The organism is Cytobacillus sp. GQ23 (genome assembly GCF_059758675.1).
The window spans coordinates 57672-113790 of sequence record NZ_JCAXER010000013.1; the positions used below are offsets into that span (position 1 = coordinate 57672).

59 protein-coding genes and 3 riboswitches (2 of these 62 only partly in view) are annotated in these 56119 nt (G+C 42.5%); of the genes, 40 read left to right on the forward strand and 19 right to left on the reverse strand.

The genetic code is table 11. The annotated features are described in order from the left end of the window. Positions 1 to 594, forward strand: partial view of a toxic anion resistance protein gene (locus AC6CHU_RS12465; RefSeq protein WP_159870638.1) — the 3' portion only. 573 nt of this gene lie to the left of the window's left edge; only the last 594 of its 1167 coding nucleotides appear in the window; its start codon lies beyond the left edge, outside the window; the stop codon is at positions 592 to 594. 52 nt (positions 595 to 646) lie between these two features. Here the strand turns inward: AC6CHU_RS12465 and AC6CHU_RS12470 are convergent, their stop codons facing one another. Continuing rightward, positions 647 to 2305 (reverse strand): PAS domain-containing sensor histidine kinase, encoded by a 1659-nt coding sequence (locus tag AC6CHU_RS12470; protein WP_251284327.1) that lies wholly within the window; start codon positions 2303 to 2305, stop codon positions 647 to 649. Between the two features lie 196 nt (positions 2306 to 2501). Here AC6CHU_RS12470 and AC6CHU_RS12475 point away from each other — a divergent pair, with 196 nt between their 5' ends. The 4 genes from AC6CHU_RS12475 to AC6CHU_RS12490 all read left to right on the forward strand — a co-directional run bounded on the left by AC6CHU_RS12475 (position 2502) and on the right by AC6CHU_RS12490 (position 5297). Beyond that, positions 2502 to 2732 (forward strand): excisionase family DNA-binding protein, encoded by a 231-nt coding sequence (locus AC6CHU_RS12475; protein WP_159870632.1) that lies wholly within the window; start codon positions 2502 to 2504, stop codon positions 2730 to 2732. A gap of 91 nt (positions 2733 to 2823) precedes the next feature. Further along, complete coding sequence (locus AC6CHU_RS12480) at positions 2824 to 3384, forward strand: FAD-dependent oxidoreductase (protein ID WP_159870611.1); 561 nt, start codon at positions 2824 to 2826, stop codon at positions 3382 to 3384. Between the two features lie 152 nt (positions 3385 to 3536). Further along, entirely contained in the window at positions 3537 to 4505 is a 969-nt protein-coding gene (locus tag AC6CHU_RS12485) for a DMT family transporter (RefSeq protein WP_498121922.1), read from the forward strand. A gap of 114 nt (positions 4506 to 4619) precedes the next feature. Further along, positions 4620 to 5297 (forward strand): DUF421 domain-containing protein, encoded by a 678-nt coding sequence (locus AC6CHU_RS12490; protein WP_159870578.1) that lies wholly within the window; start codon positions 4620 to 4622, stop codon positions 5295 to 5297. A 26-nt stretch (positions 5298 to 5323) separates the two neighbouring features. Here AC6CHU_RS12490 and AC6CHU_RS12495 read toward each other — a convergent pair whose 3' ends face one another. The 4 genes from AC6CHU_RS12495 to AC6CHU_RS12510 form a co-directional block, all read right to left on the reverse strand. Then, positions 5324 to 6286, reverse strand: a complete 963-nt coding sequence (locus AC6CHU_RS12495; protein ID WP_251284325.1) for a D-2-hydroxyacid dehydrogenase — start codon at positions 6284 to 6286, stop codon at positions 5324 to 5326. A gap of 164 nt (positions 6287 to 6450) precedes the next feature. Continuing rightward, on the reverse strand, positions 6451 to 6798 hold the full coding sequence (locus AC6CHU_RS12500) for a hypothetical protein (RefSeq protein WP_159870572.1): 348 nt from the start codon (positions 6796 to 6798) through the stop codon (positions 6451 to 6453). Positions 6799 to 7196: 398 nt separating this feature from the next. Further along, entirely contained in the window at positions 7197 to 8015 is an 819-nt protein-coding gene (locus AC6CHU_RS12505) for an MBL fold metallo-hydrolase (protein WP_251284345.1), read from the reverse strand. 174 nt (positions 8016 to 8189) lie between these two features. Then, positions 8190 to 9644, reverse strand: a complete 1455-nt coding sequence (locus tag AC6CHU_RS12510) for a TerD family protein (RefSeq protein WP_159870566.1) — start codon at positions 9642 to 9644, stop codon at positions 8190 to 8192. Positions 9645 to 9891: 247 nt separating this feature from the next. Between AC6CHU_RS12510 and AC6CHU_RS12515 the strand changes: the two genes are divergently transcribed. After that, a complete protein-coding gene (locus tag AC6CHU_RS12515) occupies positions 9892 to 10617 on the forward strand; it encodes a glycerophosphodiester phosphodiesterase (protein ID WP_159870563.1) in 726 nt (241 codons plus the stop codon). Positions 10618 to 10838: 221 nt separating this feature from the next. Here the strand turns inward: AC6CHU_RS12515 and AC6CHU_RS12520 are convergent, their stop codons facing one another. The 3 genes from AC6CHU_RS12520 to AC6CHU_RS12530 all read right to left on the reverse strand — a co-directional run bounded on the left by AC6CHU_RS12520 (position 10839) and on the right by AC6CHU_RS12530 (position 13444). Beyond that, positions 10839 to 11279 carry a hypothetical protein gene (locus tag AC6CHU_RS12520; protein WP_159869078.1) on the reverse strand — a complete coding sequence of 147 codons (441 nt, stop codon included), beginning with the start codon at positions 11277 to 11279 and terminating at the stop codon, positions 10839 to 10841. 9 nt (positions 11280 to 11288) lie between these two features. Further along, positions 11289 to 11639 (reverse strand): ASCH domain-containing protein, encoded by a 351-nt coding sequence (locus tag AC6CHU_RS12525; protein ID WP_159869075.1) that lies wholly within the window; start codon positions 11637 to 11639, stop codon positions 11289 to 11291. A gap of 113 nt (positions 11640 to 11752) precedes the next feature. Beyond that, complete coding sequence (locus tag AC6CHU_RS12530) at positions 11753 to 13444, reverse strand: glutamine--tRNA ligase/YqeY domain fusion protein (protein ID WP_159869073.1); 1692 nt, start codon at positions 13442 to 13444, stop codon at positions 11753 to 11755. Between the two features lie 283 nt (positions 13445 to 13727). Between AC6CHU_RS12530 and AC6CHU_RS12535 the strand changes: the two genes are divergently transcribed. The 5 genes from AC6CHU_RS12535 (at position 13728) to AC6CHU_RS12555 (ending at position 23069) form a co-directional block, all read left to right on the forward strand. Further along, the gene (locus AC6CHU_RS12535) at positions 13728 to 14492 is read left to right on the forward strand and encodes an alpha/beta hydrolase (protein ID WP_159869070.1); all 765 of its coding nucleotides are present in this window, start codon (positions 13728 to 13730) and stop codon (positions 14490 to 14492) included. A 259-nt stretch (positions 14493 to 14751) separates the two neighbouring features. Beyond that, on the forward strand, positions 14752 to 15957 hold the full coding sequence (locus AC6CHU_RS12540) for an MFS transporter (protein ID WP_159869067.1): 1206 nt from the start codon (positions 14752 to 14754) through the stop codon (positions 15955 to 15957). A 491-nt stretch (positions 15958 to 16448) separates the two neighbouring features. Beyond that, positions 16449 to 19196: a dynamin family protein gene (locus tag AC6CHU_RS12545; protein ID WP_498121926.1), complete on the forward strand. Its 2748-nt coding sequence runs from the start codon at positions 16449 to 16451 to the stop codon at positions 19194 to 19196. 170 nt (positions 19197 to 19366) lie between these two features. Then, on the forward strand, positions 19367 to 22162 hold the full coding sequence (locus AC6CHU_RS12550) for an ATP-binding protein (RefSeq protein ID WP_159869061.1): 2796 nt from the start codon (positions 19367 to 19369) through the stop codon (positions 22160 to 22162). 52 nt (positions 22163 to 22214) lie between these two features. After that, the gene (locus AC6CHU_RS12555; RefSeq protein ID WP_251284318.1) at positions 22215 to 23069 is read left to right on the forward strand and encodes a CheR family methyltransferase; all 855 of its coding nucleotides are present in this window, start codon (positions 22215 to 22217) and stop codon (positions 23067 to 23069) included. A gap of 88 nt (positions 23070 to 23157) precedes the next feature. Here AC6CHU_RS12555 and AC6CHU_RS12560 read toward each other — a convergent pair whose 3' ends face one another. Then, the gene (locus tag AC6CHU_RS12560; protein WP_159869055.1) at positions 23158 to 24300 is read right to left on the reverse strand and encodes a fused response regulator/phosphatase; all 1143 of its coding nucleotides are present in this window, start codon (positions 24298 to 24300) and stop codon (positions 23158 to 23160) included. A gap of 324 nt (positions 24301 to 24624) precedes the next feature. Between AC6CHU_RS12560 and AC6CHU_RS12565 the strand changes: the two genes are divergently transcribed. The 5 genes from AC6CHU_RS12565 to AC6CHU_RS12585 all read left to right on the forward strand — a co-directional run bounded on the left by AC6CHU_RS12565 (position 24625) and on the right by AC6CHU_RS12585 (position 29620). Beyond that, positions 24625 to 25989: an aspartate kinase gene (locus AC6CHU_RS12565; RefSeq protein WP_159869052.1), complete on the forward strand. Its 1365-nt coding sequence runs from the start codon at positions 24625 to 24627 to the stop codon at positions 25987 to 25989. A 218-nt stretch (positions 25990 to 26207) separates the two neighbouring features. Beyond that, positions 26208 to 26846 (forward strand): glycosyltransferase, encoded by a 639-nt coding sequence (locus AC6CHU_RS12570; protein ID WP_159869049.1) that lies wholly within the window; start codon positions 26208 to 26210, stop codon positions 26844 to 26846. Positions 26847 to 26981: 135 nt separating this feature from the next. Further along, positions 26982 to 28169: an MFS transporter gene (locus tag AC6CHU_RS12575; protein ID WP_159869046.1), complete on the forward strand. Its 1188-nt coding sequence runs from the start codon at positions 26982 to 26984 to the stop codon at positions 28167 to 28169. Positions 28170 to 28321: 152 nt separating this feature from the next. Further along, a riboswitch (glycine riboswitch) is annotated at positions 28322 to 28422 on the forward strand. 137 nt (positions 28423 to 28559) lie between these two features. Further along, positions 28560 to 29426 (forward strand): formyltetrahydrofolate deformylase, encoded by an 867-nt coding sequence (gene purU / locus AC6CHU_RS12580; protein ID WP_159869043.1) that lies wholly within the window; start codon positions 28560 to 28562, stop codon positions 29424 to 29426. Between the two features lie 68 nt (positions 29427 to 29494). Then, on the forward strand, positions 29495 to 29620 hold the full coding sequence (locus AC6CHU_RS12585; RefSeq protein ID WP_159869040.1) for an FbpB family small basic protein: 126 nt from the start codon (positions 29495 to 29497) through the stop codon (positions 29618 to 29620). 547 nt (positions 29621 to 30167) lie between these two features. Here the strand turns inward: AC6CHU_RS12585 and AC6CHU_RS12590 are convergent. Continuing rightward, positions 30168 to 30485: a hypothetical protein gene (locus AC6CHU_RS12590; RefSeq protein WP_159869037.1), complete on the reverse strand. Its 318-nt coding sequence runs from the start codon at positions 30483 to 30485 to the stop codon at positions 30168 to 30170. A 291-nt stretch (positions 30486 to 30776) separates the two neighbouring features. Between AC6CHU_RS12590 and AC6CHU_RS12595 the strand changes: the two genes are divergently transcribed. The 4 genes from AC6CHU_RS12595 to AC6CHU_RS12610 all read left to right on the forward strand — a co-directional run bounded on the left by AC6CHU_RS12595 (position 30777) and on the right by AC6CHU_RS12610 (position 33347). Then, positions 30777 to 31772, forward strand: coding sequence for a hypothetical protein (locus AC6CHU_RS12595; RefSeq protein WP_159869034.1), 996 nt, complete (start codon positions 30777 to 30779; stop codon positions 31770 to 31772). Between the two features lie 318 nt (positions 31773 to 32090). Next, on the forward strand, positions 32091 to 32216 hold the full coding sequence (locus tag AC6CHU_RS12600; protein WP_159869031.1) for an FbpB family small basic protein: 126 nt from the start codon (positions 32091 to 32093) through the stop codon (positions 32214 to 32216). Positions 32217 to 32230: 14 nt separating this feature from the next. Further along, the gene (locus tag AC6CHU_RS12605; RefSeq protein ID WP_159869028.1) at positions 32231 to 33013 is read left to right on the forward strand and encodes a TerC family protein; all 783 of its coding nucleotides are present in this window, start codon (positions 32231 to 32233) and stop codon (positions 33011 to 33013) included. A gap of 196 nt (positions 33014 to 33209) precedes the next feature. Further along, the gene (locus AC6CHU_RS12610) at positions 33210 to 33347 is read left to right on the forward strand and encodes a hypothetical protein (protein WP_159869025.1); all 138 of its coding nucleotides are present in this window, start codon (positions 33210 to 33212) and stop codon (positions 33345 to 33347) included. Positions 33348 to 33420: 73 nt separating this feature from the next. Here AC6CHU_RS12610 and AC6CHU_RS12615 read toward each other — a convergent pair whose 3' ends face one another. Beyond that, the gene (locus AC6CHU_RS12615; protein ID WP_159869022.1) at positions 33421 to 33807 is read right to left on the reverse strand and encodes a DUF2512 family protein; all 387 of its coding nucleotides are present in this window, start codon (positions 33805 to 33807) and stop codon (positions 33421 to 33423) included. Positions 33808 to 33891: 84 nt separating this feature from the next. Next, positions 33892 to 34263 (reverse strand): PaaI family thioesterase, encoded by a 372-nt coding sequence (locus tag AC6CHU_RS12620; RefSeq protein WP_159869019.1) that lies wholly within the window; start codon positions 34261 to 34263, stop codon positions 33892 to 33894. Between the two features lie 174 nt (positions 34264 to 34437). Between AC6CHU_RS12620 and AC6CHU_RS12625 the strand changes: the two genes are divergently transcribed. The 18 genes from AC6CHU_RS12625 (at position 34438) to gvpU (ending at position 46685) form a co-directional block, all read left to right on the forward strand. Beyond that, positions 34438 to 35556 carry an alpha-hydroxy-acid oxidizing protein gene (locus AC6CHU_RS12625; RefSeq protein WP_159869016.1) on the forward strand — a complete coding sequence of 373 codons (1119 nt, stop codon included), beginning with the start codon at positions 34438 to 34440 and terminating at the stop codon, positions 35554 to 35556. A 227-nt stretch (positions 35557 to 35783) separates the two neighbouring features. Next, positions 35784 to 35899: riboswitch (TPP riboswitch) on the forward strand. Between the two features lie 113 nt (positions 35900 to 36012). Next, positions 36013 to 36504, forward strand: a complete 492-nt coding sequence (gene thiW / locus AC6CHU_RS12630; protein WP_159869013.1) for an energy coupling factor transporter S component ThiW — start codon at positions 36013 to 36015, stop codon at positions 36502 to 36504. 150 nt (positions 36505 to 36654) lie between these two features. Further along, a riboswitch (TPP riboswitch) is annotated at positions 36655 to 36757 on the forward strand. A gap of 58 nt (positions 36758 to 36815) precedes the next feature. Beyond that, positions 36816 to 37505, forward strand: a complete 690-nt coding sequence (gene tenA, locus AC6CHU_RS12635; protein WP_159869010.1) for a thiaminase II — start codon at positions 36816 to 36818, stop codon at positions 37503 to 37505. 356 nt (positions 37506 to 37861) lie between these two features. Next, complete coding sequence (gene gvpA, locus AC6CHU_RS12640; RefSeq protein ID WP_159869007.1) at positions 37862 to 38122, forward strand: gas vesicle structural protein GvpA; 261 nt, start codon at positions 37862 to 37864, stop codon at positions 38120 to 38122. A 41-nt stretch (positions 38123 to 38163) separates the two neighbouring features. Next, positions 38164 to 38670, forward strand: a complete 507-nt coding sequence (locus AC6CHU_RS12645; protein WP_236566302.1) for a gas vesicle protein GvpP — start codon at positions 38164 to 38166, stop codon at positions 38668 to 38670. Positions 38671 to 38706: 36 nt separating this feature from the next. Then, a complete protein-coding gene (gene gvpQ / locus AC6CHU_RS12650) occupies positions 38707 to 39180 on the forward strand; it encodes a gas vesicle protein GvpQ (RefSeq protein WP_251284962.1) in 474 nt (157 codons plus the stop codon). A gap of 21 nt (positions 39181 to 39201) precedes the next feature. Next, entirely contained in the window at positions 39202 to 39462 is a 261-nt protein-coding gene (gvpJ, locus tag AC6CHU_RS12655; RefSeq protein ID WP_251284961.1) for a gas vesicle protein GvpJ, read from the forward strand. A gap of 65 nt (positions 39463 to 39527) precedes the next feature. Further along, on the forward strand, positions 39528 to 39794 hold the full coding sequence (gvpO, locus tag AC6CHU_RS12660) for a gas vesicle protein GvpO (protein WP_159868999.1): 267 nt from the start codon (positions 39528 to 39530) through the stop codon (positions 39792 to 39794). A gap of 24 nt (positions 39795 to 39818) precedes the next feature. Next, positions 39819 to 40751 (forward strand): gas vesicle protein GvpN, encoded by a 933-nt coding sequence (gvpN, locus tag AC6CHU_RS12665; RefSeq protein WP_498121933.1) that lies wholly within the window; start codon positions 39819 to 39821, stop codon positions 40749 to 40751. Positions 40752 to 40755: 4 nt separating this feature from the next. Beyond that, on the forward strand, positions 40756 to 41523 hold the full coding sequence (locus AC6CHU_RS12670) for a GvpL/GvpF family gas vesicle protein (RefSeq protein WP_159868993.1): 768 nt from the start codon (positions 40756 to 40758) through the stop codon (positions 41521 to 41523). After that, positions 41523 to 41777: a gas vesicle protein GvpG gene (locus AC6CHU_RS12675; protein ID WP_159868990.1), complete on the forward strand. Its 255-nt coding sequence runs from the start codon at positions 41523 to 41525 to the stop codon at positions 41775 to 41777. Before AC6CHU_RS12670 ends, AC6CHU_RS12675 begins: the two co-directional genes overlap by 1 nt. A gap of 13 nt (positions 41778 to 41790) precedes the next feature. Then, the gene (locus AC6CHU_RS12680; RefSeq protein WP_159868987.1) at positions 41791 to 42597 is read left to right on the forward strand and encodes a GvpL/GvpF family gas vesicle protein; all 807 of its coding nucleotides are present in this window, start codon (positions 41791 to 41793) and stop codon (positions 42595 to 42597) included. A 14-nt stretch (positions 42598 to 42611) separates the two neighbouring features. Next, positions 42612 to 42887 (forward strand): gas vesicle protein, encoded by a 276-nt coding sequence (locus tag AC6CHU_RS12685; protein ID WP_159868984.1) that lies wholly within the window; start codon positions 42612 to 42614, stop codon positions 42885 to 42887. Beyond that, entirely contained in the window at positions 42853 to 43137 is a 285-nt protein-coding gene (locus AC6CHU_RS12690) for a gas vesicle protein K (protein WP_159868981.1), read from the forward strand. The genes AC6CHU_RS12685 and AC6CHU_RS12690 overlap by 35 nt, the downstream gene beginning before the upstream one ends. Positions 43138 to 43162: 25 nt before the next feature. Beyond that, positions 43163 to 43498, forward strand: coding sequence for a gas vesicle protein (locus AC6CHU_RS12695; RefSeq protein WP_159868978.1), 336 nt, complete (start codon positions 43163 to 43165; stop codon positions 43496 to 43498). Between the two features lie 17 nt (positions 43499 to 43515). After that, positions 43516 to 44052 (forward strand): GvpT/GvpP family gas vesicle accessory protein, encoded by a 537-nt coding sequence (gvpT, locus tag AC6CHU_RS12700; RefSeq protein ID WP_498121936.1) that lies wholly within the window; start codon positions 43516 to 43518, stop codon positions 44050 to 44052. 54 nt (positions 44053 to 44106) lie between these two features. Further along, positions 44107 to 46287, forward strand: a complete 2181-nt coding sequence (gene gvpT / locus AC6CHU_RS12705) for a GvpT/GvpP family gas vesicle accessory protein (protein ID WP_498121938.1) — start codon at positions 44107 to 44109, stop codon at positions 46285 to 46287. A 2-nt stretch (positions 46288 to 46289) separates the two neighbouring features. Then, positions 46290 to 46685, forward strand: coding sequence for a gas vesicle accessory protein GvpU (gene gvpU, locus AC6CHU_RS12710; RefSeq protein WP_159868969.1), 396 nt, complete (start codon positions 46290 to 46292; stop codon positions 46683 to 46685). A gap of 527 nt (positions 46686 to 47212) precedes the next feature. Here the strand turns inward: gvpU and AC6CHU_RS12715 are convergent. From AC6CHU_RS12715 to AC6CHU_RS12735, 5 genes are all read right to left on the reverse strand, one after another. Then, positions 47213 to 48034 (reverse strand): manganese catalase, encoded by an 822-nt coding sequence (locus AC6CHU_RS12715; RefSeq protein WP_159868966.1) that lies wholly within the window; start codon positions 48032 to 48034, stop codon positions 47213 to 47215. A gap of 121 nt (positions 48035 to 48155) precedes the next feature. Then, entirely contained in the window at positions 48156 to 49163 is a 1008-nt protein-coding gene (locus tag AC6CHU_RS12720) for a FecCD family ABC transporter permease (RefSeq protein ID WP_159868963.1), read from the reverse strand. Then, positions 49160 to 50170 (reverse strand): FecCD family ABC transporter permease, encoded by a 1011-nt coding sequence (locus AC6CHU_RS12725; protein ID WP_159869084.1) that lies wholly within the window; start codon positions 50168 to 50170, stop codon positions 49160 to 49162. Before AC6CHU_RS12725 ends, AC6CHU_RS12720 begins: the two co-directional genes overlap by 4 nt. A gap of 99 nt (positions 50171 to 50269) precedes the next feature. Further along, a complete protein-coding gene (locus tag AC6CHU_RS12730) occupies positions 50270 to 51196 on the reverse strand; it encodes an iron-hydroxamate ABC transporter substrate-binding protein (protein WP_159868960.1) in 927 nt (308 codons plus the stop codon). Then, entirely contained in the window at positions 51147 to 51992 is an 846-nt protein-coding gene (locus AC6CHU_RS12735) for an ABC transporter ATP-binding protein (protein WP_159868957.1), read from the reverse strand. The genes AC6CHU_RS12730 and AC6CHU_RS12735 overlap by 50 nt, the downstream gene beginning before the upstream one ends. 213 nt (positions 51993 to 52205) lie before the next feature. Here AC6CHU_RS12735 and AC6CHU_RS12740 point away from each other — a divergent pair, with 213 nt between their 5' ends. Then, positions 52206 to 53255: an NAD(P)/FAD-dependent oxidoreductase gene (locus AC6CHU_RS12740; protein WP_159868954.1), complete on the forward strand. Its 1050-nt coding sequence runs from the start codon at positions 52206 to 52208 to the stop codon at positions 53253 to 53255. A 177-nt stretch (positions 53256 to 53432) separates the two neighbouring features. Here the strand turns inward: AC6CHU_RS12740 and AC6CHU_RS12745 are convergent, their stop codons facing one another. Further along, on the reverse strand, positions 53433 to 54647 hold the full coding sequence (locus AC6CHU_RS12745) for an MFS transporter (RefSeq protein WP_159868951.1): 1215 nt from the start codon (positions 54645 to 54647) through the stop codon (positions 53433 to 53435). Between the two features lie 144 nt (positions 54648 to 54791). Here AC6CHU_RS12745 and AC6CHU_RS12750 point away from each other — a divergent pair, with 144 nt between their 5' ends. Further along, positions 54792 to 55127: an antibiotic biosynthesis monooxygenase family protein gene (locus AC6CHU_RS12750; protein ID WP_251284866.1), complete on the forward strand. Its 336-nt coding sequence runs from the start codon at positions 54792 to 54794 to the stop codon at positions 55125 to 55127. A 50-nt stretch (positions 55128 to 55177) separates the two neighbouring features. Here AC6CHU_RS12750 and AC6CHU_RS12755 read toward each other — a convergent pair whose 3' ends face one another. Continuing rightward, positions 55178 to 56119, reverse strand: partial view of a FecCD family ABC transporter permease gene (locus tag AC6CHU_RS12755; RefSeq protein WP_159868945.1) — the 3' portion only. The gene runs 90 nt beyond the window's last position; only the last 942 of its 1032 coding nucleotides appear in the window; its start codon lies off the right edge, out of view; the stop codon is at positions 55178 to 55180.

The following is a 56119-nucleotide window of genomic DNA, read 5'->3' on the forward strand; positions in this document are numbered from 1 at the left end:
GCAGGTGAACTGAAGCTCGAGGAACTGCATGAAAAGACGATTCCCGAGCTGAAGAAGAGGGCGGAAGAGTCAAATGACCAAATGAAGTTCCAGGAAGTAAACGATATGATCCAGTTTGCCGATCGCCTGGATAAACGTCTTTATGACTTGAAGCTGAGCCGTGAAATCACGATTCAAAGTGCGCCGCAGATCCGCCTGATACAGAATACCAATCAGGCATTGGTTGAAAAGATCCAGTCTTCCATTATGACTGCCATCCCGCTCTGGAAAAACCAGGTGGCTATTGCCTTGACGCTTCTTCGCCAGCGCCATGCAGTCGAAGCCCAGAAGAAGGTCTCCAAAACCACCAATGATCTTCTATTGAAAAATGCGGAAATGCTGAAAGTGAATACAATTGAAACGGCACGCGAAAATGAGCGGGGCCTTGTTGATATCGAAACATTAAAGAAAACACAGGAGAACCTGATTTCTACTCTTGAAGAAACCTTGAGAATCCAGGAAGAAGGCAGGAATAAACGCCGGCAGGCAGAACACGACCTGGCCAATATGGAAAATGACTTGAGGCTGAAACTGCTGGAGATTAAGGGGAATTAAAAGAAGAGCGATGTTCAATCAAACGTTTGATTGAATATCGCTCTTTTGCTGCTTAAACGGTTAATCCAGTTTCAGTGGAAGGTGTTTGTTTTTTTACAGGGAGCTTGATGACAGCTTCTGTTCCTTTTCCTTTTTCGCTGTTGAAATGAATGGAACCATTATGGGATTGGACTATCTTGAAACTGACGGTAAGTCCAAGACCAGTACCCTTCTCCTTTGATGAATAAAAAGGTTCGCCGATTCTATTTAGGCGATCTTCCGACATGCCGCAGCCATTATCCTTAACGAGGATAGTCAGCTGTTGGTCTTCCTCCAGCAGTGTAACGGTTACCTTGCCGCCTTCTTTAGATGCCTCGATGGCATTTTTAATGATATTAATAAAAAGCTGCTTAAGCTGATTTGGTTCACATTCAATCATATAAACATTCGATTTTAACAGAAATTCAATCTGGACATTGTGCATGGTGGCTTCTGTTTTTAAAAGCGAAATGACATTGAACAGGATTTTTTGAACATCTGCTTTTGTAAAGCAAATATCCTGAGGCTTGGCAAGGAGCAGCAGCTCGCCGACAATATGGTTGATTCGGTCCAGTTCCTCCTGCATGATCTGATAATAGAACTGATGCTTTTCATCCTCCAGCTGCATAAGCTGCACAAAGCCTTTTAAAGATGTCAGAGGATTTCTGATCTCGTGTGCAACACTTGCAGAAAGCTCGCCAACCACTGAAAGCTTTTCAGTGCGGCGCAGTCTTTCTTCAGCCTGACGGAGCTTGGTCACATCTTTCCCATAGCCGATAATCCCGGCAATCTGACCGTTCACAATAAGCGGTAAAGCCGTGCATTGAATAGTAAGTTTGCTGCCGTTTTTATGAGTGAAATCAAACTCACAGATCTTTGGCTGTTTATCCTCAAGGATGGCTGTAAAATTTTTTAAGGCTTTTATTTTATAAGGGACAGGTATGATTTCACCTATACTTTTGCCCAGTGTTTCATCAGGGCTGTATCCTGTCACGGCTTTAAATTGGGGATTTACTTTTGTGATGGTGCCTTGAAGGTCTGTCATAAAGACAATCTCGGTATTATATTCAAACAAGGATTTATACTGCTGCTGGCTTTCGGCCAGAAGCTTTTCCACATGTTTTCTTTCTGTAATGTCCCGGCCGATAATGACCAGTCCCTTTCGGCTTCCGTCGGCATGGAAAAGTGGAACTTTGATGGTATCGAACGTTTTTTCTGTTCCATCAGGCAAAGGAATAACTTCTTCAATGCGGGTAATCTTACCGTTTATCCAGGTTTCTTCATCTGATTTTTCACAGTAGCGAAGTGCATCAGCATAAAAATCAGTGTACTCGGCAAGTTCTGAATCCTTCTTGCCTTTATAATCAACATTTTCGAGATTGAATAACTTAAGTCCAAATTCATTAGATTCAATCCAGCGGCCTTGACCGTCTTTAAAATTAACAAAGTCCACCATGGAATTGATTAAAGTGGAAAGCCTCTTTTCGTCTTCTCTTGAGGCGCTAAGCTCATCTCGTTTTCCTATAAAATAATAGAGCAGACATCCTGTAGCAGTGATGTACAGAAATTCTTTCGCTCTGAATAGAAAATTGACAAGAGAAGAAGGTTCAAGCATATGCAAAAGGTAATTAGTTCCGAATACCCAAATAAGGCTGATTATCATATATAAGCCCAATAACTTTTTTTTATTCATTAGCTTATATTTCTCCTGTTCTATTTGGCTGAAAAAAGCTGTAATTCAGTCAAATTAGTAATTTTCGCGTATAATAAAAGAAAATACAGGTTGAATATACACATTATTTACAGCTTCTATTCTATATGATTTTAGCAGAGTCTTCTAGGAAATTAGTAAAATCATATTATAAGGAAAAAGAAAGGGAAGGACAAGCATGTATCTGACCATTAAAGAAACAGCAGAATATTTATCATACCCTGAGTCATATATAGAAAGCCTGATTCAGCAAAAGAAAATACGCGCCATTTATGACGGAGAACAGTATTTAGTTTACAAGGAACAGTTTAATGCCCATCTAAAGCAGGTGGAAAAATACAGGGAGCTGGTGGAGGAAATTTTAAATGAGCCGATACCGGAAGACCTGGATATTAAAGATGAGGATTAACTAGGGTAATTTCCCTCCAATCACATTATTTTACAATTTTTATCAGTCTGGATAAACTAGAATTAAATAATGTGCAAAGGAGGAAATATGGATGTTTGATATTTTAATTGTGGGTGCAGGTCCTGCTGGTGCAAGTGCTGCGCTATTTGCCGCCAAATCGGGCAAGAAGGTAGTGGTTGTGGATAATGATAAAAGCATGACTAAACGGGCATGGGTTGAAAATCATTATGGCGTTATGGAAATCACTGGCCCGGATCTGATTGAAACAGGCAAAAAGCAAGCTGCAAAGTTTGGGGCAGAGTTCGAAGAAGGAACTGTAGAAACCATTGAAAAAACTGAAAGCGGTTTTACAGTTACAGCAGGAGAAAAATCATTTTCAGCTAGTCACGTGATCATAGCGGCTGGCGTATCTCTTGGTTTAGCCGAAAAAGCCGGTTTGAAAACAAAGGCAGGGACTGAGCCCCGCATTAAAACGGTTCTGGATGTTGATGCGGACGGAAAGACGAATGTTAATGGCATTTGGGCAGCCGGAACGATTGCAGGAGTCAGTGTCCATACAATCATTACAGCCGGAGACGGTGCAAAAGTTGCGATTAACGTAATCAGTGAATTGAACGGCGAGCGGTATGTGGACCATGATTTAATGAAGTAGAATTAAAGAAGGCTTGCATGGAGCAGCCTTCTTTTTTATTTATCTTTCTATCATCTCTGAGTTTATTTTGTCCAGAAGTGCGTTTTTCATTCCCGTATACTTTTACTTTTTAAAGCTTTAAATAGACATATTACCATTTGAAATATGATAAAATGATACAAATTATGAATTTGGATTTTTTGGAAAGAAGGATCGGTGTGAAGAACATAAAAACATACATTCTCCTCACCTCCATCATGGCTTTGTGGGGATTAAATGTCAGCATAATAAAGATTCTTGTCAGCTATTTTCCTCCCGTTTCGATTACGTCTCTACGGATATTAACTGCAGGCATAACTGTGTTTTTAATATTAGGCATAATGGGAAAAGTGAGGAAGCCGAGCTTAAGGGAAATCTCGTACATTATTTTTGGCGGCCTCCTGAGTGTGGTCAGCCACCATCTTTTATTGGCTATAGGCCTGACGGGGACAAGTGCGGTAAACGGAGGGCTTATATTAGGTGCGGGTCCTCTTTTAACAGCTATACTGTCTTCCATTCTGCTGCGCCATAAGCCTACAGGCATTCAGGTGCTTGGTTTTCTGCTGGGCGGTACGGGCGTGACTTTTATTGTTCTTTCCGGAAATAAAGGGATATCGAGCTTAACTCCGGGTGATTTCTTTGTGTTCCTGTCCATTCTTTCACAGGCTCTTAGCTTCATTGTAATCAGCAAAGCTTCGAAAACGCTTGATCCGCGATTGCTGACAGGCTATATGCTGGTTTTTGGAGGAGTGATCCTGTTTGTCATGGCAAATATTATGGAACCTGGCGGCCTTCAGGGTTTATTAGAAGCCCCAGCCTATGTTTGGGCTGCATTTGCCGCATCTGCCGTATTGGCAACAGCTGTCGGCCATATGGTTTATAACACAGCCATCCGTAATATCGGGCCGGCAGAAGCCAGTATTTTTTTGAATCTGAATACTTTTTTCTCACTGGCAGGCTCAGCGCTGATCCTTGGTGAGATTATCACCATGAACCACTTGCTTGGACTGGTTCTTATTGTGGGAGGTGTCCTTTCAGGCTCAGGAGCATTGGAGGATTTAATTTTCAGGAAGCGGAGAAAAGAGAATAGCCAGTATATGTAAAGAGATCTCTTGAAATAGAGATCTCTTTTTTTTGCAAAAAGTGGAATAGGGGAAAAGGTGTATTCAAAGACCGTTAAAGGGAATAGAGAGGCTATAGAGAGAGGAGGAGAATGGATGTATTTATCAATAACAATAAAAATGGCTGTGGGGCTGGTTACGTTGTTAGCGGTAACCCGGATTCTTGGAAAGAAGGAGCTTTCACAGGTAACCCCGTTCGATTTTATTTATGCAGTTGTTCTTGGAGGGATTATTGAGGAAGCGATTTATGATGAAAAAGTAACTGCACTTCAAGTTATCTATTCGGCACTTTTATGGGGAGGATTTATTTATATCATTGAAATTATGGCAAAAAAGAAGAATATATTCAGAAGGATTTTAAAGGGCAGGGAGTCGATCCTGGTCAAGGATGGCAATCTGGATTTAAGAGAGATGGAGAAAAACCACCTTGAAATGGAGCAGCTGAGGACGATGCTGCGCCAGAAAGGAATTTTCAGCATGAAGGATGTCAAATATGCTTATCTTGAAACCAATGGAGGCTTAAGCGTAATGAAATACCAAACAGAAGGGCCAGTCACTCCTGAAATGATGAAACTTGATGTGAATGAAAAGAATCCCTCAACCTTGCTGATCGATGAAGGAGAGGTAGTGGAGGACGGCTTGACATTACTGGGCAAAGATGGGGAGTGGCTGAGAGAGTCCATTAAAACTGAAGGCTACCAAAATATCAAAGAAATATTCTGTGCGGAATGGTCGAAAGAAGAAGGGTTCTATATTGTAGCTTATAAAAAATGAGCCTTGCATCCGCAAGGCTCTCTCTATTAATATCCCTTTTTATAATCAACACGATTAATGTCTGGTATCCCGCTGGCTATATACTCTTTTAAATTGGGAATAAATATATCTTCAATCACACGCTTGTTATAATGTTCCGTTGATCCGGCTGTATGGGGAGTAACGATAACATTATCAAGCTCCCATAAAGGGTTGTCTTCAGAAAGCGGTTCTTTTTCAAACACATCAAGGCCTGCGCCGGCAATCTCGCCGTTCTGCAGTGCGCCGATCAAATCTCTTTCATTCACAATTTCCCCCCGGCCAATATTGATTAAGAAGGCAGAATCCTTCATGAGGGCAAACTGATCCGCTCCAAATAGCTGCCGTGTTTCCTGTGTAAGCGGAAGGGAAATGACAACATAATCACATTGCGGAAGCACATCGTTGAGCTGTCCGGATGTATACATTTCATCAATATACTCTTCAGGTTTTCCGGAATGGCGGACTCCAATCACCTTCATGCCGAATGCTTTGGCAATTTTGGCTGTTTCTTTTCCGATGGCTCCTGTGCCTATCAGGCCGAGGGTTTTATTATGTATTTCAAGCTTTAATCCGGAATGGTGCCATATTTTAGCTTGCTGATTTTTTACATATGTATGGATTTTGCGGGTAAGCCCCAGCATCAAAGCAAAAATCGTTTCTGAAATAGGATTGGCATGCACGCCATTTGCACTGGTAATCTGGATTCCCTGTGATTCCATATCTGCAAGAGGGAGGGAGTCGACACCAGCACTCCAGGACTGGAACCAGCGGAGCTTGCTGTTTCCCTCGAGGACCATCTCTTTAAGTTCCTTTTTCCATCCGGCGATAACTTCGGCCTTTTTTATTTCCTTTTGCCAGTTTGCGGAATCCTTGCCGGAAATGAACTCCCAATCGGGAATGGTTTCTTTTATTTTTTCAAGCTGAGCGGGTTCCAAGTCTCGTGTAATGATACAGGTTCTTTTTGTCATTTGTGTGCCTCCGTTTTATTTTTTGAAAAGTCGGTAAATATATCATAGTCTATAAAGATTAACTTTTCTATTAAAATGTAAAGACATGGACAATCATATAGAAGAAGGCAAATGTAAAGCAGACAAAAAACCCCGGGTGTAATGACACCGGGGAATTCTATCTATTAAGTGGGCTGAAAACCTATTAATTTGGCTTTTTTATCAACACCCAGCGTGGCCCTGTCCGGGAAAGTAATGACAGAGCTGATGTAATCCCAGCGGATCAGAAAATGGGTGACGCAATCTTCTTCCTTTTGCTGTTCTTCCGGAATGTTGGTGCCGTCTTCATCTTGCACCATTGTCCGTTTGAAGCAAGGGTTCTCGACCCAGATTCCCATGCTTTCTGTTTTGATCAGTTTAACAAGGTACCACTCATCGGGCTGAAAAATGCCTGTAATGGAACCGACGAGATCATTTGGAAAGTTCTTGAATTTTATTTGAATCTTTTTTCCTGCGAAATTTTCAAGATGCATATATGAACCTCCTGAACTATATAAATTCGTTTTTTTATACTCTTCCTTTTTTTGATTGTTTTAAACATAAAAAAGGAAGATCCACGAGGTTTGCGCGAACCTTGCTTGCTAATAGCAGGGTTTAGAGCCACTTGGAGAGGGAGAGCTGTCGGGGATGGAACTAATGGGTAGGAATAGAGCCACTCAAGAGAGGAAAAGTCGCTGTAAACGGAACTAATCAGCAAAAATAGGACCACCGATAGAAGGCACTATGCAGTCGCAGCGAATGGCATAGTTAGGCATTCGACATTAAATATTAATCCAGTGGCCCCTATGAAAATGAAAAATAGAAAAGGAATTGCCGTTCAAACGGCAATTCCTTTTATTTTCAAGAGAGTGGACCTGCTGTCAAAAGACATTTAGCGTTCCCCGTCCACATATTTCCCGTGGTCTGGAACGGCAATTTCATCAAACTCATTTACAAGTCTGGTGAGGCTCTCCCTTAATACGGCGGCAGCCATGGGAATACCGTGACCTGTTATGGCGACAGACGGCTGAAGGGCTTCAAGTTTCTGTACGGATGCCCTGGCCGCATCCCAATCTGTCGTCAGATAGCGGGGCGGGCCGCTGATTTCCTGTTCCTGGGTTAGGACACTGTATAAGGATTCCTGCTTTACTGTTACGAAAGCATCACCTGCAATCAGCACACGATCCGATTCCCTGAACAAGGAAACGTGGCCTGGAGTATGACCTGGTGTGTGGATCCATTTCCAGCCTTCCATTTGGGGAACACTTCCATCCTCAGGGTAGGCCTGAACATGAGTTCCGAGATCGATGCCTTCATGCGGGAAAGTGGGGGACATCTTTGCGACAAGTCCTCCTTCAACACTCGCGTCAGGTTTGGGATAGTCCTGCTGACCTGTCAAAAATGGCATTTCCAGTGTATGAGCATAGACAGGAACCTGCCAGCGCTCTACCAAATCAATAATTGCGCCAACATGGTCAAAGTGGCCATGTGTAAGAATAATGGCTTTCGGTCTGGCGTTCTCTCCAAAAAGTTCTTCTGCTGCATCTATGATTTTCTCTGCAGATTTTGGCATGCCTGCGTCAACCAGAACCCAGTCGCCGGGCTTTTCTGATATTCGTACAAAACAAACATTAACAATCTGAACTGTCAGGCAGAAAACTCCATCTGCTTCGTTTACAATCATTCCGCTCGTGGAGGATGTCATGGGCATATAGCGTTCAGTTGATGAACTTTCCTTCAAAATATTACCTCCTTGTTGAGTTATAAATAACAGACCCCTTATCTTTTTGAGTATACCCGCATGTGAACTTTGTATGCGGCATATTCAGGAGGTGGAGGGAATAAATGAAAAAAGCTCTGCCGCATTATGGCAGAGCTTTGAAAATTATGATAGGAATTCATGCGGGTTTAACCCAAGTTCCATGCAGATTTCAGTTACAGCCTGTTTTTCATTTTGATCAAAGTTCCCATCGGCATAACCGATCGCGATACAATAACGGGCGACGAGGCGGGCGATCTCTGGCTTATTTCTTACCCGTCCAACTGCTTTGAAGGCTTCGGCCCGGCCGATGATTGGATCCATCTCAATCCGCTGGACAAACATATTGAATTGCTGTATCACTTTTTGGGTATCAAATACTTTTAATTCCTGGCTGCTGTTCACAAACTCAATCATCTTTTGGCGTTCAGACGGATCAAGCCTTCCATCTGCCATGCCGACAAGAGCGCATGAGGAAACAACGGCGTCGAGGACATCCTGGCTCTTGAATCGAGTAAACAGCTCCTGTGCACGGCGCTTTTGATCATTGGCCCACTGTGCATAATCCGTCTGATTAGGTGACCATGAGTTGCCGCAGGAATTACAGGTAAGCTTCAGTTGATTTTTACCAATAAATCCGCCAAGAAGTCCTACAGGGCCAAGGATGAGTCCTCCGATCGCTGCTTTTCCAAGTCCAAATCCCTTTTGGCCGGTACGGATGTTAGTGGATCCGCAGCGGGTACAAGCCATATTACCATCAGTATAGGATTGAGCCTGTACTGGCTGTCCAAAATCAGTTTGGCCTCCCATAGCAGGTGGCTGGGATGGAGGAGGGCTATATGTAGTCTGACTAACAGGCTGCCCAAAAGACGACTGACTGCTGCTGTAGCCTGAGTAAGTCTGCTGGCTATGCTGTGGGCTGAATCCATTAGACGGCTGTCCGTAAGTTGCCTGCTGCTGAAATTGACTTTGACCGACTGACGGCTGCTGACTTGGAGCGGGCTCATCATCTACAGAAACACCGAAATTGCGGCATAGGGCAGCTAATCCTCCCTGAAACCCGCTTGCAATGGCATTGAATTTCCACTCGCCATTGTGCCGATAAAGCTCTGCAGCAACGATGGCTGTTTCAACAGTAAAATCACGGCCAAGATCGAAGCGCAGCAGTTCCTCGTTTGTCAAGGCATTAAAAATTCTTACATAGGCATTTGAAACTTGCCCGAAATTCTGTCCTTTCATCTGGGCATCATGAATGGTAATGGTAAACGCAATTCGATGGATATGCTGCGGCACCTTATTCAACTCGATGCGGATTTGCTCATCATCCCCGGCACCAGCTCCCGTTCTGTTATCACTGCTGTATAGAATTGATCCGTTTCCGCCGGAAGGGTTATTATAAAACACAAAGTCACTGTCACTTTGTACTTTGCCGGATGCGCCTGTTAAGAATGCTGAAGCATCCAGGTCATATTGAGATTGATTATGGCTGACATCCCAGCCCAATCCTGCCATTACAACCTGCAATCCAGGATTGGTTTTGGTCAAGTCTACTTTTTGTCCCTTGCTCAATCGAACTCCCACAGATTTCACTCCTATTACCTTTTTAATAATTAGAATTTATACCTTTGTACTTTGAGAACTGTCCAGCTCAAGCGCTTCCACTTTTCTTTTTATACGTTCTAAGAAGAAAGAAGTTTCATAGTTTTCATTATAAGGCAATTGAAAGCGAAGTGAAACTTGAGCGTCTATTTGAGGTTGGAAAAATGATTTTGATGCCGGCCGTAGAATAGAATATTAATGAGTATGTATTGGCATTGGAGGAGATGAGTTGAGTTATAGAGCAAAAATATTTGCCCATCGAGGTGTCAGCGGGCATTTTCCGGAAAACACGATGGCTGCTTTTCAGGCAGCATTGGATGCTGGAGCAGATGGCATTGAATTGGATGTGCAGATGGCGAAAGACGGTACGCTCGTGATTATTCATGACGAAAAGGTGGACAGAACGACGTGCGGAACCGGATATATTAAGGATATGACCTTTGAAGAAATCCTGAAGCTTGATGCAGGAAGCTGGTTTGCGGATGTGAACGCCGGAGAAATAATCCCTGATCTGGAGAAGCTTTTGCAATGGGCAGTAATGAAGGGCAACGAACTGCTGATTAATATTGAATTGAAAAATGATTTGATTGACTATCCCGGGATGGAAAAAATGGTAATTGACCTTATTCTTAAATATGGATTGGAACAGCGTGTTATTATCTCATCCTTCAATGCGGAGAGCCTGAGGAGAGTCCGGGAACTTCATGCAACAATCCAGACTGGGTATCTGATAGAAGGCATTCCTGAAAATACACTCGAAATCGCCAAAGAAATTGGTGCAGACAGTATTCATTGTGAAGAGAGGTTTGCTCTATCCGAAATTGGAAGGAAAGCAATAGATGCAGGATATCCACTGCGGGTATATACTGTAAATGATGAAACACGCAGCGGAATTTTATATAAGGCTGGAGTCGAAGTGATAATGACCGATTTTCCGGGGAGGTTTTTGGAATGATGAGTTTGTTGGAAATGATGATTCTTATTATCCAAACTGAGGTCATTTAACACCATTAAAGACGCCACGTCTTCATCAAAAGAGAAAAGATGCTGCATCAAAGTCCCTGGTAGACACCACATCTCCAGCAAAAGTAAAATCAAATGCATCAAACAGCAGAAATATAGATTTATCCATGCAAAAAAAACAAGCGCATATCATATGCGCTTGTTTTTTTATTCCTACCAAAGCACAGGCTTGGCTACCATGAACCAAAGCATGAGCATTAACAGAAAAAGATAGATCCAGACGGAGCGGGTTAGCTTTCTGATTAGGAAAAGCTGATCCGCTCCCGGCTCATCAAATTTCCTCAGGACGGGAGTGAAGGCCCGGGCGAGAAAAAAGACTGAGCCTCCCATGACTGCCAGGGTAGCGACGATCCAAGATGTCGTCCAAGCCCAGTGGCTGTTCACGATTAGAAGGATACCCGAGCCTACCAGTACATGTCCTGCATGCTTGACAAGGCGGACGGATGTCCTGAAGATGCCGATATATGCCTGCTGGACCCCGGGATGAGCTGTTTCCAATTTATTGACGATTGGGATCAGAACAAAAAATGGGCCAACAGAAAGAATGGCACTGCTGACATGGATATACAGCAGTATTCGGTACAATATGTCCATTACAGCAGATTACTTCTTCACTGCGCTGAATTCATGAACCCATACACGCATTTGCGGAAGCCAAGGCATTCCCGGATGCATGGAAAGGATAGAATGCTTATAGTCTTCTAAATTTTCGAAGCCTTCCTGGCGGGCGTCTGCGTCAGTTAATTCTCCTAGAGACTGTGAATACACTTTTTCAACAACAAAATCCTGTCCCTCAAGTGTCATGATTTCACCAACATCAGCATAGCGGCCGTTGCGGCGTGTAGCTGTTTTCTTTCCTGCAAGAACCTTTTCAACGTCCTCTTTAACTGTAACCATGCGGTCTACTGAACATGTTTTCGGCGGTAATGTATTGGGGTCGTGCTGATTTGACATTATGCTATTCCTCCTTATGTAAATGCTTACTTTAGAACCTTACCATACTTTTCAGCGGAAAGGCAGTTAACGGTTAAAAAAGCCTGAGGAAACAAAGCCCTCAGGCGTATTGCCTATTTTAATTTAAATGAGCTCTTTAGTGAAACAATCCGGTTAAAGACAGGCTTTTCTGCTGTTGTATATTTAGGATCTGCATTGAAATAGCCATGGCGGAAGAATTGGAACTTATCATGGGCTTTTACATCCTTCATATTTGGCTCGATGTAACCATGAACAATTTCAAGTGAGTTCGGGTTCACATAGTCTAGGAACGTTTTTCCTTCGGGATCATTTTCAAGAGCATCATTTGTGTCTGCCTCAGCGTTACGATCGGCATCTTCGTCAAGAATCAAAGGCTCGTATAAACGGAATTCAGCGGGAATGGCACTCTTGGCATCCACCCAGTGAAGTGTTCCCTTCACTTTACGGCCTGTAAAACCTGTTCCACTCTTTGTTTCAGGGTCATATGTGCAATGAAGCTCCACAACATTGCCATTCTCATCCTTGATGACATCGTTGCACTTGATGAAGTAAGCATGCTTTAAACGGACTTCATTGCCAGGGAAGAGGCGGAAATATTTTTTCGGCGGATCTTCCATGAAGTCGTCCTGTTCTACATAAATCTCTCTTGAGAATGGAATTTGGCGCATGCCCATTTCCGGATTCTCCGGATTGATTTCAGCATCAAGCATTTCAGTCTGATCTTCCGGGTAGTTCGTAATGACAACCTTTAACGGGCGAAGTACACCCATTGTGCGCGGAGCCTTCATTTTCAGGTCCTCGCGTACAAAATGCTCAAGCATCGCTTCATCCACTGCACCTGAGCCCTTTGAAACACCCGTTTCTTTTACAAACTCACGGATTGCTTCCGGAGTATAACCCTTGCGTCTCAAACCGGAAATCGTCGGCATGCGCGGGTCATCCCAGCCATCAACATAATTTTCTTCTACAAGCTGCTTCAATTTTCTTTTGCTCATTACTGTATTAGTAATATTCAGGCGGCCAAACTCGATTTGCTGTGGTGTGCTTTCCATTTCACACTCTGAGACAACCCAGTTATAAAGCGGGCGCTGGTCAGCAAATTCAGTGGTGCACAAGGAATGGGTAACTCCTTCGATTGCATCCTCAAGGGGGTGGGCAAAAGCATACATCGGGTAGATGCACCATGTATCACCTGTATTATGGTGAGTTGCATGTGAAACACGGTAGATAACCGGATCGCGCAAGTTTACATTCGGTGAAGACATGTCAATCTTCGCTCTAAGAACTTTTGCTCCGTTTTCGAATTCACCCTTCCGCATACGTTCAAACAAATCAAGATTCTCTTCAACTGAACGGCTGCGGAATGGACTTTCTTTTCCAGGCTCTGTCAGTGTTCCGCGGTATTGGCGGATTTCCTCCTGGCTTAAGTCATCCACATAAGCCTTTCCTTTCTTGATTAAAAGAACGGCACGTTTATACATTTCCTCGAAGTAATTCGAAGCAAAGTGAAGCTCTTCCCACTCGTAGCCAAGCCATTTAACATCTTCTTTAATGGCATCCACAAATTCCTGATCTTCCTTAAGCGGGTTCGTGTCGTCAAAACGAAGATTCGTCTTGCCGTTAAAGTCGTCTGCCAGGCCGAAATTGATGACAATCGATTTGGCATGTCCGATATGAAGATAACCGTTCGGCTCAGGCGGGAAACGGGTAATGACCTCTTTGCGCTTGCCCGACTCCAGATCCTCTTTAATAATGGTTCGTATAAAATTTGAATTGTTTTCCAAACCGGTATCAGCCTTTCTGTTTATGTAGTTAGTACTTATTTTAATAATATCGGGAAGGAAAATAAAGCGAAACTTCCCTTAGCAGTGCTTGCTATCATCTATAGGGCATTACTCTTTATTCATTCTTTCTATTATAAACAAGACCAGTCTGGAAAAAAAGTTTTTCTGAAGGCCGGATGCGAAGTTTTACAAAAATGTTAAATAATTTCAAACAAGGAGGGATAGAGGGATGTGAAAAGAATGTCTCTTAACAGGAAGTATTCTATTGAATGGAGGAAGGGACATGTCTGTAAAATATCCGGTTTTAGAAGGAGCAGAACCTTTTTATTTTGAAGGAAATGAGATTGGAATTCTGGTTTCTCATGGCTTTACCGGTTCAACTCAAAGCATGCGCCCGCTTGGGGAAGCTTATGCCAATGCAGGGTTTACAGTCTGCGGTCCGCGGCTGAAGGGGCACGGCACTCATTATGAAGAAATGGAAACAACGACCTATCAGGACTGGATTCATTCGGTTGAAGAAGGCTATCAGTGGCTGAAAGAGCGCTGCAGTACGATATTCGTTACGGGTCTCTCAATGGGCGGCACCCTGACATTGTATATGGCCGAAAACCATTCGGAGATTAAGGGGATCATCCCAATTAATGCAGCTGTGGAGATTCCTGATATGGAGGCAGCAGCAAGCCTCGAGGATGTCCGTTTCTTGGATGCAATTGGTTCAGACATAAAAAATCCTGAAATAAAAGAACTCGCCTATGAAAAGACACCGGTTAAATCACTTGGTGAAATATCCGAACTGATGAAAAAGGTGAAAGCTGATTTAGATAAAGTGACTTGTCCTGCGCTGATTTTTGTCTCAAAAGAAGATCATGTGGTTCCTCCTTACAATTCACAGGAAATATACACAGGCATTAAATCTGCTGCTAAGGAAATAGTCACCATGGAAAACAGCTATCATGTGGCAACGCTTGATAATGATCAGGACATCATAATAGAAAGAACACTGCAATTTCTGAAGCGAGTACTGGAAACAAGCAGTCTTCAAGGGTGACGCGGGGAGCTTAATCAGGCTCTCTTTTTTTGAGTTTAATTGCATGCCTTGATATGATGCAAAATTCCGTTCCTTTTTCCAATCAGCTGTGTTAGTATTTAGTAATTCGAAATAGTTAGCTGGTTTTTAAAAAGGCTCTTTTCGTATAAATTGTGTTTTACCTATCAGTTGATTTCCGCTCCAATCAACTCAGCAAATTTGTCTAAGCTATAAAAATTATACGAAAACAGCTTTAAAAAAGATAAATGGAAAGCGGGGGATGCGCGTGGAAAAGGCAGCAAAAGAGACTTTATGGACGAAGTCTTTTATTATGCTGATGATCGGGAATTTATTTGTTTTTATGTCGTTCCAAATGCTGATTCCAACATTGCCTCCTTATATTAAGTCCATTGGGGCAACTGGTCTTGAAATTGGCATGGTGACAGCACTGTTTTCAATTGGAGCCGTTTTGAGCAGGCCTTTTATCGGGTTTATGCTGGAATATAAAGCTAGAAAGCGGCTGGTTCTGATCGGGGCAGCAGCGCTATTGGCAATAACCATTATTTATCCGCTATCAAGTGTGGTCATGATTTTTCTGTTGTTCCGATTCATTCATGGGCTTGCCTGGGGATGGTCGACTACTGTAAATGGGACAGCAGCTGTAGATGTAGTGCCTAATTCCAGGCTTGGAGAGGGTATGGGCTACTATGGCCTGAGTGTTACGATTGGGATGATCATTGCTCCAAGTCTCGGAATCTACCTATATCAGATTACCTCTTTTACCAATCTTATTTATATATCAAGCGTACTCGGGGTGATTGCCATTGTGCTCCTGGCCATTGTCCGCTATGAGACGCCTGAAGCTGTTCTGACCACAAGGAAAGAAGATCTGAAATTCTCTTACCTTGGCTCTTTAATTGAAAAATCCAGCTGGTTTCCTGCCTTCATTACGATCATTGTTACATTTGGATACGGGTCCATCGTAACGTTCATCGTTATTTTTGGGGAAGAGCGCGGCATTGATCAAATATTCCTTTTCTATCTGTTCAATGCGATTATGGCATCGCTCTCGAGGCCGGTTGCCGGAAAATGGTTTGACCAGCGCGGTCCGAAGGGACTTGTACTGCTTTGTACGTTCCTGACCTTTATTGGAATGTGGGTACTTTCCTTCGCACATTCGAATATGTTTATTATCATTAGCGGAATTTTGTTTGGAATTGGATTTGGTTCATTGATTCCTACTCTGCAGTCCTGGACGTTATCAATGACACCATCCAACAGGCGCGGTGTGGCAAACGGAATGTTCTTCTCCTCCATCGATCTTGGCATTGGGCTAAGCGGGCTTGTGTTTGGGGTGCTAGCACAGTTTGTAGAAACGGCGGCATTATTTCAAATTTCAAGTGTATTCCTGCTTCTGGGCATGGCTGTAACTGTCCTATATGGCAGGCGGAGCCGGGCTGCTCGGCCGCAGCAGGCATCATCTTGAAGAATGAAAACTGGCAGACAGGAATATATATTTCTGTCTGCCAGTTTTTATTTTGATTTGAGGTGGTATTAATAGAGTAACGCTGGTTCTAACTATTAAAATTATTACACAGCAATACAGCAATGTTTCAAAAATGATAGAGAAATGAAATTTTTTGCAGAAAAATTTTTGCTACAATATAGGGATAAAGGATGAAAATTGGCGTATTATGCGTTTTTTAAGATAAGAAGGTAAATTCTGAAGTTAGATAACTGTCTAGCTCCAGGCGCCATCGGCTCGAGGTTCCTAAGCTAATCAGGCCAAAAGGTAAAGAACAGACTTTCAGCCGCTAGTCTTATGATTTGAGCCGATAGGCGGGCGCCTTCCGCTTCTTTTATAAATCATGCTGATAAAGCTCTATGAAATTAGGGAATCAGCATCCTGAATCAATAAAATTTTTTTAAAAGCCGCCTTTAGGCGCACTTTTAAAAATAGTACTGCGGGGGATCAAGATGACTTTAGAAAAGCAGCTAATCAGCAAAACCTTCTATAAGACCTTCATGGAATCAAATGAAAATGTGCATCCGATCAGGGTTTTGGGTGAATTGTATGTGGCTGAGCAGCAGAACGAGGTGCCTGATTTAGCTAATATACGCTTCGCCCAGGGGGAAGTCTATTTCCTTAACAAGGATTATGAAGCGGCCATTTTTAAATGGGAGAGCATTCCGAATGAATTGGGGCCATGGGCACAAAAAAATATGGCAGATGCCTATTTTGAATTAGATTTGCTTTCAAATGCAGAGGACTTATATAAATCGATTGAAACAGATTCAGAGGTGTTAAAGACAGAAGTGCTCCTCCAGCTGTTTTCACTTTACATACAGCGCGGAAAGCTTGAATTGGCTGTTGAATCCATTAAAAATGCGGTTCGGCTAAATCCGGATTATCCGGATGTGACCGATCTGGCACGCGGATTCTTTGAAGAACATAGTGATTGGGGAAATGCGGTAGAGCTGGCTGTCAATGAAGCAATCAGGACGGAATCCATATCGTGGTTTGAAGTTCTTCATTCATATGTAGAGCAGGGGCGTACAGCTAAAGTAGAACCGAATTATTTCAGTGAGGCACTTTCGGTGCTGCACCGTGCGGATCTGGCTCACTTTGAAGGTTTATCAGCGGCGATGTGGGATAGCTACAAGAAATCAGATCTATATTTCTCATGGCTGAAAGAATATAATCACATTCTCCTGAATATGGAGCCCGGACGATCACATACATGGAGCGTGCTTTCGGAGCTATACAAAGATACGTATCTCGAACTGATCAGCGGCAAGCATTTAATCCGGGATTTATCTCATCTGATCCCAAACCACCTGACGAATTGGGTGAAAATAGCTGCCCCTTCTCATTATCTTATTTCGGCATCAGCGGTGCTGGCGTGGAGCGAAATATTCCCTTCCAATATTGATGCATCAGCTGTCAGTGAAGCAGAAAGCCTTGTGAACAGTTCTGTCCGTTATCAGGAAGGTCTGGAGGAAAGCTTCAAGCTTTTCGAAACGATCATGAAATGGGCAAAGGAAAAAGGCGTACTGATGGGTGAGCGATTTGAATGGATGGTCCGCGAGCTGCTCGATTTGGATTCCGGGCATTTGCTGATTGCCGGTGCAGCTTCAAATGGTAAATCCTCGTTTGTGAACACTCTTCTCGGGGAGGAGCTGATGGGAGATTCTACCTCTGCTTCAGTGCTGTTTAAGGATAGTAACGAGGCAGAAATCTATGCTATTACGGATGAGGAAGTACGAAGCATTTCTGATCTTGACGATTTTAGGCAAAGCGCCGAGAAAAGCCAGCAGACGCTCATCCGCTGCAGAATGCCCTTCAACTTTTTACAGAATAATGGACTTGCTGTCATAGACACACCAGGTCTTGCGGGGCAGAGCAAGTTCAGAAATGGTGTGTTCCAATATCTTCATTTCGCTGACAGTATGCTATTTGTCCTGAATGCGGATTCGCCACTGACTGATAAAGAGCTGGATCTTGCTGTTAGAATGAAAGAACAGGCACCGAAACTGCCTATTCATTTTCTTCTCAGTAAAATGGACCGGATTCCTGACAGTCAGGATGCTATTGAGCTTCTTGATGAAACTCAGTCACGCGTTCATACCTATTTTCCAAAAGCAAAGGTGTTTGCTTTCTCCGCCTATTATGAAAGTGAAAGCCAGCTTAACGATTTAGCCGTCTTTATCAAGTCGATGATGGATGAACGGGACCGGAAAGAAGAGCGTACAGCAAAGGTTCTTTACTATATAAAAAAATCCATCAAATTCCTTCTTGAAAAACGCGTTGAGATGGAAAACAGCTTGATTGATACGATTAAATGGAACGAAGAGATGGTGACTAAGCTAAAGGGTGCCAATAATCAGCTGATGGATATAGAAGAAGAGAAGGTCCGGACAATTAAAAGATCTTACAGTAAGATTAAAGATGAAATGAGAGCGGATCTTAAGAAACAGATTCCGGAACTGCTTCGGAACTGTTCAGAAATGGTGACAGAAGACAGTGATTTCGGAAAAATCCATTCTGAGCTAAATGATGAAATGAATAATCGGATACATCAATATATTGAAGGTACGGTTTTGCCTGAGTTTCATGTTTCCATTCAGGAGTGGATTATGGAAAGTGAAGGAGAGTTCAGAAGCAGCCAGGCATATTTAGATGAGATGAGCGAAGGCTTCAATGAGCTATACGGCGAGGAGAAAATCGCATTGGGCTGTGATTTCAGGGTGCTGGATGACTGGCGCCGTGACGCGGACCGGATGACGCGTGGAAGTGTTCAGCTGGAAAAGGCCAACATTCTAAACCGCTTTTCGCCTTCTCAGTTCCTGCTTAAGAGTGCAGGAAAGCTTCTTGGAGCGATTCAGCAGAACAAAACCATGCTCCATAATAAATATAAACAGTTTATTGAGCATGAAGACTATAGTGAAATCGCAGAATTCATCACCGATAAATTCATGCAGCAATTCGAACTCTTTGAGAAATCGCTAGAGCGGGATATTAAAATGTTCTTCCGAAATCCGTTTGACGTGTTGAATCATACAGTCGAAGAGTCATATACCAACATTGCAGAAAATAAAGAAGCATTAAACGAGATGCGCAAAAATCCAGAGATTTATCAGGATCCTCTGACACTATTTGATCTGAAGCTTCGACAGTTTGAATGGATGACTTCAGCAGGGGAAAAGGTTAAAGAATATAGGTAAGCATTAGGAAGGAGATATCCTTCCTTTTTTTTTATGGAAAAATAGAAAAATAGGGTTTGATTTATCTTATATAAGGGTATAGAAGTTAGTCTATTAAAACCTTAATCTCATAAGCAAGTATATGAACAGGAAAATGATGAATAAAATCGGGGGAAAGAAGGAGAGAACAGGTGAGCTTTAAAAGAAAGCAAATGTTGGGGTTGGGCTTAACCGTATTTTTTTTATTTATTCTAATGTTTGTCATTCTGTCAATGGTGAACGGAATAAAGGCAAACATGCTGGAAATAGTGGAGGATCGATATTATAAGGTAAGTCAGGCTACAGAAATCAGACAGCTATTTTACCAGACTGACCAAGAGCTGCTGAGTGTGCTCACAGACAAAGAATCCGCAGATACAGTCAAGACGGCTGAATTGGTGAAAGCCAACCATGAGGGGATACAAACCCGAATAGTTAATTTAGAGCAGGAATTAAATAGACAGAACTCGAGATTGCTCTTAAAAGAAGTAGAGCGGGCATACCAATCATATGCTCAAATGCAAACCAGCTTCACTGAATTAATGGGAAGCGGTGAAATGGATTCTCTGGAAGCACTATATAGAAGTGAGAGAGAAAACCGAAGCGCACTGCTGATCAAGCTGGCTGATTTTAAAGAGTATCAGGAATCCCTAATGGCTGATTCACTGGAAAGTGCAAATGACACGTATAGCCAGTTAGTCTCAACTTTGGTTGCTGCGGTAGCAATAGCCATTGTTTTAATCATCGGAGTAACGGTTTGGGTAATCAGAAGCACAGGCCGAAGCATCAGCTTGATTACAAAAGGCATTAAGGATATTGATTATCAGGACCTTTCATCCATTTCAAGGCTGAATATCGAAACAAAAGATGAAATTGGGGAAATTGCGAAAGCCTTTAACTCGATGGCTGATTCCCTTGAGAACTATTACGAGAAAGAACAGCGCTATTCTGCTGAAATTAGTGAACAGAACTGGATTCAAAGCCAATCTGCTTCATTGGTTAGTATCTATAGTCAGCATGTAACGATAGCCAATTTGGCGGATGACCTTATTTCGCGGCTGACACCTGCTGTGGGAGCCAATCTTGGAATCATTTATGTGAAAGATGATAGCGGAAGCAAACCTGTATTTAGGAAACAGGCTGCCTATGCAGGTGGAGCCGGGGATGCAGGACGTGACTTTTTCTATGAGGGAGAAGGAATAGCAGGCCAAGCGGTAAGAGATAAGAAAACGATATTCCTGCACGATGTTCCCGAGGATTACAAGCTCCTATCAACTGGCCTGGGGGATGTCCGGCCGAAAAGCATTATGATGGCACCTGTCATTCTGAAGGATGAGGCAGTAGCAGTTGTGGAACTGGCAAGTTTGATGCCATTCACTGATGCACAGGTTAAATTATTGGAAAAGGTAATTGAAACATTAGGAATAGCCATTACGAATATTTCAGGAAGAATGGAGATTGAACGTTTACTGGCTGAATCCCAGGCACAGACAGAGGAACTGCAGGCACAGGCTGAAGAGCTGCAGTCCCAGTCGGAGGAGCTGCAGGCGCAATCTGAAGAAATGCAGAGTCAATCCGAAGAGCTGCGTATGATTAATGAGCAGCTTGAAGAGCGCTCCAGAGATGCTGAAATGAAATCCGAAGAACTTCAGGCTGCAAAGGAAGAGCTGGAGGAAAAAGCAAAACAGCTGGGCCTCAGTTCAAAATACAAATCAGAGTTTTTGGCAAATATGTCGCATGAGCTTCGTACCCCGCTTAACAGTATCCTGCTTTTATCGGAAATGCTGGCAGAAGATCCGGATCAAATCCTGACTGAGGAGCAGAAGGAATTTTCCAAGGTTATTCATACATCAGGACAGGACTTGCTTACTCTGATTAATGATATCCTTGATCTTTCGAAAGTAGAAGTAGGGAAGCTGGAGATCAGCTTTGAGGAAGTCAATATGAGTGAAATGTCGCAGAGGATGAAGCAGCATTTTACACAGGTGGCCAAGCATAAAAAAATTGAATTTACTGTAAGTTCTGCTGAGGACGTTCCTCCTGTATTCAATACCGATGAGCAGCGGCTGCAGCAGATTGTGAAAAACCTCCTTTCAAATGCCTTTAAGTTTACGGAAGAAGGTTCGGTAGCAGTGACGTTTGAAAAGGCTTCACCAAGCGATGTCTTGGGCTTGCCGTTATCCAGCTATACAAATGACTGGCTGAAAATAACAGTGACTGATACAGGGATTGGCATTCCATCCGAGAAGCAGCAGCTTATTTTTGAAGCCTTCCAGCAGGCCGACGGCGCAACAATGAGAAAATATGGCGGAACAGGCCTTGGATTGTCCATATCAAAAGAGTTTGCCCAGCTGCTCGGCGGTATTTGCAAAGTTGAGAGCGAAGAAGGAAAGGGAAGCCGGTTTACACTGGTGATTCCGAATCTGCCAAACGGAATGCCTGAAATAGAGGCGGGGTCACTTGCTTTTGAAGAAGCAGCTGTAACCGCTGAACCCGTCCCGGCAGTGTCTGAAACAGCTGAAACACAAGATGTCGAAGGGGATGCTGAAGCAGAGCATCAGCATACAGGTGCGGAGCTTAAAGACAAAACCGTCATCGTAGTTGATGATGACCACCGAAATATTTATGCACTGAAAAACGCATTGAAAAAAGAGGGCATGAATGTCCTTACAGCTGAAAACGGAATGCAGTGTCTCGATTTAATCATGGGTACAGAACAGATTGATATAGTCCTGATGGATATTATGATGCCGGTTATGGATGGATATGAAACCATGAAGAGGCTACGCGGGCTGGACAGGCACCAGGATGTTCCAATCATTGCCCTTACTGCCAAAGCAATGAAGGGCGATAGGGAAAAGTGTATGGAAGCAGGAGCAACAGATTATATCAGCAAGCCGTTAAAACTGGACCAGCTCCTGTCTGTGATGAGAGTATGGCTTTCATAGCAGGCAGCCTGCAGACACTGTCAATACATCATCTGTTCTTGAAAGTAGAGGAATGAAGGACTTGAATAAGGAAGAATTAGAAATAGAATTGCTTTTAAAAGCCATTTATAGTTTATCCGGATATGATTTCCGGCAATATATGCGATCATCAATTGCCAGGAGAATCCAAACCCGGCTTAGCAGGGATCGGCTGCCCAGTATAACAAGCCTTACAGAAAAGGTTATACATGAAGAAGGGTATCTGCAAAAGGTACTGAGCGATTTTTCAATCAATGTGACAGAAATGTTCCGGGACCCTTCTTTTTTTAAAGCTTTTCGAGGGGAGGTTGTCCCGATGCTCAGCGAATTGCCGGAGATCAGAATTTGGCATGCAGGGTGTTCAACTGGAGAAGAAGCCTACTCCATGTCTATTTTGATGGAAGAAGAGGGGCTGGGTGAACGAACTAAAATTTACGCTACAGACATCAATGAGAAGGTGCTTAAGAAGGCAGAGAGCGGAGTAATCCCTCTGCAAAAAATGCAGCTCTATACAAAGAATTACATTATGGCAGGCGGGAAAAAATCCTTTTCTGAATACTACACAACCGATTGTGAAGCAGCTTATCTGAATGCATCTCTGCTTGATCGAATGGTTTTTGCCCAGCATAATCTGGTGACGGATGGCTCCTTTAATGAATTTCATGTGATTATTTGCCGCAATGTGATGATCTATTTTAATACTGACCTGCAGCGTCACGTTATTAATCTATTTAATGAAAGCCTTAGTATGGGGGGAGTTCTGGGGCTTGGAAGCAAGGAAGCGCTGCGGATGGATGACCCTGTATTTGAAGAAATCAACCTGCAGGAAAAGATATTTAGAAAAATTTCTGATGTAAAAAATAAAAACAGAGTGCAGATCCTATCTTAAAGGACTGCACTCTGTTTTTTTGTATAGGCTGTTTTTACAGGTAATCAACGGACAACAATGATAAGCGAAAAAATATTATGTACACATCCTAATCTGCCTGAATCAGCACAACACACATATCATCATCAGCGCTTACCTGCTGCTGCTTAGTCAGTATCATATCGATTGGCTCTGCTGTTCTGGCTGCAGTCCAATAAAAGGATGCGAAGCGCTGAAGATACTCACTTGGATTGGGATTGTTCTGCTCAACTGCTTCTTCAACACCGTCTGTAAACAATAGCAGCTGAATGGACTCTGTATAGGGAATCGTTTCTTTTTGGATTGCAATATCTTCAAAAAAGCCGACTGCACACATATTGCTTGATAAGCTGAGCATTTCATTTTTATCAACAAGAGCATATCCGGCTGGGTGCCCGGCATTTACATACTCAATTGTTTTGTCTTTTTTATTGAGGACAAGATAAATGGCTGTAAAGTAATATGGAATACGCTGATTACGCTGATTCAGTGAATTCATCCAGCGATTCAATTCCTTCATCACATATTCGGGGTCACTGCATGTTCTGATGGCATCTCTGAGAACAGAAGAGATAAACATGCATACTAGGGAAGCTGAAATTCCGTGGCCCATCATATCAAGCTGTATGGCAGCATAGCGGTGTTCATCTATTTGATGCCAATAATACATATCCCCTGCGAGTTTATTGGCTGGCAGGTAGGAAGCCTTTAACAGCGTATGTTCATGATAAATCGGTTCGCTCAGCATGCTGGTTTGTACCTGCATGGATAAATCCAATTCATTTTTAATTTTATTATCCTGCTCCTTATGCCAGTCCTTTTCATATTTAAGCCTTAAGGCAGCCCGAATGCGGGCAAGCAGTTCCGTCTTATTAATAGGCTTCATTACATAATCAGTCCCGCCCGCATCGAGAGCTTCTGCAACCTTATTGGAGTCCTCTAATGCAGTTACAAAAATCACCGGAATATCCTTCAAAAGCGGATCTTGCTGAAGCTGGCGGCATGCTTCAATTCCATCCATTTCAGGCATCATAATATCCATCAGAATGATATCTGCTTTAATATCAGCTGAAAATGGTGAATATCCCTGAAGATACTGAAACATATCTTTAGCAGAAGAAAACGTTAGATGATCTTTATACCCGGCGCGTTTTAATATATGTTGAATAACAAATAAGTTGGCTTGATTATCGTCCACAACTAGGATTCCCATAAACCTTTTCCCTTCCCGTGTTTTTACGATTTAATTCTTTATATAATATCCTTAACATATACCCCAATTTAAGAGGGGGGAAACCTATTTTTACTCTACGCAATACGCAAAAGTAAAAAATAAAATGTAAGCGTTTTCTATTGTTTTTTTAAAATAATAATTTTCAGCGATATAATCCTAATGAATATGAATAATTAATATATTTATATATCTTTATGTGTTTTTCTGGTGAACACTTGTGTTTTAGGGGTAGATTTTCTCTTGATTTCTGTTGGGATAAGAGTAAAATAAAGATTAAATTTTCAGAGATTGGGAGATGTCAGGATGAATGTCGTGAAGTTCGGAGGATCCTCTTTAGCATCCGGAAAGCAAATCGAGAAGGTTTTCAATATTGTAACTGCCGATCCAGAGCGGAAGATCATTGTTGTCTCGGCTCCAGGGAAGCGATTTTCAGGGGATGACAAGGTTACTGATTTATTAATCGCCTGTGCAGAGAAACGGATTCACGGGGAAGATCCAGTTGACTTGGCAGAAGCTGTATTGGAGCGGTATGGCCAAATGGCGGATGAATTGGAGCTTGGGCCTGCTATTAAAGATACAATCAGGGAGGATCTTTTTTCAAGGCTCTCCAGTGATACGCACGATCCTGAAGCGTTCATGGATCTGATTAAGGCAAGCGGCGAGGATAATAACGCTAAGCTTGTAGCAGCCTATTTTCAGCATCAGGGCCTCGAAGCAAGATATGTGAACCCGAAGGAAGCCGGATTGCTTGTCAGCCCTGAGCCCGGCAATGCGCAGGTGCTTCCTGAAGCATATGACAATCTGCTTTCATTAAGGGAACAGGATGGGATCATTGTTTTTCCGGGTTTCTTTGGATACAGCAGGGATGGGCAGGTGTTCACATTTTCAAGAAGCGGATCGGATGTGACAGGCTCCATTTTGGCCGGGGCAGTCAAGGCGGATTTATATGAGAACTTTACAGATGTGGATGCCGTTTATTCGGTTAATCCATTTATTGTGGAAAGCCCTAAAGAAATCAAAGAACTGACATACCGGGAAATGCGGGAGCTTTCTTATGCGGGTTTTACCGTCCTGCATGATGAAGCGCTTGTGCCGGCATTTCGGGCTGGCATCCCTGTACAGATAAAAAATACGAATAATCCATCTGCTCCCGGCACAAGGATAGTGAACGAGCGGGATAACACGAATGGACCTGTAATCGGGATTGCCAGTGATCAGGGATTCTGCAGCATCTATGTCGGCAAATATTTAATGAACAGGGAAGTCGGTTTTGGGAGAAGGCTGCTGACCATTCTGGAGGAATATGGACTGAGCTATGAGCATACTCCATCAGGAATTGATGACATCTCCATTATTCTGCGTGAAAATCAGTTTACTGCTGGGATGGAGGAAGAAATTCTGAGCCGCATACAGCATGAACTTCAGGCGGATGAGGTAAAAATCCAGCACAGCCTATCACTTATTATGGTGGTTGGAGAGGGGATGCGCCAGAATATCGGAACGATGGCCCGTGCCTCCAAAGCTCTCGCTAAAGCGAAAGTCAATATGGAAATGATTAATCAGGGTTCATCTGAAGTAAGCATGATGTTTGGCGTCCAGGCAGCGGATGAAAAACGCGCGGTAGAGGCGCTTTACAATGAATTCTTTGCTGCGGTGGCAGCGGTGTGAAATTTATCCGAAAGATAAATCTGGTTATACGAAAATAAAAAGAGTTTATCCAAAAGTAAAATGATTTATCTGAGAGTAAATAGTCGTTTTTGCAAATAAATCAACCGTTTGATTGAAAAAGCTTGGGGCATTAGCCTTGAGCTTATTTTTTTGCATGAAAAATCTGAAGATAATCAAAATAAGAAGGAAGCTTTTTCAATTAGGAAGGAGAAAAGGATATGAAGAAATTACTAATCATAGGATTAATGCTGCTTATGCCGCTGAATATGCTGGCAGCTCCGGGCAGTGCATTTGCACAGAAACCGTGTATCACTCAATCAGAGGTTAAGTTTGAAAATGAATTTCGCAGACTATGGATCGAACATGTATTATGGACAAGCAACTATATTACAAGTGCCACAACAGCAGGAGCAGAGGATCAAAAGCAGGTCTTGGCCCGTCTGCTTAAAAATCAGGAGGACATAGGGAATTCCATTAAGCCCTATTACGGAGAAGCTGCGGGAGCTAAGCTGACAGAACTGCTTAAAGTGCATATTGTTATTGCGGGCGATATTGTGGAGGCTGCCAAGAGCGGCCAGGGGGCAAAGGTGAACGAGCTCAACAAAAAGTGGTTTCGCAATGCGGATGAGATTGCTGCATTCCTAAGCAGAGCAAATCCTAATCTGAAAAATGAAGATGTGAAAAAATTGATGTACAAGCATCTTGAATTGGTGACGAATGATTTAACATCTAGTCTGGTAAAGGATTGGGAAGCCAGAATTGTTTCGATTGATGATGGAATTTCTCATATAATCATGATGGCAGACGCTATTTCCGATGCGGTTGTGAAGCAATTCCCGGACAAATTTAAGGGGTAAAGACAAGAGGCTTCAGTATATGCTGGAGCCTCTCTTTTTTTTCCTTTGACAAAGCAGCCTGTCTCATTATAAGCTATTTAGCGTGCCGAAAAAAATAATGTAAATTTTTCACATATAGAAGGAGGGGTATCCGCTATGTCAGGGGATCAAAAGAAAAAGATGATTATATTGATGATCAATATGTTTATTGCGATCGGAAGCTTTGGGATTATTATTCCGATTTTGCCTGCTTATTTGGAATCCATTAATCAGGGGGGAACAGCCGCAGGCCTAATGATTGCCATTTTTGCGGGTGCCCAGCTGATTTTTTCTCCTATTGCGGGAAAATGGGCTGACCAGTACGGCCGCAGAAAGATGATTATTTACGGATTAGCTGGTTTGACATTATCCATGCTTGTTTTTTATGCAGTAGATTCCATTTGGCTGCTTTACTTTTCACGTGTCATTGGAGGCATTGGGGCGGCATTGCTGATTCCAGCTATTTTTGCTTACATTGCTGATATTACTACAATGGAGCAGCGTGCAAAAGGGAATGGCCTGGTTTCAGCTGCAATGTCACTTGGAATTGTAGTTGGACCCGGGATTGGCGGATTTTTGGCAGACTTTGGCCTGAAAATGCCATTTCTGATTTCAGCGCTTGTTTCTTTAGTGGCTGTTCTCTTTTCCATTATGCTCCTTGAAGAAAGCAGCACAATGCAGACCATGCCAGGAGAGATGCCGGAAGAGGAACCAATGGTCAAGAAGCTGGCAATGTCTGTTAAGAAGCCTTATTTTATTCCTCTTGTCATCACATTGGTGATGAGCTTTGGATTAATGGCTTATGAATCAGTGCTGGGACTTTATCTGGATAATGAATATGGTGCCACTCCGCAGGCAATAGCGATTATGGTGACTTCGACGGGGATTATTAGTGTTATAGTGCAGTTGTTTGTAGTTGATCGGGTGGTTAGGAAATTAGGAGAAGGAAAGGTATTAAATATCTTTTTGGCTGTTGCAGCATTAGGATTCCTGGTCTCACTGTTCGCAGGCAGCTATGCACTTTTCTTCGTTATTTCGCTGATCATTTTCCTTGCAACTTCTATCCTGCGCCCGGTTCTGACCACGTTAATCTCAAAAATGGCCGGTAATGAACAGGGATTTGCGATGGGAATGAACAATGCTTATATGAGCATTGGAAACGTTCTGGGGCCAACGATTGCTGGTATACTTTACGATGTAAGAATAACCTATCCGTTTGTTCTAGGTCTGGTATTATTGCTTGTTACCTTATTTATCACAATGGCCTGGCAGAAAAGGGAGCCTAAACCTAAGGCGGCCCTATAGAAAAAAGCTTGGAGACCTTGTCTTCAAGCTTTTTCTTATTTATGCAGTAAATTAACTTTCCTGCAATTGTGGCAACTTTGTGAAAGGAACCTAGTTCCATTGACATAAATCAAAAAATATATTATTCTGAAAATAACAAAAATATAGAGCGAATGACGGCTGCGGGAGAGAGCATATAGTAGCCACCGAAGGAGCAAGCTTCAAAAATACCCTTGAAGCCAATCTCTCAGGTAGACAGAACCGCAGTCGGACGCATCTCTGGAGAGCGCGCATGTACTTTGCGACACCAAAGGGGTCAAACTCTCAGGTAAAAGGACAGAGAAGGGGGAAAAAAGCCGCCTTTTTTCTGTCCTTTTTATATGGATGGCAAGGCTCTTGGAGGAATCTATTATGAACACAAATATTAACGCAAACCGGGCGACATTGCTGATATCCTGTCCAGAGAGACCAGGCATTATTTCCACAGTCTCCAACTTCCTTCTGGAGCATAAAGCGAATATTGTCCATTTTGACCAGCACACAACTGATCCGCTGGCAGGCATCTTTTTTATGCGGATTGAATTCGATATGAATGATTTTGACGAGTCCTTTTCAAAACTGAAAGAGGATCTGCCTGAAATGGCAAGAGAATATTCAATGGAATGGAAGCTGAGCGGGAAAGGCGAGCGCAAGCGGATGGCCATATTTGTTTCTAAAATGGATCACTGTCTGCTCGAGCTGCTGTGGCGCTGGAAATCGAATGAGCTTGAAGTGGATATTTCACTGGTGATCAGCAATCATCCCGACATGAGAGAAGTGGTGGAGGGTTTCGGAATACCATATCATCATGTTCCGATTACACCGGATACTAAAGCGGAAGCCGAGCAAAAGGCGGTTGAGCTGCTCGATGGAAAAGCGGATTTCATTGTACTGGCGAGATATATGCAGATTCTTTCGCCGAGCTTTATTTCCAAATACCCAAACAGGATTATCAACATTCATCACAGCTTCCTGCCGGCCTTCGTGGGAGCCAATCCTTATGCACGGGCGTTTAACCGCGGAGTCAAGCTGATTGGGGCAACCGCCCATTATGTGACAAATGATTTGGATGAAGGGCCGATCATTGAGCAGGATGTCCTGCGGGTTAACCACAGGCACACTGCACAGGATCTCAAAATTGCCGGCAGGCATGTGGAGAGGCAGGTACTCGCACAGGCAGTCGCCTGGCATGTGGAAGACAAAGTAATCGTGCATGGCAATAAGACGATAGTTTTTTAAGCCGCACTGTAATAACAAAGATCTTGCATCAAGAAGGTTACCAACATCATGAGAGAAGGTGAGCAGAAATGAAAAAGAAAAAATTATCAATGCTTGAAATGATAAAGCATAATAAAGAAGAACTTTTAAAAGATCGTCGTGAGCTTGAGAAGATCGAAAAAAAAATAGACGATAAATACGCAAAAGCACAGTAAGAAAGTATACCCGGCCTGGGAATAAAGCAGGCCGGTTTTTTTATGGCTTTTTTGAAAAGCCGAATGGCTGCAGGTGTATTTAGGATTAGTGCTTTTGGAAGAGGAGAGAATGAAAGGAACTGATGAGGGAGAATAGTGCCGTTGAGGAGAGGCAATAGGGAGTGAAAGGACCTAATAAGGAAGAATAGACAAGGGTGAATAAAGGGAACTAAAGAGGAAGAATAGGGCCATTGAGGAGATGCTGGAGGGAGTGAAGGGACCCAATGTGGATGAATCGCACCTTTGAGAACAGACCATAGGGTATGAAGCGGATTAATGCACCCCAAAAATAAGCGGATGGAACCAAGGGAACTAAATATATTAATAAAAACGCCCAGGGAGTCCCTGGGCGCCAATTTCTTATTTTTGTCTAAAGAAATCTGTGAAAGCATGATACATTTCCATTCCCTGATAAAAGAACAGGCTGGAAGCTGTTAATGAAAATAAACCGATCAATAAAAATCTAATCCACATTATGCCTTCCTCCTTTAATTGTTTTGCTGGACAATTAAGGAGCTTGAATAACATAATTCGCCTCATAGAAGATTGGAGTATAAAATATCTTTTTCCTGCGGGCGAAGTGCAGCGCACTATATATAAAAAGGATAACTGTCAGGATTGTAATGGATAAAGAGATTATATCCAGTGTGAAGATATGCTTTTTAGGATCATCTTTTAATAGGAAGCTCTCGGTATAGTCCGAAACTGTTACTGCTTTGCTTTGGTCCATCGGAATGTCATTATAATGGACACCAGGGTATTGGGTTATGAGAAAGGATAAAAAAACAGATAGCATTAAAAGCGGCATTACCCGTCGTTTCCTCATTCCCTCACCCCTTTGCATGATTATAACTATCATCATAACCACTATTTTAAGATTAGTAAACTAAAAGAATCTGACAGGATTCGAACTTTTTTACTGCTGGAACAGGAGTTTAAAGGAATTGAAAAGAGTTTTACAAGAGTTAAGGTAATAATACATGAACTGTACATTATGTGAATTATTTCACATAATGTTCATTTTTGAATACTCTACATGGATAAGAAGTATATTATATTAAAACTGTACTTATATTGTTTATATATTTTTATTAGCCATCAAGGAGGCACAATAGCCATGAAGAAAATATTTCAGTTATTAATAATATTAGGCTTAATCATGACACCTTTTTTTACAAGTGCTCATGTGAAATGGTTCACGAACGTGGTACCTCAAAAGGAAACCATTGAAAATATATTATCACCTTTATTTATGGGACTGGCCCTGACAGCTGCGATTGTCCTTGCATTATTGACATTGGTTATACCGAGGACATCACAATGGGCTAAAGTTAAGAAGCTTGATGACTGGCTCTCAGGGTTCCGCAAATACAGCAGATATATTTTGAAGTATGGAACGGCTGCCGCATTAATCCTCCAGGTAACGAATGGAACACTATTTGCGCCTGAATTTCATTTAACCAATACGATTGCATTGATTTTAACATGGGCAGCAATTGGCTTTCTGCTAATTCCGCATCATTTTTCAACAAAGGCCGGGGCCGTAATTTTACTGGGGCTGTTTGTGTACGTTACCATGCAGAATGGCTTATTCCACATGCTTGATTATGGATATTATGTTGCCATTATTGGGGTACTGCTGGTCGGCAGCACGAAGCTGGAGAAGGTTGGATTTCCATTCTTATATTTGGGCACAGGTTTATCTTTATGCTGGGTGGCTGTTGAAAAATGGGTATATCCAAGCATGTCTCTGGATATTGTGGCCAATCATGGAGTCCCGACATTCGGCTTTTCACCTGCCGCATTCGTTGTTATGGCTGCATTTATTGAGTTTGTAGTCGGTTACCTTCTTGTAGTAGGGATTCTTAACCGTGTAGTTGGTTTCGTCGTGACAGTTATTTTCATCACAACTACAATGCTGTTTGGCATGACAGAGGTGATCGGGCATTTTATGATCCATATTGTGCTGATTATTTTCATCATTGAAGGAGTATCTTTCTATAACCCGCCGATCAAGCTGCACAAAACGAAGGCAGATCAATTTGTGTTTGTATTTCTGAACTTTATTTTCGTCCTAGCGACTTTCATTTTAATTTATTACCGATTTGCTTAAGTATTGACATTTTGAACAAATTAGAGTATGATTATTTTAAATAGTTGAATAGTTTCTCCTAAAGGGGAGTAGCTTTTACAACAGAGTCGTCATTTCGGAGTTAAGAGCTCCCGGCTTTGTTGGCAACCTTAACGTTGTTAGCAAGACCTTTGCCTGTTTCGGGTAAAGGTCTTTTTGTTTTTTAAACCTTTACCGCCTGCTGGTAGAGGTTTTTTTATTGCCTTATAAAGACGGCATGGAAATCCTCAATCGACATAACTGCAGGGAAACAGTGTGAAGCTTTCAATACTTATAAAATTAGAAGGAAAGGAGACCAGGATGAAAAAAGCAAAGATGTCATTCGCAGAATTAGTTAAGAAAAACAAAGAAGAGCTGCTGAAAGATCAACAATTGCTGGCAAAAATTGAAAAGCGTTTAGACGAAAGATACACAAAGGTGAAATAGGGAGGGTGTTTTAGATGGAATTGTCATTGATACTTGAGTATGGCTGGGTATTGCTGCTGCTTGTGGCATTGGAGGGTCTATTGGCTGCTGATAATGCGCTGGTGCTTGCGATTATGGTTAAGCATCTTCCAGAAGAGCAGAGGAAAAGGGCTTTATTCTACGGATTGGCTGGAGCCTTTGTTTTCCGTTTCGGATCCTTATTTGCGATTTCATATTTAGTTGACGTATGGCAGGTTCAAGCCATTGGAGCATTATATCTTCTGTTCATCGCGGCTAATCATATATTAAGAAAGTTTCTTGTGAAAAAAGGTGAGGAAGAAGCAGGGGTTACCAAGCCCAAAAAACAATCAGGCTTTTGGCTGACGGTTTTCAAAGTAGAACTTGCTGATATTGCTTTCGCTGTAGACTCTATTCTGGCGGCAGTCGCATTGGCTGTAGCACTTCCGGATTCAGGTCTAGGCCATGTAGGCGGACTTGACGGCGGAAAATTCTTTGTCATCTTTGCCGGCGGTATGATTGGATTAATCATTATGCGTTTTGCCGCAAATCTCTTTGTGGATCTGCTTCATCGCAGACCTGGGCTTGAGATTGCAGCTTTTGGTATTGTCGGCTGGGTTGGTGTTAAACTGGCTGTCTATACAATGTCACATCCGGCTCTTGAAATCCTTCCTGAAGGTTTTGCTAAGTCAGCTGAATGGAAAATTACATTCTATGCTGTATTAGTTGGAATTGCATTGGCTGGATGGTTCCTTTCTAAGGAGAAACAGGAAGTGCCAGCAGAGGAACAAGCAAGCTGATCAAAAAGGGCGGAAATTATCCGCCTTTTTTTAGTGAACACAAATCAATCAAACGTTTGATTGATTTGCCCTGATCCCTGTTGCTGCCTGCTGAAGAACTTTTAAATCAAATGGAGGAAAAATCCTCTATTTATGAGTGAAATGCAGTAAATGGGAAATATTAATTTTAGAAACGGAACGAAGGGAGCAAAATAGATTGTCTAAAAGAGATAAGCAAAATACAAAACAGACACAAGGCCCCAAAGAAGAGATGGAGCTTGTCAATGAATTTGGAAAGCATGAAGAGGATCAGCCGGTACCTCAGCCTAAGGATTATAATGAGATCGAATACTAAAACATATGTCTTTCGTATATCCATTTTCGGCCATAAAGTAAAAAAAGAGACCCTGCAGAGGTCTCTTCAGATATCATTTATGTCCATCATAAGCAAAAACGCGTTTATCCAAGTATACATGAAAGAACCATTCACCTGCACCTATCAAAAGGGCAGAGATAAAGGCTGCCATTGCCAAGCCGTCTTTCCCGGACACCATTAATTCACATAAAAGCCAGATGGCAAAAAAGCTTAAACCAATGTCAGAAATGGTTGCTATGGTATTCCTTTTTGTATGCTCTGTTTCGTCACCTGACATACGGAATATCATCATATCCCCCAGAACATAAGCCCCTAGAGTGAGAATGACGCTAATAATGAGTGTTTCAGTAAAGCTGATATCAAAAATTCCAGTCAAAATAATTCCCAGCATTGCGGTAATCATAACAAATTTAAGCAATATCGCTTCAATATGCTCCATGGTGAAATCCTCCCTCTTGTTTTAGGTAACTATACCCTGAGACAGGGGGGATAATCATTAAATTACAGAAAATTGGAAGTTTCCCTAGATCGACGCGAAAATCCCCGATGCTTTGGCAACCACCTGATCCTGATCGTTATAAATCAGGCAATCCGTATGGCTGAGAGTTCGTCCTCTTTTAACGAGGTGAGCATCGGCAATTAGATATTCCCCTGTCGCGCCCTTTAGGAACGTTACCTTTAAATCAGCGGTCACCACAGACTGCAGCTGATCTTCACCCGGCTCAAAAATATTTCCCATCGCTACATCTGCAAGAGTAGAGATAATTCCTCCATGAACCAGTCCAGCGCTGTTAATAAAGAGCGGCTGGACTGGCAAAGTGACTTTCATATTACTTTTACTGACTCTTTCGTAATGGAATTTCAGAAACTCATCAAAAGGCTGCTTGATTAACATTTGGTACACTCCAATTTCATTTAGTTAAGATGGTTATTCCCGATTCTTTGTGAAATCCCTGCTTATTGAGACTCTTTTTTTGCCAGGGAGAGACTCCAAAATTATTACATGGTTTCAAATAATCCATAAAAATGATATTATTTTCAATAAATTCAAAAAAAGGCGGGCGGGAAAATGGCAAAAGTAGAGAATATTAGTTTCGCTGAAAACTTTCCTATTTCATTTAAGGAGCTTGAAAAGGAAGCGGAGAAAGTGATGGGAGCAGACGGTTTTGGCTATGTTCAATCAGGAGCCGGCGGGGAAGAAACGCTTAGAAAGAATATCGACTCCTTTGCAAAATACTCAATTGTGCCGAGAATGCTGAAGGATGTTTCCATGCCGGATATAAGTGTGAACATATTTGGAAAAACATATCCTTATCCTATTTTCCTTGCTCCGATTGGAATGCAGCGGCTTGAACATAATGAGGGAGAAATGGCATCTGCACGTGCAGCAGCTTCATTTGGCATTCCATTTATCCAGAGCACAGTTTCCAGTTATTCCATTGAAGAAATAGCCAGCACCACAGGCACGAGTCCCAAATGGTTCCAGCTATATTGGTCCAATTATGAAGAAGCATCGTTCAGCATGGTCCGGCGCGCGGAGGAAGCGGGGTATGAGGCCATTGTGTTAACGGTTGATACGGTGATGATGGGATGGAGGGAGGCTGATCTAAGAAATAACTTTTCCCCCTTAAAGCTTGGCTATGGAAAAGCTAATTATGAAAGTGATCCAGTCTTTATGGCCTCTCTCCAGGATGGCGATATCGTACAGGGAATCCTTAATAATATTCATCATCCAACATTAAGCTGGGAGCATATTGCGAGATTAAAGGAGAAAACAAGCCTGCCCATTTTATTAAAGGGCATTCTCCACCCTGAAGATGCCGGGCTGGCCGTTGAAAGAGGGATAGATGGAATCATTGTCTCCAATCATGGCGGCAGACAGCTTGATGGAGTGATTGCGGCGATTGATGCGCTCGGACCGATTGCGAAGGAAGTTAAAGGGCGGATCCCGGTTTTGTTTGACAGCGGCATTCGACGAGGTTCAGATGTGGTTAAAGCTCTGGCGCTGGGAGCCGACGCCGTTTGCCTGGGGAGGCCGTATGTGTATGGCCTGGCCATTGGCGGGCAGGCTGGAGTTGAAAAAGTACTTGCCAACTTTATAGAAGAAACAAAAGTGTCGCTTTCCCTGGCAGGGGTAGGGAGCTTAAAGGATATTGCCGGTCTGCAGCTAATTCGAATGAAGTATTAAGTGTTATCAAACTTCCTGCCATGAAAAATTATAGTCTATGAAAAAGAGCCAAAATGAAAACGGACAAGCCTATTGCGCTAATTAATGACGAATCTGTTCAAAGCTCCGCAGCAGAAAATGATGAGCGCTTAATTCAATCCATCAAGAAAAGTATATAAGCGAAAAGATTGATGACATTGACGGAATAATTTGATAAGCTTGAAGTAGCTTATCAAATTAAATATCTATGTAACTACTAGGGGTGCCCCGAATGCGTGGGCTGAGAGGAAAGCGCGTATAGCTTTCCGACTCTTATGGACCTGATCTGGTTAATGCCAGCGGAGGGAAGTAGGATTTGACTATATGTCGATTCATTTACTTTAACCAAGCCAGGTCCTTGTCGGGATCTGGCTTTTTTGTATACATACTTCTCATCCTGATAAGCAATCAGGCTGCCCTTTTAGAAAGGAGGTATAGATGAACAAAACCCGATTGTTAACTGCGATGGCTTTATTTGTAGCAATAGGGACACTCGGATCCCATTTGCTCTGGTTTCCCGCAGGAGCAGCTAAGGCCTATCCGGTCCAGCATGCGGTAAATGTATTGGCAGCGGTGACACTTGGTCCCCTGCCGGCAGCAGCTGTCGCTTTTATGATTGCATTGCTGCGTAATTTGCTTGGATTCGGGACGCTGCTTGCGTTCCCAGGCGGAATGATCGGTGCGTTTTTGGCTGGTGTTCTTTATTTGAAATTCAGACGGAAAATATGGGCTGCCATTGGAGAGGTAGTGGGCACCGGCATAATTGGTGCATTGTTTGCCGTTCCGTACGCAAAGCTTCTCATGGGCAGTTCAGCTGGTGCATTCTTCTTCATGCCGCCGTTTCTGATCAGCAGCATTGCCGGTGCGGCGATAGGCTGGATGGTATTGGCGAAGGTTAAAGAGAAAAATCTGATTCGAGCAATGGGATGATTTTGGGATGGAATGCGGTTGGGTATGCTCAGGACGAGGAATTCCAGAAGAATAACCTGACTTTATGAGCATTTTTCACGGATTTATAGCGATATCCCAAAGTTATGAGAGGAAAACTTCAAGCTAGGTAAAAAACAATTAAAAACGTTAGAAAACTGCTAGGGGCGCTACGGCTGAGATAAGGAGCTTTTTCCTTTGTCCCTTGGAACCTGATCTGGATAATGCCAGCGCAGGGAAGCAGTGAGGACCTCAATCTAAATCCTCATGCTTTTTCCCCGGCAGCTTCTGAGTTTAATAGGAGGCTATTTTTTATGACTTTTTCAGAGATTTTGCGCAAAGAAAATGAAGATTTATTTCAGATGATATTTGAGCACCCATTTGTCCAGGGCATTGGGAGAGGAGATGTGCCGAAAGAGGCGCTTGCTCATTACATTAAAGCGGACTTTGAGTATTTGAATGCATTCATGCATATTTATGGGATTGCCATTTCAAAATCTGCGGAGCGCAAGGATATTGCTTATTTTAATCAGCAGATAGAATTTGTATTGAACAGCGAAGTGCATCCTCATCATAATTTCTGCCAGCAGATTGGGGTAGATTATGAAGCATTGCAGGGGTATCCGCTCCCTCCGACAGCTGATCATTATGTAAAACATATGATGTATCATGCCCACACAGGCGGAATGGGTGAAATCCTCGCTGCATTATTGCCTTGTCCATGGACATATTGGGAGATTGGGCTTGAGCTCATGAAGCAATATGAGCCAGATGAGAACCATCCGTTTTATCCATGGATCTCATTTTATGCAAATCTAAGAGTCGAAGCGGTGACCATGAATATGAGAAACCGTTTGGATGAGCTTGCTGAAGGGGCATCACCGGAAGAAAGACAGCGGATGAAGGATGCTTTCCGGAAAAGCTGCCAGCTGGAGCTTGGTTTCTGGGAGATGGCTTATACCTGTGAAAAGTGGCCGGCAGGCATTCCGGCAGCAACTTCATAAAACCATTATTTGCCTGAAGCTCTTACTGCAGGTGTTTCGAAAATTAAAATTCATAGTAGGGGGTGCACTAAATAGTGCGCCTCTTTTTTGTTATAAAAAACGTTTAAAAATGCTCAAAGAGTGGCTCTAAACGAATGTAATGAAATTGTAATAATCAAACGGTTGATACTCAGAAACGGATGTTTAATCACTTTCTAATATTACTGGAAAGCGAAGTGATGAAAAATTTCAAGAAAAGATTGGGAATGGTAATTTATGCCCCGTTTTAACCTTCTGGCCTGAAGGTATTTATAACTTAAACCCTAAATTTACTCGTACATCGTCCCGCTATGCAAAAGCCGAAAGGAGATGGAAATATGAGTGTTCAAAAAAGTACGGATAGCTCCAGCCTTGCAGAAGTTATAGACAGGATCTTAGACAAAGGAATTGTGATTGATGCATTTGTGAGAGTTTCTCTTGTCGGGATCGAAATTCTGACAGTTGAAGCGCGAGTGGTCATTGCCAGTGTGGATACGTGGCTGCGCTATGCTGAAGCGGTTGGTTTATTAACAGATGAAGTGCAAGAGGATGGCCTTATGGATAGAGGACAAAATCAGAAACCGCAATTTAGCGTATAGAGAAAAAAAATTAAACATTAAAAAGAAATGAGGCAGTAAACATGGAAAATCAAGAAGCAAACAATCAGACAGGAAATGAAATTAATAATCAGAGCAGTGAAGCAACACAAAATCAGGAAGTAAATCAGTGCAGCGAAGAAAATGAGCAAGCCGAAAACGGCAATGAATTGAAAGAAAAGAAGGAAGGCTCTAACTTTTCTATGAATCTGGCTATTGTGGGCGGGGTTGTAGGAGCAGGAATAGGGTTGCTTGCGAATCCTCAGACGAGCAAAAAAATCATTTCAAACTTAAGCGATTCTGAATTTGTAAAGGTTGCAGGAAAGGAATTTAAAAAGACGGCCCAGGAGCTTCTTGCCGGGCAAGCACAAAACAGTGTTAAACATTTAGCTGAGGGTTATCTGAGTAAAATTGAGGACGGACTTCTTTCTCCTAAAAAGGATCGCGGAGGAGATGAGAAGTATCAGGAAATCAAGGAAGAGAACAAACACTTAAATGAACGTCTGCAAAGAATTGAAAATATGTTGAACGATCTGGTGGAATCCAAGTAACAATAAGTCTTTTTTTTATGAACCGGGGTGATTTAGATGGACAAAAGAGTAAGGAAAGTCGTTAAAAAGATTGCAAAAAGTGCGATTAAGCGTGCCCCGGAGCCGCTGAAAGAAAAAGCAAAGGAAGTAGTAGCGGAAAAGGCAAAGGAGAAAATCACAGAAAGTATTCAGAACAAAGGAGAAGAATTTACCGAGAAGCTGGAGAGTGCACGAGACGATTTTGCCGATAATGTCCATGAAAAAGCAGGAGAAGCAAAAGAAAAAACCCAGGAAGTATTGCTTTCTGCAAGAGAGAAGCTGGGAAAGGTTGTTGAAGCCGGGGAAAGCTTCCAAGAGAAAATGTCTTCAGCAAATGAAGATAAACATGACGATAAGAGAAAAGTAAAAGGTGTCAAAAATCTCAAAAGCGTCAGCGGGATAAAGAAGGCAAAGGATATGAAAAGTGCTACTAAAATTAAAACCTATGAAAATATTAAATCCTCAAATGACATTAAGACCATGGGTTCTTAATTGGAGAAAGGAGAATAAGCAATGGCAGTTCAAAAAAGTACAGATAGTTCCAGTTTAGCGGAGGTAATTGACCGTATTCTGGATAAAGGCATTGTAATCGATGCATTTGTAAGGGTGTCAGTTGTCGGAATTGAAATCTTAACAGTAGAGGCAAGAGTAGTTATTGCAAGTGTGGATACCTGGCTCCGTTATGCAGAGGCTGTGGGACTTCTTCGTGATGAGGTGGAAGAAAACGGCCTGTCACTTCAGCAGAATGACAGACAGGCACGATTCAGTATCTAAAAAGTACGGGAAGCATAGCCAGGATTATTAAATCCTGGCCTCTGATGCTTTAGCGGGAGGCAAGTATGGAGATCAAAAAAATCATTGGAAATGTAACTGAATTTTTTAATGAATATGTGGCCCCAGTACACAAAATCACCTCCGTGGAAGAGAGTGAAAATAAAGGCTGGAAGCTTACTGTAGAAGTAATAGAAGAAAAGGAATATATGAAAAAATACGCAAAGGATGAAATGCTTGGTGTCTACGATGTTTTTCTGAACGCGGAAAAGGAAGTCACTTCTTATAAACGGCGTGATATTCGCTATAGAAGTGCTATAAATCAGGAAGTGTAGGACTGGGCAGAGGGAGGAGAAAGAGTGACAGTCTTAAAAAAAAAAATCAACAACGAAGCTAAAGCCTTAGTACAGGACGAAAAGACAGAAAACTTGCTTTCTCGCTCATTGCAATATTTAAAGGCTGGTTACCCGGTCCACTTTACAGGTCCTTCTGGAGCAGGAAAAACCTCACTGGCTTTAGCTCTTGCAAAGAGAAGAAAAAAACCCATTATGCTGATTCACGGCAACCATGAGTTAAATAATAAGGATTTAATTGGTGACTTTACCGGATATAACAGTAAAAAGGTAGTCGATAACTATATCCGGTCTGTTTACAAAAGGGATGAAAGCGTGACGGAGATCTGGAAGGATGGGCGATTGCTGGAAGCAGTCAAGAATGGATACACCCTGGTTTATGATGAATTTACGCGCTCACAGCCAAGCACAAATAATATATTTTTATCCATTTTAGAGGAAGGAATTCTTCCTTTGTACGGAACAAAAATGACTGAGCCGTTCGTACGTGTTCATCCGGACTTCGCTGTGATTTTTACCAGCAATCCTGAAGAGTATGCAGGTGTATACCAAACTCAGGATGCACTGCTGGATAGGCTTATTACAATATTTGTAGATCATAAAGACAGTGAACGCGAGGCACAGCTGGTGTCGGAAAAAATGAATATTGATAAAAATGAAGCTAAAGCCATTACAAGTCTTGTTGCTGGTTTGCGCAAAGAATGTAATGGGGATAACGGTCCGAGCCTGCGGGCTTCCTTAATGATAGTTAAGGTAACACAAGAAGAAGGCATTCCAATAGATGGGTCTCATTCGGATTTTCAGAGGCTTTGCATGGATATTTTAGGCCATCAGGTAAGCCGGTGCATAGCTGCGGAGAATCCATTAAAAACAGCAGAAAAAATGATTTTAGAAGCATGCAGGAATATGAAGGTAACTAGTGGAGATAAAGGAGAGTAGGATAATGAGTAATGAAGAACAATTGGGGATATATGTTTTTTGCGGAATCCAGACAGACGGTGAAGAGAAATTTGGCTCTATTGAAATTGAAGGAGAGGAAAAGGAGTTATTTACGATTCAATTTAAAGATGCAGCCATGGTAGCTGCCGAGGTTCCTATGAAAATCTATCATCCCAATAAAGAGAATTTAATGATGCACCAAGACGCTGTTTCACTCGTGATGAAACAAAATCAGGCAGTAATACCAGTCAGTTTCGGGAATGTGTTTCATTCCAGAGAGGATGTAGGAGTACTGCTTGAAAATTTATATCCGCAATTCGAAAAGCTTTTTCCGGAGATACACGGAAAGGTTGAGCTTGGCTTAAAAGTGATTGGAAAAAAAGAGTGGCTGGAGTCGCAAGTCAACGGCAACTCCCATGTAGAAAAGATGGCAAATGCAGTTAAGGGGAAATCGGAAGCAGCCAGCTATTATGAAAGAATCCAATTGGGCGGGGCTGCCCAAAAAATAATAGCTTCCCTGCAGAATGAAATAAGGCAGGAAGTGTTTAGCCCATTGAAAGAGTCGGCTGTAGCATCAAAAATAAATGACCCAATAGGCGAAAAAATGCTTCTGAATGCATCCTTTTTAGTGGATCGGGATAAAGAAGCAGAGTTTGACCAAAGAGTTAATGAGGCGTACGAGAAATGGAAGGATAAGATCGAATTCAGCTATAGCGGACCTTGGCCTGCTTATAACTTTGTCAATATCAGATTAACTGTTGAGGGTGCCTGATGCTTCATAAACTGGTTTCCGCACCTATCAATCTGGTCATTAAAATAGCGGAAAAGGTGAAAGAAGAGGCTGACAAAGAACTTTACGATCTTCCGACCATTCAGCAAAAGCTCATTCAGCTTCAGATGATGTATGAGCTTGGAGAGATACCTGAAGAAGCTTACAAGTCGAAGGAAGAGGAATTGATTATAAGATACGAAGTGGCAAAACGGCTAGAAATGGAACAATGGGAAGAAATGACAAAGAAGAAATGAGGACAGATAGAAAATGGGTGGTCTAATTTATTTGTACGGATTGATTCCAGCAAAGGAGGCAGCCAATCATTCGTTTCCATCTTTAAAGGGTTTTGACGGGGAAGGTGACCTGTACACCATTAATATAGGCAATATTACTGCAGCAGTTTGTGACCTGGGTGCTGGGAATTACTCGGAGGATAGCATTAAAGATCGTATTAATGATGATATGGAATGGCTTCAGGAAAAGGCCTTTCATCATCATGAAACAGTATTGGGCCTTTCAAAGATATTTACAATCATTCCCTTGAAGTTCTGCACTTTATACAAAAACCCTGATAGTTTGGAAGCTGCTGTGCACGCTAATGAATCCAAATTAAAGAGCACGTTCGATCTGATTTCCGGGAACGAAGAATGGAATTTGAAAATCTATTGTGATGACAGCCTGTTAAAAAAACAAGTCAGTGAGAGCGATCCAGCAATAGAAGCAAAAAGAGAAGAAATTAGTCAGCTGCCAAAGGGCAAACAATTTTTCCAAAAGAAAAAGCTGAATAAATTGATTGAATCCCAGCTCGACGAGGAAAAAAACAAGGTTAGTGAACAAATACATTTACATCTTAAAGAGCTTGCACTTAAAGGCAATGTAAAAAGAACTTGGGGAAATGATGCAACAGGAAGAAAAGATAATATGACCTGGAATGGGGTCTATTTGATATCGAAATCTCAGATAGAAGTATTTTTAGAACAACTCCAACATTATGAAAAGAGTATGCAAAAAGCCGGATGGCGGTTTGAGGCTACAGGGCCATGGCCGGCATATCATTTTTCCAGCTTTTCATAAGTGAGGATGAGAATATGTCACTAAGAGAATCTATTGAAAACAAAGATATTGCCTTAATTGATATCCTGGACGTCATTTTAGACAAGGGAGTTGCTATTAAAGCAGATCTCGTAATCTCAATAGCAGGGGTCGACCTGGTCTACCTTGACTTGAGGCTGCTCATAGCATCCGTAGAATCCCTTGTTCAGGCACAGGAGGGGAATGGCAAGACGATATCATCAGAACAATTTGACTCACAAAGGGAGGAGTTGAATCATGCAACAGGCCAGCCAGACAAATGGAAAGATTAATCTTGATCCTGATAATGCAGAGCACGGATTAGCCCAGCTTGTGCTAACCGTTATTGAGCTTCTGAGGCAAATTGTTGAAAGGCATGCCATCAGGCGTGTCGAAGGCGGGACTTTGACAGACGAGCAAATCGAAAATTTAGGAGAAGCATTAATGAATCTTGAAGAAAAAATGGAAGAGTTGAAAGAAATTTTCGGATTGGATGCTGAAGATTTAAATATTGATCTAGGTCCTTTAGGAAGCTTAATGTAATTCAACTGAAATAGGAGGACTTAAAATGGCAGTCGAACATTCAATGCAGTCAAGTACGATTGTTGACGTACTGGAAAAAATATTGGATAAAGGCGTGGTAATTGCCGGTGACATCACCGTGGGGATTGCTGATGTTGAGCTATTGACAATTAAGATCCGCCTTATTGTCGCTTCCGTCGATAAGGCAAAGGAAATTGGCATGGACTGGTGGGAAAATGATCCTTATCTCTCGTCCAAAGCTGCAGATAACAATACAAAAACTCTCCAGGAAGAGAATAGGAGACTGCAGGAAAGAATTGAATCTCTTGAGCAGCAGAATTTGTCCAATAACCGTCTGAAATCCACAGAAATAAACTATTAAAACGGGAGGTTTCGTCCATGGAAGCTACAAAAAAACCAGAAAGCGATTTTAAAGACTTGAACAATACTGAAAACCAAACACAAGAAACAAAAAACAGCGAGAACCAGACTGAGGATAATATTTCTAACGGGAGCCCGATTAAACGTACGATAACAGGCACCTTGATTGGGGCCACAATTGGATATTTGGCAACTCCTGAGAATGGGAAAAAACTTAAAGAGAGTATGAGTGCAGAGCAATTAAAAAGCACAGGATCCAGTATTGGCCAAACCGTGAAAGAGAAATCAAAGAAAGCCGTGGATACTATTAAAGATTCGGCAGGGAAGCTATTCAAGAAAGACGATGTGTCTACCGATGGATACTCCAATGAAACCGATGAGAATCCTGAAAATGAAACCACTCTTAATTCCAATAACGAAAAAGACATAAAAAAACACAATAAGGAATCATCCGGTAACAGCGATGAAAATGTCAATGAACGCATTGACCGCTTAGAAGAGATGTTATCCCGGCTTCTTGAGGAGGACGGAGGACAGGAGACCTCTAACAAATAAAATATGAATCTATAAAAATAGTAAACAAAGATATAGAAAAATGGAGGTTTTAATATGGCTGAAAAAAATACAAATGAAACCCGGGAACAGGAATCCCAAAACGAAAATAATTCAAATGCTTTGCAGCTTAGACGCTCGATTGTAGGTGGACTGATAGGGGCTTCTATCGGATATTTAAGTGCGCCGGAAAATGGGAGAAAGCTTCTCTTAAGGCTGAATCCTGAAAAGGCAAGCGGGGAAGGCAAAGGGATAGGGCAGAAAGTCAAAGAAAATTCCCAAAAAGCAGCAGATTCCATTAAGAGCTCTGCTTCAAAGCTATTTAACAACAGCAAAGAAGATTCAGAGGGCGGTTGCTCCAAATCAAAACAAACAAGTCCTAAATCTGATAATAGCAAATCAAGCGAGACACAGCAGCGAAAATCAAATCAAGAAAGCGGAAGCCTTCATGACCGCCTTGACCACTTGGAAGAAATGATCACAAAACTATCTCATCAAAGAAAGAGCAAAAATAAAAAAGATGAAGGAACGAATGATTCTTCTAAAGCGAAGCAAGAGCCATCTTCCAGCAGTGATTTGAAGAGTGAAAAGGGGGATTACGAGGAAGTTCAGGGGAAATCCCAAGGTCAAAATAACGACACTGACTCTCAATCGTATTTAGAATCACCTTTTCAATCACAATCTGATGGTAAAGAAGAGAAGAACAGTACCAATTCCAAGCATAAGGGAAAAGAAGAAAATAAAGATACCCAGTTCCAACCGGGGGATGAAGATAAGAAAAAAGAAACCCAGTCTCAGCTGAATGAGGAAGAAAAACAGGAAGAAACCAACTCCCAGCGTGAGGATAGAGAAGGAATCTCTCCGTCACAATCAGAGAGTGCAGAAAAGAAGGATGGCTCACAGCCGCAATTAGAGGAAGAGGACAAAAATCAGATGTCTCAAACAGAAGGCCATGAGGACACTGATGAAAAGACCGATAAATCCAATGAAAACTCTTCCCGGGAATACGAGTCATTAAAAAAAGAAAATGAAGAATTGCAGGGGCGGCTAGGAAAAATTGAAGAGATGCTGACCGTTTTAATACAAGAGAAGAAGCCTAAAGACTCCTCAGAGGAAAGCCTGTCCCAGAGCAGCGATGAGAATAAAGAAGGATCAGGCCAGGAAAATGGAGACAATTTTGATGACGAAGACGAGTTAGGTGACGAATCTTCAGAGGAAAGCCAGTCTCAGAGTGGTGAAGAGAACAAAGACCAAGCTAAGCTAGAAGAAAATGATGGTTCCTCTGAGGGTGACGAGGAACAGTCAGAAGACAAATCTTCAGACAAAGGCCGACCCCAGAGCGGCAAGGAAAACCAGGACGAAGCGGATCAGGAAAAAAATGAAGACTCCCCCGGGGAAGACGAGGAACAGTCAGGAGACGAATCTTCAGAGGAAAGCCAATTCCAGAGTGGTGAAGAAAACAAAGACCAAGCTGAGCTAGAAGAAAATGATGGTTCCCCTGAGGAAGACGAGGAGCAGTCAGGAGACGAATCTTCAGACAAAGGCCGACCCCAGAGCGGCAAGGAAAACCAGGACGAAGCGGATCAGGAAAAAAATGAAGACTCCTCCGGGGAAGACGAGGAACAGTCAGGAGAAGAATCTTCAGAGGAAAGTCAGTTCCAGAGTGGTGAAGAGAACAAAGACCAAGCTAAGCTAGAAGAAAATGATGGTTCCCCTGAGGAAGACGAGGAACAGTCAGGAGAAGAATCTTCAGACGAAAGCCAGTTCCAGAGTGGTGAAGAGAACAAAGACCAAGCTGAGCTAGAAGAAAATGATGGTTCCTCTGAGGAAGACGAGGAACAGTCAGAAGTCGAATCTTCAGACGAAAGCCAATCCCAGAGCGGCGAAGAAAACAAGAACGAATCGAATAAGGAAAGAAACGCAGACTCCTCCGGGGAAGATCAGGATGATGACAATGAAGACCAGGACGAAGAGGAAGACGAGGAAGACAATGAAGAAGTGAAGAACCATGATCGGAATGAAGGTGATAAAGCTGAGAAAGATGATCAGGATAGTGAAAACGAAATAAATCCTGATAGTAATAAGGATAAGAATGCTAATAAAAGATCCGGCAAAAACAAAAAACGTGCTGCTGGCAAAAAATCAAAAGCTAAGGTATCCAAAGGTGATAAGGAATACACTGTTATTTCTGATGAGGAGGAGACATATCTATTAAATGGATTTAAAAAGGAGGATTAGAAATGAGTTCTGACACAACGAAAGATAACATTCTCGAGTTTTTTGTGCATGCAGCAAACAAACATGATTTTTCCTTAGATATTACATTGAATGTAAAGGGGGCCGTTATTACGGGAACCCTGGTATCTGCTAAGGAGTATTTTAATACACTAAGTCAAACGTTTGAGGATGGGAACGATGTTGCCCAAAAGGTAAGTGAACAGCTGGAAATAGCAGGGGAGGCCGCCCAGTCTAATGATGATTCGGAAATTAACTTCATTCATATGAAAGAAACAAAAGTATACTGCGGCGATAGTAAGCCGACCCCTTCAAAAGGGGATATACTCTGGCGGGGCAAGTTAAGTGAAGTGGATGGCTTCTTTTTAGGGAAGATTTATGACAGCGGTAAAAAAGACTAATAGAGTCAACCGGGAGTATTAGCAATTGTCAGGGAATGACCTGCAATTGCTAATATTCAAAATCCCTGGCTCTAAATGCAGTAGGGGAGAAATAAATTACCTGCAAGTCGGGCCATCTGCTGAGAAAACTCTATATGAGACATCCTTCTTAATTAGGAGGAGTAAAATCAATCAAACGTTTGATTGAATAAAGAAAGCTGTATGATCCAGCATATTTATTCTGATTTTTTTAAGTGAGTTTATCTTCACTAATTGTTATGATTCTGATTAAACAGGAAGGGCAGCCCTTTCAAAAGTTTCATCTGTAATGAGTTGAGATAGTAGCAAAAAGTTTTTTTATTGTCTGGATCCCCCTTTTCTTTTTAGAAATTAGCCGCTCTTTCTGCCAAAGAAGGGCAGGGATTACCTGGAAGATGGACTATCTGTTGAGGGAAATCTCTATGAAGAAAGGAATAATGAAATCAATCAAACGTTTGATTGAAATAACAAAACAGGCTATGCATAAGCCTGTTTTGTTATTTCTATTATTAATCCATCGGCAATGTATTATGAAGATTTGGAGGAGCAGGCTTAAGCATAGGCTTGTCTCCTTCTGGCTTTGGATTGCTGACATATTTGTATTCTCCCTGGCCATCAAGAGCAGGACCCTGTGCCCACCTGCCAGTACTGCTTTCTTCGCCGGCTGATAGGTTGTAGAGTGTGTAGGCGATATCTGTCCGTTCGTTTTCCCGCGGGAAAGTGCTAGGGACAAGCAGGCCTTCTTTTTCCTCAAGCTCTGCAATCGCTGCAGCCCATTGGTTTTGGTGGTAGGCGTCTCTGGCAATTAGGACGGAAAGCAGATCCTTAATGCCCTTATCATCTGTCATCTCATAGAGACGTGCAGCCTGCAGACGTCCCTGAGATTCTGCATTCAAGTTTGAACGGAAATCTGCTAATAAGTTTCCGCTTGCTGTAATATAAGAGCCCATCCATGGGTTCCCCACACTGTCAGAAGGGCGTGCGCCAAGTCCGGATACAATAGCATGCTGAGGATTCATTCCTCCCATGATCGCCCCAACAACTGGATCCTTCGCTGACTCTTCCTGCTGATTAATTGGAGCATTATCCATCAGTCTCGCAACCATTGTAGCAAGCATCTCGACATGACCAATTTCCTCAGTTCCTATATCGAGGAGAAGATCACGATATTTTTCATTCCCGCGTGTGGCCCAGCCCTGAAACATATATTGCATGGCAACAGTCATTTCACCATATTGGCCGCCAATTAGTTCCTGAAGCTTTTTTGCAAAAACGGGATCCGGACGTTCCGGCTTTGCTTCAAACTGCAATTCCTTTACATGAAAAAACATCTAAATTCCTCCAATTCTAGTAAACTGTTAAATGATGAGACTTTATATATTTGCCCAAGATTTCCAGAAGAAAACATAAATTATAAAAAAAATGACGTGCAGTATGCACGTCATTTCATATTTATTTTTTTAATAATAGATATATAAAATAGGGAGCTCCGATAATAGCAACCATAATTCCGGCTGGCAGGCCATCCGGGTCAGCCAGGTTCCGTCCGAGTGTGTCGGCGAATAAGAGGAACCATCCGCCTAAAAGAATCGAGATTGGTATAAAAAGCTGATTCCGCGGTCCAACAAGTGCTTTAGCCATATGCGGTGCGATTAAACCGATAAAGGCAATTCCACCGGTAACAGATACAGCGGAAGCGGCCAAGGCAACGGCTGTAAGCAGGAGGACGATCCGTTCTCTTTCGATGGATACCCCTATGCCGATAGCAACGGGCTCGCTTAGACTTAATAGATTCAAGCGATTTGCTTTATATAAAGTGAACGGAATAAGCAGAAGAAGCCATGGGAGGATTGCCCAAATGAACGGCCAATCCGTTCCCCATATATTCCCTGATAGCCATTTAGCAATGAAATCGACTTTCTCTCTTTCCGCTGAAGAAATCAGGACAATCATCACACCCGAAAGCGCCATGGAAAATCCGACACCCACAAGCACCATCTTTACTGGCTGAAGTCCCTCTGCTTTTTTATAGGAAAAAGCATAGATGAGAATAGCAGTAACCAAGGCGCCGAAAAATGCGCATAACGGCAGCATGTAGATGAAAGTGCCTGCTTCAATCGGGAAGAACAGAAAGAAAACGGCAATTGCAACTCCGGCACCTGAATTTATACCGATGATGCCTGGATCCGCCAGGTCATTGCGGGTAATTCCCTGTAAAATGGCACCGGATAGTGCCAGTGCCATACCGGCTAATACTGTAATAAACACTCTCGGGAGCCGTATGGAAAATAACACAAACTCCTCTTTAAAAGTTCCATGTCCCAGGAGGGTCGGGATTAACCGGTCATATGAAAGGGAGGCATAGCCTAATCCCATTCCTATAACAATGGTAACGATAATAAGTACTGTTAAAACGGCCATCAAGATTCGCTGTTTTTTTACTAACTCCGGCTGGATCATGAGAACACCTTACCCCCTTTATGAACAATGAACAGAAAGAAAGGTAGCCCCATTACAGCAATTATGGCCGCAACCGGAGTTTCATAAGGAGCATTCATGGTTCTCCCGAGTGTATCGGCAAGAAGCATGAACGAAGCTCCCGTGAGAGCGGACATCGGAAGGATATAACGATAATCCGTTCCGACAATGGCCCGGACGATATGAGGCACCATCAATCCTATAAAGGCCATATTGCCGACCAGTGCAACAGCTGCCCCTGCAAGCAGGGTGACTAAGATAAACAGGATGATTTTAATTTGAGTTGTATTCTGTCCCAAGCCTACTGCCACTTCTTCGTTTAAGCTTAGTATTGTAAGCTGCTTGGAAAGAAAAAGGGAAACGAGTATGCCTGCTGAGATAACCGGGACAATAATCTGCAGCTGGGTCCAGGATGTGCCGACGAGCCCGCCTGCAGTCCACAGACTGACATCTTTTGATATTTTAAAATAGATGCCGGTGCCTTCAGCTATTGCAAAAAGGAAGGCAGAAACTGCGGCTCCGGCTAAAACGATTCGAATCGGAGAAAAGCCTCCTTTTTTCATGGCGCCAATGCTGAAAACCATCCCCGCACCGATAGCTGCACCTATGAAGCAGGCGAACAGAATTCCTATGTAATTCGCTGATGGAATTAGAACGAGAGTTATGGCAAGTGCAGCATTGGCTCCAGCCGTTAATCCGAGCAGTCCTGGATCTGCAAGAGGGTTTCTTGTCATTCCCTGCATGATGGCGCCAGAAATGCTAAGAGCTGCTCCGACAAAAATTGCCGCAATTTCACGGGGCAGACGGATTTCACGAATGATCGAGATTTTTTCTCCGGAAGTATTGGAGGTAAGTGCAAGCCAAACATCTCTAACCGTAACATCGGCTGCTCCAAACACACAGGCAGCCACAAACATGCCTGCAAAAATGATGAAGCATGCCGCAAGTTTAATTATAAATGGAATAAAGGGCTGAGCGTCTTTAGTCATTGTGTGTCCATCTTTCTTCGGGTTTATTTTTGCCATTCGTGAACTATCTTTTTAAACAGGAAAGAGGAATTCCTAAAAATTAAGAATCCCTCGTGAGTATTAGTTTCCTAAAAATGATTCTTTAAAGAACTCCAGCTGTGCATCAAGTGTGATTGGATCACTGAAGGAAGCGCCATTGCCTTCCATTTCGAAAACACGGTTATTTTTCACAGCAGGGATATTTTTGTACGTATCGGTTTCCTGGAATGAATGGTCTGCATCTGAGTATTTGCTTATAATCATATAATCTCCTGCATATTCCGGCAGCACTTCAGCTGAAAGGGCATAGTATCCATCTTTTAGGGCCATTTCTTTAACCTTTTCAGGCATTTTTAAATCCATAGCCTGATACAGGATTTCAGTTCCGCGTGCCCAGTTATCGCCAAAAACATAAAGCTGTTTGTCGAAGATTTCAAATACAGAAACGGTTGCATCTTCACCAATTTTTGCACGAATGTCTTCCCCGGCTGCTTCAGCGCGCTGTTTGAAATCAGCTACCCATTTCTTTGCTTCTTCCTCTTTATTAAGCAGCTTGCCGATTTCCTCATGCTGAGAAAGATAATCTAATTTACCCCATGTATAAGTTACAGTTGGTGCAATTTCCTTAAGTTTATCATAGTTTTTAACAGTAGATAAGGCAATAATCAAGTCTGGTTCTAATTCGATTATTTTCTCTAGGTTATCTTCAGATACTTCTTCAGCATCCTTCAATTGTTCTTCAAAGCGAGGATTATTTTTGGACCAAGTATCCACGCCGACAATATTTACGCCCAATTGCATAACATTTCCTGTGAAGCCTGAAAGGAGAACAACTCTCTTAGGATCAGCCGGGACTTCAACCGGTCCAGTTTCAGATTCATAAGTGATTGTACCCGATTTTTTATCTTCCTTTGGTTCAGATGAGCTTGTATCTTTTTCTTCTGTATTGCCGCAGGCGCTAATAAGCAGAAGCAGCAAGATCGTAAATGGGATCAATAGTTTCTTCATGTTGATTTTCTCCTTTTAATAAATTATAAGTTATACACATTGGTTTGTTTGTGCGGGGATCACGTCCAATGACTGCATCAATATTGAACACCTTCCTTAAAACATCCTGTGTAATGACTTCTTCATAGCTTCCTGATTTAACAATCTCACCATCTTTTAATGCGACGATATGGTCGGCAAAGCGGGCTGCCTGGTTTAAATCATGGAGGACCATTACAATGGTGCGCTCTTGTTCCTCGTTCAGCTTTTGAAGAAGTTCGAGAACTTCAAGCTGGTGTGCCATATCTAAATAGGTGGTAGGTTCATCAAGGAAAATGATATCGGTTTCTTGTGCAAGTGCCATGGCGATCCACACTCTTTGGCGCTGGCCGCCTGACAAAGCATCAACAGGCCGGAACTTAAATTCTTTAGTGCCTGTCACTTCGAGAGCCCAGTCGATCACTTCATAATCCTTTTTCGTCAATCTTCCAAATCCTTTTTGATAAGGGAAGCGGCCATATGAGACTAGCTCGCCTACTGTTAAACCGCTTGCACTTTCAGGTGTTTGAGGCAAAATCGCCATCTTCTTGGCAAGGATTTTCGTATTTTCCTTTGAAATGTTCTCCCCATCCAGGATAACAGTGCCTGATTGATGGGAAATGATGCGGGTAATGGCCTTTAAAAGGGTTGATTTCCCACAGCCATTTGGACCAATGATTGTTGTGATTTTCTTATCGGGAATCTGGACGCTTAGATCCTTTACAATTAGTCGTTCGCTATACCCAATGTTCAAGCCATCTGTATATAGACGGACCATTATGTAACCTCCGTTTATGTGAGAATTTATTTTCAATTAGTGATAATGATTATCAGTGTCGGTTCATTTTTACTATAAGTCTAGTTAACTTATAAGTCAACAGTATTTGAAGGAAATTACCAAGGTAAATTTTTATTGTCAAAGGAGAAGAAAGGACGTATAGTTGAAGTGAGAATGATAATCAATAATAATTGATTATAGGGGTGAACGGATATGAAGCAGATGGAGATCTTTGATGTAACGGTTATAGGAGGAGGTCCAGCCGGGCTATACTCTTCTTTTTACAGCGGTTTAAGGCAAATGAAAACAAAACTGATTGAATTTCAGCCGCAGCTGGGCGGAAAGATTCATGTGTATCCCGAAAAAATGATTTGGGATGTCGGCGGGCTGACTCCTACTCCGGGAGCAAAGCTGATTGAACAGCTGGTCGAGCAGGGGCTGACCTTTAAACCGACGGTTGTCTTAAATGAAAAGGTGGAATCCATCAGTAAGAATAAAGATGGAGTATTTGTTTTGAAAGGATCTTCAGGAGAAGAGCATTATTCAAAAACAGTGATTGTGGCAGTCGGCAGCGGAATTCTAAAGCCGCAAAAGCTGAAAATTGAAGGTGCAGAGCGCTTTGAAGTCTCTAATTTAAATTACACCGTCAAGTCTCTGGCCCATTTCAAGAATAAAACAGTAATTGTGTCAGGAGGAGGCAATTCTGCAGTAGACTGGGCCAATGAATTGGAGCCTGTTGCTAAGCAGGTATACATCACTTGCAGGCGGGATGCGTTAACTGGCCATGAAGCTCAGGTTTCACAGCTGATGAATAGTTCGGTTATCTGTATTAACCATACGTCCATCACCAAATTAATAGCAGGCGGAAACCACGAGGAAATTGAGCAGGTGGAATTGACGAATAATGAAACGGGTGAGGTTTCATATCTTGCCATCGATGAAGTGGTCATTAACCATGGATATGAGCAGGATACGGAACTCTTGAAAAATAGCAATTTGAATATTGATATGCTGGAAGATTTCTATATTGCTGGCAATGCAAACAGTGAGACATCAGTTGAAGGGCTTTATGCTGCAGGGGATATTCTTAAGCATGACGGCAAGCTTCACTTAATTGCGGGAGCCTTCCAGGATGCTGCGAATGCAGTAAATAAAGCAAAGCAGTACATTGAACCTGATGCAGCCGGGGCGGCGATGGTTTCATCACATAATGATGTATTTAAAAGGCGAAACCGGGAATTGGTGAAGCAGCTGGTTCTCTAAGGCAAATAAATTAAGTGCACATAAATTCTCTTTATCCGCACATAAAACAGGGTTATGCGCACAGAAAAAAGTGTATCCGCACGTAAAAATTGGCTATCCGCACACAATTGAAAAGACCTCTGACAATAAGGCGAAATAGCAGTAAAAAGCCGGCCCACACAAAGGTGAGCCGGTTTTTTACGTGCTGATTTTTTCTTTTATCTGTACTTCGGTCCTAAGCTGCTTGAATTTAAAGAAGAAAGCAGCTGTCATGACTAAGGATAGAATGCCAAAAATAACGACCATTACCTGAAGTCCAACGGCATCCAGCAGGAATCCTGTCAGCAGGAGCACAATTTGGAAAATAACACGATCTAGCATGTTCCGGAAGGAGAAGAATCTTCCGTGGAATTCCTTCGGCACCCTTGTTTGAAAAATGGTGGCTGCCGTTGGGAAGAAACAGCCAACGGCAAACCCGAATACAAAGAACGCCGCAATAGATAGGACAGGAACATCTGCAAAGTACAAAAGCAGCTGTGAAACGCCAATGATAAATGAGAAGAAAAATAAAATTGCGTAAGGCGACCTTTTTTGGCTGATTTGCTTGACGATAAATGCGCCGAGCATGAAGCCGATTCCTTCTGCCGTATAAATTAACCCTTTAATGGATGAACTGTCCTGAAGCTCGCTGATGTTAATGACCATAAGGTTGAAACCTCCAAGAAACAGCAGTGGAACCAGAGTTAATATCAGGGTCATGAATACAATGGGGAGGCCTTTAATAATCGGGAAGACTTCTTTAAATCCTCCGCTGCTTCGGGAAGACTGTTTTCCTGTGCCTGGCTGTTCTCTTTTTTCCTCAAAATCCATAAACCAGGTTATTCCGAATAGAGCCAGATAAGCGACCAGCGACCCGATATAAAGCATGGATAATGGCAGAATGACTAGCAGAACCCCAGCCAGGGCTGTGCCCAATATCCTCGAAAGGGTGGACACATTCATGTGTACTCCATTCAGCTGCAGCAAATCTTTTTCAGCAACAACAAGCGGGATGGCTGCCTGCAGTGCAGGAAAGTAAAAGGCTGCAGACAATTGAATAATTACCAGGAACAGAACCATCCACCACACAGAGCCCGTTTGAATAGCAATCAGCATGAAAATTACACTAATAGCCCTGACAAAGCCTGATCCCAGCATGACGGTCTTTTTATTCAGCTGGTCGGTAATTCTGCCGGCAAGGGGGCCGACTGCAATTCCTGCCAGCAAACCTGACGCCAGAATAAGTGACTTCAGGAAGTCAGAAGGAACCTTTTCCTGCATAAACTCAAGGTTTCCTATAATGCCAAGCCAAAGGCCGAGCCCTGCTATAAATTCACCAGTTAAAAGAATCCATACGTTCTTATTTTTCCACATAAAACGGCCTCACAATTTTAGTAAATTTCGATAATCTAACAATACTATAAAATGAATGAATACTGAATCTATTTTTTTAAAACAGTTGAAAATGAAAATCGTTATCAATTATAATAACAAAAAAGAACAGAGGAGGAAATGGGTATGTTTGTTCAATTAAAGACAATTAAGGTTCAAGAGGGCCACGCTGAAAAAATGGTTGAGCGCTTTGCAGGGGATGGAATCATCGAAGAGCAGCCTGGATTTCTTGATTTAAATGTATTAAAGAAAAAACAGCGCAGCGGAGAGGAAGAAATCATTGTAATGATCCGCTGGGAATCTGAAGAGGCCTGGAAGGCATGGGAAACAAGTGATGTACATATTGCTGGCCACCGAGCAAACCGCCGGAAACCTAAGCCTGAATTTATTATCGACAGCCGTCAGGATGTATATCATGTGCTGGGGCAAAAACAATACAGAGAGCCTGCTGAAATCAAATAAAGCTGAATGCCCATTCAAAAGGGATTGTTGAATGGGCATTTTTCTTGAATTTAAACGCTTATCCCGGAGCCTTTCCGGGTCAGCAGCATGAAGATCAGGTAGGGGGCACCGATAACTGATATGACGATACCGACGGGAATATCCGCTGGTGCCAAAAGATTTTTTCCAATCATGTCTGCCATAAGCACCAGAACTGCTCCGATCAGTGCAGACAAGGGCAGACTGCTGAAGTAATTGGGTCCGCACAGCCGCCGTGCCAGATGGGGAGCCAGCAGACCAATAAATGCGATTCCGCCGCCGACAGCCACACATGCTCCTGCAAGGGCTGCAGAAAGGCACAGAAGCAAGCGGCGTTCAGACTCCACTTTTAAACCAAGAGCAATCGGAACTTCCTGCTTAAACTGAAGAAGATTCATGGTCCTTGCTTTGTAAAAGGCAGCGGGTATAAGAAACAAAATCCATGGAAGCAAAGCCCGTACATATGGCCACCCGGCTCCCCAGATGCTGCCTGTCAGCCAAATGGCAGCCTGCTGAAAATCCTTTGGATCCATTTTTAGCTGCAGAATCATTAGAAGGGCACCGCATAGAGCATTAAACCCGAGACCAACAAGGAGAAGCCGTTCTGGGTCAATTCCTCCTTTCCATGAGAACCGATATATCAGAGCTGCAATAGCGAGAGCGCCGGCAAAAGCGAAAACGGGCAGAAAAAATGGTTCAGAGAGGAGATTTCCTTTCTCCTGTCCGAAAAGATAGATCGAAAAAACGACAGCCAGTCCAGCTCCGGCATTAATTCCGAGAATGCCTGGGTCAGCCAGAGAGTTCCGGGAAAGTCCCTGGAGAATGCTGCCTGATAGTGCAAGTCCGGCACCAATCAGCATGGCAATGACCATTCTCGGCAATCTCAGCTGAAATAAAACAAGCTCTTGTCTTGGGGTACCGCTGCCAGCTAACGTGTTCAATACCTCAGAAATACTGATGGGCATCACGCCAGT

Excerpts from the sequence above, each read along its gene's own strand:
- gvpJ (WP_251284961.1), top strand. The coding sequence starts at position 39,202 with ATGGCAGTTCAAAAAAGTACAGATAGTTCCAGTTTAGCGGAGGTAATT.
- AC6CHU_RS12605 (WP_159869028.1), top strand. The coding sequence starts at position 32,231 with ATGGAATTGTCATTGATACTTGAGTATGGCTGGGTATTGCTGCTGCTT.
- AC6CHU_RS12595 (WP_159869034.1), top strand. The coding sequence starts at position 30,777 with ATGAAGAAAATATTTCAGTTATTAATAATATTAGGCTTAATCATGACA.
- purU (WP_159869043.1), top strand. The coding sequence starts at position 28,560 with ATGAACACAAATATTAACGCAAACCGGGCGACATTGCTGATATCCTGT.
- gvpU (WP_159868969.1), top strand. The coding sequence starts at position 46,290 with ATGAGTTCTGACACAACGAAAGATAACATTCTCGAGTTTTTTGTGCAT.
- AC6CHU_RS12615 (WP_159869022.1), bottom strand. The coding sequence starts at position 33,807 with ATGGAGCATATTGAAGCGATATTGCTTAAATTTGTTATGATTACCGCA.
- AC6CHU_RS12625 (WP_159869016.1), top strand. The coding sequence starts at position 34,438 with ATGGCAAAAGTAGAGAATATTAGTTTCGCTGAAAACTTTCCTATTTCA.
- AC6CHU_RS12725 (WP_159869084.1), bottom strand. The coding sequence starts at position 50,170 with ATGACTAAAGACGCTCAGCCCTTTATTCCATTTATAATTAAACTTGCG.
- AC6CHU_RS12680 (WP_159868987.1), top strand. The coding sequence starts at position 41,791 with ATGGGTGGTCTAATTTATTTGTACGGATTGATTCCAGCAAAGGAGGCA.
- AC6CHU_RS12695 (WP_159868978.1), top strand. The coding sequence starts at position 43,163 with ATGGCAGTCGAACATTCAATGCAGTCAAGTACGATTGTTGACGTACTG.
- gvpO (WP_159868999.1), top strand. The coding sequence starts at position 39,528 with ATGGAGATCAAAAAAATCATTGGAAATGTAACTGAATTTTTTAATGAA.
- AC6CHU_RS12600 (WP_159869031.1), top strand. The coding sequence starts at position 32,091 with ATGAAAAAAGCAAAGATGTCATTCGCAGAATTAGTTAAGAAAAACAAA.
- AC6CHU_RS12740 (WP_159868954.1), top strand. The coding sequence starts at position 52,206 with ATGAAGCAGATGGAGATCTTTGATGTAACGGTTATAGGAGGAGGTCCA.
- AC6CHU_RS12475 (WP_159870632.1), top strand. The coding sequence starts at position 2,502 with ATGTATCTGACCATTAAAGAAACAGCAGAATATTTATCATACCCTGAG.
- AC6CHU_RS12505 (WP_251284345.1), bottom strand. The coding sequence starts at position 8,015 with ATGCCCATGACATCCTCCACGAGCGGAATGATTGTAAACGAAGCAGAT.
- AC6CHU_RS12575 (WP_159869046.1), top strand. The coding sequence starts at position 26,982 with ATGTCAGGGGATCAAAAGAAAAAGATGATTATATTGATGATCAATATG.
- AC6CHU_RS12535 (WP_159869070.1), top strand. The coding sequence starts at position 13,728 with ATGTCTGTAAAATATCCGGTTTTAGAAGGAGCAGAACCTTTTTATTTT.
- AC6CHU_RS12525 (WP_159869075.1), bottom strand. The coding sequence starts at position 11,639 with ATGTCAAATCAGCACGACCCCAATACATTACCGCCGAAAACATGTTCA.
- AC6CHU_RS12500 (WP_159870572.1), bottom strand. The coding sequence starts at position 6,798 with ATGCATCTTGAAAATTTCGCAGGAAAAAAGATTCAAATAAAATTCAAG.
- AC6CHU_RS12555 (WP_251284318.1), top strand. The coding sequence starts at position 22,215 with ATGAAGGACTTGAATAAGGAAGAATTAGAAATAGAATTGCTTTTAAAA.
- AC6CHU_RS12620 (WP_159869019.1), bottom strand. The coding sequence starts at position 34,263 with ATGTTAATCAAGCAGCCTTTTGATGAGTTTCTGAAATTCCATTACGAA.
- AC6CHU_RS12470 (WP_251284327.1), bottom strand. The coding sequence starts at position 2,305 with ATGAATAAAAAAAAGTTATTGGGCTTATATATGATAATCAGCCTTATT.
- AC6CHU_RS12715 (WP_159868966.1), bottom strand. The coding sequence starts at position 48,034 with ATGTTTTTTCATGTAAAGGAATTGCAGTTTGAAGCAAAGCCGGAACGT.
- AC6CHU_RS12745 (WP_159868951.1), bottom strand. The coding sequence starts at position 54,647 with ATGTGGAAAAATAAGAACGTATGGATTCTTTTAACTGGTGAATTTATA.
- AC6CHU_RS12490 (WP_159870578.1), top strand. The coding sequence starts at position 4,620 with ATGTATTTATCAATAACAATAAAAATGGCTGTGGGGCTGGTTACGTTG.
- AC6CHU_RS12690 (WP_159868981.1), top strand. The coding sequence starts at position 42,853 with ATGCAACAGGCCAGCCAGACAAATGGAAAGATTAATCTTGATCCTGAT.
- thiW (WP_159869013.1), top strand. The coding sequence starts at position 36,013 with ATGAACAAAACCCGATTGTTAACTGCGATGGCTTTATTTGTAGCAATA.
- gvpT (WP_498121938.1), top strand. The coding sequence starts at position 44,107 with ATGGCTGAAAAAAATACAAATGAAACCCGGGAACAGGAATCCCAAAAC.
- AC6CHU_RS12520 (WP_159869078.1), bottom strand. The coding sequence starts at position 11,279 with ATGGACATATTGTACCGAATACTGCTGTATATCCATGTCAGCAGTGCC.
- AC6CHU_RS12585 (WP_159869040.1), top strand. The coding sequence starts at position 29,495 with ATGAAAAAGAAAAAATTATCAATGCTTGAAATGATAAAGCATAATAAA.
- AC6CHU_RS12545 (WP_498121926.1), top strand. The coding sequence starts at position 16,449 with ATGACTTTAGAAAAGCAGCTAATCAGCAAAACCTTCTATAAGACCTTC.
- AC6CHU_RS12590 (WP_159869037.1), bottom strand. The coding sequence starts at position 30,485 with ATGAGGAAACGACGGGTAATGCCGCTTTTAATGCTATCTGTTTTTTTA.
- AC6CHU_RS12735 (WP_159868957.1), bottom strand. The coding sequence starts at position 51,992 with ATGGTCCGTCTATATACAGATGGCTTGAACATTGGGTATAGCGAACGA.
- AC6CHU_RS12750 (WP_251284866.1), top strand. The coding sequence starts at position 54,792 with ATGTTTGTTCAATTAAAGACAATTAAGGTTCAAGAGGGCCACGCTGAA.
- gvpQ (WP_251284962.1), top strand. The coding sequence starts at position 38,707 with ATGGACAAAAGAGTAAGGAAAGTCGTTAAAAAGATTGCAAAAAGTGCG.
- AC6CHU_RS12645 (WP_236566302.1), top strand. The coding sequence starts at position 38,164 with ATGGAAAATCAAGAAGCAAACAATCAGACAGGAAATGAAATTAATAAT.
- AC6CHU_RS12720 (WP_159868963.1), bottom strand. The coding sequence starts at position 49,163 with ATGATCCAGCCGGAGTTAGTAAAAAAACAGCGAATCTTGATGGCCGTT.
- AC6CHU_RS12570 (WP_159869049.1), top strand. The coding sequence starts at position 26,208 with ATGAAGAAATTACTAATCATAGGATTAATGCTGCTTATGCCGCTGAAT.
- AC6CHU_RS12560 (WP_159869055.1), bottom strand. The coding sequence starts at position 24,300 with ATGGGAATCCTAGTTGTGGACGATAATCAAGCCAACTTATTTGTTATT.
- gvpA (WP_159869007.1), top strand. The coding sequence starts at position 37,862 with ATGAGTGTTCAAAAAAGTACGGATAGCTCCAGCCTTGCAGAAGTTATA.
- AC6CHU_RS12730 (WP_159868960.1), bottom strand. The coding sequence starts at position 51,196 with ATGAAGAAACTATTGATCCCATTTACGATCTTGCTGCTTCTGCTTATT.
- AC6CHU_RS12480 (WP_159870611.1), top strand. The coding sequence starts at position 2,824 with ATGTTTGATATTTTAATTGTGGGTGCAGGTCCTGCTGGTGCAAGTGCT.
- AC6CHU_RS12670 (WP_159868993.1), top strand. The coding sequence starts at position 40,756 with ATGAGTAATGAAGAACAATTGGGGATATATGTTTTTTGCGGAATCCAG.
- AC6CHU_RS12495 (WP_251284325.1), bottom strand. The coding sequence starts at position 6,286 with ATGACAAAAAGAACCTGTATCATTACACGAGACTTGGAACCCGCTCAG.
- gvpT (WP_498121936.1), top strand. The coding sequence starts at position 43,516 with ATGGAAGCTACAAAAAAACCAGAAAGCGATTTTAAAGACTTGAACAAT.
- AC6CHU_RS12675 (WP_159868990.1), top strand. The coding sequence starts at position 41,523 with ATGCTTCATAAACTGGTTTCCGCACCTATCAATCTGGTCATTAAAATA.
- AC6CHU_RS12685 (WP_159868984.1), top strand. The coding sequence starts at position 42,612 with ATGTCACTAAGAGAATCTATTGAAAACAAAGATATTGCCTTAATTGAT.
- AC6CHU_RS12540 (WP_159869067.1), top strand. The coding sequence starts at position 14,752 with ATGCGCGTGGAAAAGGCAGCAAAAGAGACTTTATGGACGAAGTCTTTT.
- AC6CHU_RS12485 (WP_498121922.1), top strand. The coding sequence starts at position 3,537 with ATGATACAAATTATGAATTTGGATTTTTTGGAAAGAAGGATCGGTGTG.
- tenA (WP_159869010.1), top strand. The coding sequence starts at position 36,816 with ATGACTTTTTCAGAGATTTTGCGCAAAGAAAATGAAGATTTATTTCAG.
- AC6CHU_RS12565 (WP_159869052.1), top strand. The coding sequence starts at position 24,625 with ATGAATGTCGTGAAGTTCGGAGGATCCTCTTTAGCATCCGGAAAGCAA.